Consider the following 57,671-nt stretch of genomic DNA (forward strand, 5'->3'; position numbering starts at 1 on the left):
TGAGATTGGACGATATCTACCCCAGTTACCATTTCAGTAATAGTATGTTCCACTTGAACACGCGGGTTCACTTCGATGAAATAGAATTGATTATTAGCAACTAAGAATTCTACAGTTCCGGCATTCACGTATTTCACATTATCCATCAATCTTACTGCAGCTTCGCAAATATCCTCTCTCAACTGATCAGTTAAAGAAACCGATGGAGCAATTTCAACTACTTTTTGGTGACGTCTTTGGATTGAGCAATCACGTTCATATAGATGAACAATGTTTCCGTCTTCATCTCCAAGAATCTGTACTTCAATGTGCTTAGGATTCTCCACAAACTTCTCAACATATATTTCATCGTTCCCAAATGCTGCTTTAGCTTCAGATTTCGCACGCTCATAAGCTTCCTTAAGACTTTCCAGGTTGCGGACAATACGCATTCCACGTCCTCCACCACCTAATGAAGCTTTAATGATGATCGGAAATCCATGGTCTTTCCCGAAGCTAATGACCTCTTCTAGTGTCTCTACAGGTCCATCCGTCCCGGGAATGACCGGAATATTCGCAAGTTGTGCCTGATGACGTGCTTTCACTTTGTCACCAAACATATTTAAATGCTCTGAGTGTGGTCCTACAAAGGTGATTCCTTCTTCTTCACATCGTCTCGCAAAATGAATATTTTCCGATAAAAAGCCATAACCGGGATGGATGGCATCGACGTCTGCAGTCTTAGCAATCCGAATGATCCCCTCTATATCTAAATAAGCATCAATAGGTTTTTTCCCTTCTCCTATTATATAAGCTTCATCTGCTTTATAACGGTGATACGAACCTGAATCTTCCTTACTATAGATCGCAACGGTCCTAATATTAAGTTCTGTACAGGCACGGAATACTCTGATGGCAATTTCGCCGCGATTTGCTACTAGTACTTTTTTAATTTTCTTCAATACTCTCTCTCCTTTTGGCTATTCATGATTGATTTTCCTTTATTGAAGTCTATGAAAAAAGGGCTGACCCGAAAGATAATTAGAAGTATCTTAGGGGGCAGACCCTAGACTTAGAGTTTTAGATACTCTATCAAAGTGACCTACATTTTTACACCATATATTTTTTTGCTATTATCCATATTCTCCGAAGGAAAGCCATTTTCCTTCTTTGTTTTATATTTTTCTTCATATTTTACGAACATCGACACATTTACAAGGACACCCATCGACAAAGATAGCACCAAGAGGGAAGACCCTCCGTAACTGATGAATGGTAGGGGGACTCCTGTGATCGGAATTAATCCCGATACCCCTCCCAGATTGATAAATGCCTGAATCCCGATCATACATGAAATGCCGATGGCAAGCATCGTTCCGAAGGGATCCTGACATTTCACGCCTGTATAGATCCCTCTGAGGACGATATAAGACAATCCGAGTATGACAAAGCTTACTCCAAATACACCCAGCTCTTCAGCAATAATGGCCATAATAAAATCGGTTTGTGGCTCAGGTAGATAGCCCAGCTTCTGCACACTTTGTCCCAAACCAAGCCCCTTCACCCCGCCTGAACCTATGGCAAGGTAGGAGTTCACCAAGTGATACCCCTCTCCCTGTGCATATTTGAACGGGGAAAGATAGGCTTCAATCCTGCTAAGTCTTTCTTCAGTAAAGATAAAGCCTCTTGCCAAATAAATGACCGGGGAAAGAGCAATAAAGAACCCCACCCCTAAGCCCCCAAGCTTAAAGAATGTTTTGAAACTAATCCCTGAGCATGAGATGACAATCGCTCCAATCGCAAAAATGATGGCAGCTGTCCCAAAGTCAGGCTCCAGAAATACCAAGAAACAAATAAAGCCCAGAAACAGTAATGGTGGTGCCAAGCCTTTATTGAAGTCATCTATGTATGCTTGTTTCTTGGAATATACTGATCCAAGGTAAATAATGACGGCAAGCTTTGCGAATTCCGATGGCTGAATTGGCATGAAGCCTAGGTTGATCCAACTTTTGGCGTTATTTACTTCATAACCGAATAAATGAACCCCTATTAATAAGCCAATGATCATGATCATAAGTCCTTTGATGATTTTATTCACCTGGAAGGCTTTGTACGGAAACCATGCTGCAATCGTAAATGCACTGAAACCGATGATGATATTAAGCATCTGCCGCTTATAAAAGTGGTCACTATCCCATCCGAATCGTTCCACAGCCATCACCATACTTGCACTATAAATCATAACAAGACCAAACAAACAAAGAAATACGTATACAGCGATCAACGAATAGTCATAGGACTTTGCAATTTTTTTAATCATGACATTCAACCCTTTTTCTCTTATATCATTTTAATACAACGTAATTATTCAGAATCGTTAACAAAAAAACTCAAACAACAGGTCTATGCAGTGTTTGAGTTGTCATGACTATTTTACTTTTTTGTAGATGCTTCATGAAGGGCAGAAAGTTGTCTTTCTAAAGAATCTATCAGTTCTTTTCCATCTTGATCATCTACCAGCCCTAAACGGACTGCAAATTCTATTTCACGAGATAATCCGAACATTTGGGTATCCAATACTTCCTCATAAAGAGGGCATTGGGGCATCGTTAAATTATCCATTTGCACCTTAATAAGTTGTAAAATTTTCTCTGCGTCGGCCTTTAAAAGTTCATAGGCTTTTTCTCGATGATTAATTGTCATTTCTGACGCCACAGTGATCCCCCCATTCCGAACAAATAGCTTTCCTGTCTTAAAATTTTATCGTTAAATCGCAGAAATTGCAAGAAAAATAAGTGTTTTCCACTGGATTCAATGACAGAATTTCGAATAATATTTGTAGGAGGATCTTTTTCCGATTTTTATCAGCTCATTCCTTTTTCTTCTGATGTTATTATAGATATACAGTCAATTTCCTCAATCAGCACTATATATCGGTGTCAACGCTTTCCCATTAAAATATACTCCATGAATATTCTTCACTAAGCATTTCAAGCAACTTTAATCCAGCGCTGCTATTTCCGACATCATCCAATGCTGGCCCAAAGATCCCAATTCCGCACTTACCGGGAACGGCTCCCATAATTCCTCCTGATACGCCACTCTTTGCAGGTATCCCGATTTTAATGGCGAACTCACCTGATGTATTATACATTCCACATGTTACCATGAATGTTTTACAGACTCTTGCTACATCCCTGGTAATGATTTCTCTTCCACTTTCAGGATCTACACCGTCATTCGCAAATACGGCCCCCATCTTTGCAAGATCTACACAGCTCATTTCCACTGCGCATTGCTTTGTATAGAGGACAAGTAAATCTTCTACATTCCCTGTAATCACTCCATGCTGCTTCATGAAATAACATAAAGATCTGTTTAAGTGTGCTGTTTGCAATTCTGAATAGGCTACATCCTCATTATAAGAGACTGTATCGCCGGTCATATGGTTGATGAATTCAATTAGCCGTTGCCACTTTTCCATACCTGTGTTTCCCTTGATCATATTCGTCACGGCCAGTGCGCCGGCATTGATCATCGGATTTAGGGGCTTTGATGGTTTATGGGTTTCAAGTTTTGCAATGGAATTAAACGGATCCCCGGTCGGTTCCATCCCTACCTTCGAAAAGACATACTCCTCCCCGTAATCCATCAGCACAAGAGCAAGGGTAATGACCTTCGATACACTTTGTAACGTGAATTTTTTTAAATGATCACCTGCATAGCAAGAGCTGTTATCTAATGTGTAAATACTAATCGCCAAGTCAGTGGGATTTTGATCCCTTAGTGCAGGTATATACTCTGCCACTCTGCCTTCCGCTGCAAAAGGTCTAGCCCGTTCAACCAACTCTGCCAACAGTTCTTGTGTTTTTATCATTCTAAACATCAGCTCCTTCTGTCCTACCTATAGTTTCCCTAATTTCCTCCTTTAAAAACGCTGTAAATGCTTTCATCCATATGTGACAAACCCAATAAGAACATTTATACTGTTAGTAACAGCGAGAGGAGGAATCTGAAGTGGAAAGTATTGTACCTATAAAAGGAAAAGTGAAATTCACCATAACATTGGATGCCGGTGTTTGGATATTTGATGATCGTAAAGTGGATTTAACTACATATTTCGAGGAAACGCATGAACCCGTTGACGAGTTAGAAGAATATACAAAGGCCGTTTCGAAGCATTGGTCCAGAGAAATTCAAGAGGGCGCCACATATCCCCCTACACTTAAAACAGAAAAAAAATATGAAAAAGAAAAGATCCTAAATGGAACGTTCGCTATTCCATTAGCCCCTTTTCTTATTAATGCTGAACCTTTCGAAGAAGCCACTACCATTGTGATCGAAACCGAAACCACGGAACATCCCATTGATCTCGCCCAGTCAGATCAGCTTTTAATTGGATTCTCGAAAGAAGGGAAACCTTTAAAGGAAAATGGTCCTGTTCATATTTATTTCAAAGATGGATCAAATAGAGAAAACCCTATTACCAATGTAAGAGCGTTCCGCGTGGAATAAAGGGTATGAAAAAACCGGTTCAGGAACCCCTGAACCGGTTTTTTCATACGTTATAAATGTGTTTCTTATCCACCCGCGTTATAGAAGATCAGCTGCCAACTGTGCAAGACCCGATCTTTCACCTTTCATTAGCTTCACATGCCCAGCTAGCTTTTGATCTTTGAATTTTTCTACCACGTACGTCAAGCCGTTATTATATTCATCAAGATACGGGTGATCAATCTGAGCCGGATCCCCCATCAATACGATTTTACTCCGCTCCCCAACACGGGTTAAGATCGTTTTCACTTCATGTTTCGTCAAATTTTGAGCTTCATCAATGATGATATATTGATCAGGTATACTTCTACCTCTTATATAGGTTAAAGCTTCTACTTCGATTGATCCCATTCCAGCCAGAATATCATCCAGCTCTCCTGGCTTTTTCGTATTAAACAAGTATTCCAGGTTATCGTATATGGGTTGCATCCACGGTCTCAACTTCTCCTGTTTTTCACCTGGCAGATACCCTATATCTTTTCCTACTGGAACGATTGGGCGGGCGACGAGCAGTTTATTAAATTTATTGAAATCCTCTGTCTGTAACAGTCCCGCTGCAAGTGCCAATAGTGTTTTTCCTGTACCCGCTTTCCCAATCATAGTCACGAGCGAAATATCATCCCGTAATAATAGTTCAGTTGCCATTGTTTGTTGGACGTTTCGGGCTTTAATTCCCCACATATGCTCTTGATCGTATACTAATTTTTTCACTTTCAGGCCAGTGGCATCAACCATTCCGAGTGCCGATGCTGAGCTCCCCAAAGCATCTTTCATGATCAGAAATTGATGGGAATAAAATCGCTGTTTTGTTATATCTGTCAGGGTCAATTCCCCTTTATCATAAAATTTATCAAGAAATTCTCTCTCAGTGTAAAGTTCGATAAAACCTGTATAAATGTCATTCACTTCAATGACCCTGTCACTCAGGAAATCCTCGGCCTGTAACCCCAATGCATCAGCCTTTACCCGGACAAGAGTATCTTTACTAACCAATATGACCGATTTACCATCCTTTTTCGATTCTTCCTCAAGAGAAAGATTTTTAGCTACGGCAATGATTCGATTATCATTTGTCTTCTCAACGAATATATCTTGAAGCTGCTGAAATGAGCGGTGATTAAGTTCAATCCTTAATGATCCACCTGTATAAAGTGGGATTTTTTCATGGAGCTTTCCTATTTGCCGTAGATTATCTATCAGTTTCGATACATGTCTTGCGTTTCTTCCGATTTCATCCATATAACGCTTTTTGGAGTCCACTTCTTCTAAAACGACTGCAGGTATAACCACCTCATTATCCTGGAAAGAAAAGATGGCTTGTGGATCTTGTAATAAGACATTGGTATCTAATACATAAATTTTTTTCAAATCGATGCCTCCTGCTCCTGATTTCTTATTACTATTGTATGTAGCCAATGTTGTTCCGGTTATTCCCAGCTACTCAAATAGGACGGCCCGTTTCTTAAAATATATGAATAAACGCATAAAGATAGAAGAAAATTACACAATAAGAAAAGATATTGATTCTAATTCGGGAGGTATTCACATGTTAAAGCTCATCTCTCTACTTATGGTAACCATTATTCTTGGAGCATGCGCCAACAATAATGATGTGGGGTATAAAAATGATGCGAACAGTCAAAATAATAAACCGATAACCGTTCAGGATAGCAATATTCAACAAGTTGAACGAAAGTCTGGCCAACAAATATCAAAGCATCTAGTTGATTTGACCACCAGTGTCCCAGATGTAAAAGACGCAACAGCTGTCGTCATTGGAAAATATGCTTTTGTTGGAATCGATATCGACTCCAACGTGGAGCGATCTCAAGTGGGATCTATCAAATACTCTGTCGCTGAAGCCCTTCAACATGACCCCTACGGTGCAGAAGCAATCGTGATTGCAGATCCTGATCTATTCGCTCGTCTGAAAGAGATAAGCAAGGATATACAAAGAGGCGAACCCGTGCAAGGAATTATGAATGAGCTTTCTGACATTTCAGGAAGGCTAATGCCTGAAATTCCTAAATCATTGAAACAAACAGATCCGGAAAATGCACCAAATGAACCTAAGAAGAAAATGAATAATAAAAAAGAGAAACAGCTTAAGAACAAACAAGAAGATCAAACGTACGATAAGATCGATTGATTCGCACTCTGTGATGTCCCATACATGAGAAGAAGCCATGAAAAAGCTTAGTACTCTAAGCTTTTTTCATGGCTTCAATTACTTGACGGTCCAAACGGTCAGCGGCTTTCTTATCATATGTTTTCTCATAGGAAGGCACAGCTGATATTTTCGATCCATAAAACATGACATCTCTCACTTCAATAATCGCAAGTTTAACAAGCGTCAGTTTTAACGGAACCCCATTTAATTTCTCTTGGGAGACCTCTGCTTTCCCGCTTATAGAATAAGTTGATTCATTTGCAATTAAATTCACCACAACAAGTGGATTGCCATTAATATTTTGAATAATTCTTGACCGTTGATCCACGGCAAACAACAACGTATGCTCATCACTTGCAAGAATCCAAGATATTGCACTTACATTCGGCCCATTCGTTTCATAATCAACGGTAGCAAGTGTAACGAACCGCTCTGACTGAAGTTCTTCGAATAACACAGGAATTAAACTGGGTTCGACTTGATTAGCCATACAATCCCCCCTAATGATGCCTCATATTCTCTCTAAGCGCTTCTTTTCAATCTTGATTCATCTTGATTATACTATACCAAATTCTATTGTTAAAAGCATACATGAAAGTTAAATAAAGCGTTTGACTATACTACATGATATACTAAAAAGACTAGACTTATGATTAGAACAAGTAGAGGTGAAATAAATGAGAGTAAAGTGTGCTTTGTGTGAAATAATTGAAAATATCGATGACTATTCCTTACAAGCCAAGAAATTGCGCAACAGACCAATTCATACGTATATGTGTGAAAAATGTCATGAACGCATCAAAGAAAAGACGGAAGATCGTGTATCGACTGGAAACTTTCGTTTTTACCGTTCTCCTCAAGTAGAAGATGACTTTTAAAACCTTCGGAACAGGCATGGTACTTGGTCTTGTTTCTGGTGCATTCTTAGGTTTTTTTCTTAAAGTGATGCAAGCATGGACAGGCATAAAGGTTTATGTACTTTTATTGAATGTGGATTTCATTCCTTTGTTGGGGGAATTCAACCTCCCTGAATGGCTTGAATTTTTGTTTCACTTACTCATTTCATGTTTCATCGGTGTATTGTTTGTGTACTTGGTGAAAAGAATGAAACTTTCAATGAAGGGAACTTGGATTCTTTCCTTTCTATTGACTTTGCCGACAATATTCCTTTACTTCCCCCTTTCTTATCTGGCAGTGAAGGAGGTCCCGGCATTGTTAAATGGCGCGGCCATTCTCTTATGGGCAACAGGTCATTTCCTTTATGCCTTGACTCTACTGCCACTCTATAAGGTCTTACTGAAGTCCGAAACCAGAAAATAAAAAAAGCTGTAGTCCCTACGTGAGGGACTACAGCTTTTTTATGCTTAAAAGGTGCCTTTTTTCTTTTCGTTGTTAAGACGGATCTTATAAATCACTAAAATCATTGCCGCTACAACCAATCCTTCTGCGACAGGCAGAAAGATGCCGAGAAATGTCAGGACAGTGCATCCGATAATAAGAAAAGTATAAATCAGGATGGATTTCATCACCGGCAGCTTCTTCGCAAAACCGAGCTTATAAACTAAGATCGAGAGACCAACTATGGTTAAATAAAGCAACCACATACCCATTTCCGCATTTTGGTCAACACGGTAAAGGGATGCGAAAAAGGACAAACGCTCCGTTACATCCATTTCCTACTCCCCCTTCACTTAGTTTATTGAGATACCTTATTTTTCTTTTCAGCTCTTTCACGTTCATTTTTATCAAGAACTTTTTTACGGAGACGGATTGATTCTGGTGTTACTTCACAATACTCATCATCATTTAAATATTCAAGAGATTCCTCGAGTGTCATGATTCTTGCCTTCTTAATAGTTACTGTTTGATCTTTATTAGCAGAACGAACATTTGTCGCCTGTTTCAGCTTTGTGATATTAACAGTAATATCATTTTCTCTCGTATGTTCCCCGACGATCATACCGCCATAGATTTCTGTTCCGGATTCAACGAAGATGATACCTCGATCTTCCACTTGCATAATTCCGTATTGAGACGCTTTTCCAGTTTCCATCGATACTAGAACACCTTGGCGACGTCCACCTACGCGACCTTTTTGAAGTGGTTGATAGCTGTCGAATGTGTGATTGATGATACCATAACCACGAGTAAGGGTCATGAACTCTGTTGAATAACCGATTAATCCACGTGCAGGTACCATGAACATCAGACGAACCTGGCCATTACCGTTGTTCACCATATCCAGCATTTCACCTTTACGTTGACCAAGTGATTCGATTACGCCACCCATATATTCTTCAGGAATATCGATTTGAACACGTTCAACAGGCTCACTCTTCACGCCATCGATTTCTCTGATGATAACCTGTGGTTTCGATACTTGTAATTCGTACCCTTCACGACGCATGTTTTCAATCAGGATGGAAAGGTGAAGCTCTCCACGACCGGATACTGTCCATGCATCAGGTGAATCAGTTGGTTCAACACGCAAACTCACATCTGTTTGAAGTTGAGCCATTAAGCGCTCTTCAATTTTTCTTGAAGTAACGAACTTACCTTCTCTCCCTGCAAATGGGCTGTTGTTCACTAAGAACGTCATTTGAAGAGTAGGCTCGTCAATGCGAAGAACCGGAAGTTGATCTTGATGTTCAACAGGACAAACCGTTTCACCGACGTTAATATCTTCCATTCCTGAAACAGCGATTAAATCTCCCGCTTTTGCTTCTTGGATTTCTTCACGCTTTAATCCGAAGAAACCGAAGATTTTCGTCACACGGAATTGTTTGACAGATCCATCAAGTTTCATTAGTACAACCTGTTGACCTACCTTCATTGTTCCTCTGAAAACGCGACCGATACCGATACGACCAACATAGTCATTGTAATCAAGCAGTGCAACTTGGAATTGAAGAGGATCTTCAGAGTTGTCTACTGGTGCAGGGATTTGCTCGATGATGGACTCATATAAGCACTGCATGTTTTCATCTTGCTTCTCTGGATCTGGATCTTTACTTGCCGTTCCATTGATAGCAGATGCATATACAACCGGGAATTCAAGCTGTTCATCATTGGCGTCAAGTTCAATGAATAATTCCAATACTTCATCAATTACTTCTTCAGGACGTGCTGACGGCTTGTCAATTTTATTCACTACAACGATTGGTGTAAGATTTTGCTCTAGTGCTTTTTTCAGAACGAAACGAGTTTGGGGCATACACCCTTCATACGCGTCCACTACTAATAAAACACCATCTACCATTTTCATGATACGTTCTACTTCACCACCAAAGTCAGCATGCCCTGGTGTATCAAGAATGTTGATACGTGAGTCTTTATATTGAATCGCCGTATTTTTCGCAAGGATTGTAATACCGCGTTCTCTTTCTAGATCATTTGAATCCATCGCACGTTCTGAAACTGTTTCATTTTCGCGGAAGATTCCAGATTGCTTTAAAAGCTCATCTACTAATGTCGTTTTCCCATGGTCAACGTGAGCAATAATAGCAATATTTCTAAGGTCATTTCTTAATTTCATATTTCCACTCCTGAATATTGGATTTCTTTATAGTGTAAAAGATAATATATTTCAGTTCAACTAGACCATTATATCACAGCATTGACAAAAGCCCTAATAATTATTTCAAATCCTTCATTCAAACCTACTAATCGTTTCCATATAGAATGAATTTATTCTTTCTCTCAAACCGTCCATTACCCATTGCACATTCGTAAATAGATAGGTAAAATTCAATAGGAATAGTAGATTACAATCAGTGAACGTACCAGCTTAATAAACAGTCAACATTTTTTGGGGGTTATTATATGGGAAACATCAAGTGGATTTTTGTACTTTTTTCAGTTTTGGCCGCAGTTTCATTGATGGGAATAGCGGTTTCAATCAGCCTGCAAAGTTTTTTACTGGCAGGAGCAAGTATCATATGTTTATTTATTGTGATGGGGTTTGGTTTCAAGACAAAGAAGAAATATCGGGAAGAAGGAAAGCTTTAAGGAGCAGGTTGATTTCGTAAACGGTGTTGCTTTACAAATTGGCAGCTGGTGGTTGATAGTCAGAGTCCTCGTTTTTAGAATTGGGTAATTTTACCACATTACACTACAAACAGCTTTCTAAGCATGCGTTTCTTACTGCTATTAAAACAACAATCTTAACAAGATAAGTCAATTAAAAAAAGGGAGATCCGGACAGACACTGCCCGGATCTCCTTTTTTTTACCTTTTCCGATGAAGATAATCTGTTAATATAGTTTGATGCAAACCAGGTTTCCCTACAAAGACAGAGCTTTTGTTTAGCGGATTCAAAGGATCCCCTTCAAGGTCGGTTACAACCCCTCCGAGCTCCTCTATCATTATTTTCCCTGCAGCAAAATCCCATGGTGCAAGACGCATTGTGAGATATGCATCAAGTCTTCCAGAAGCAACATATGCAAGTTCAAGAGCAGCCGACCCATACGAGCGGGTCCCCCGTACATCCTGTACTAATGGAGAAAGGATGGTTGGGTCAATACGTTTATTATCCGTAACCCAAAGTGCATTCAATGCTACAATGGCATCCTGAACCGGTACAGAGTCGAGTTTGGGCAGCTTAACATCATTCATAAAGACCCCTTGACCCTTGCTAGCAAAATAAAGTTCATCGTGTACCACGTCGTATATGTATCCTAACTTTCCCTCGTCTCCATCATAAATACCAATTGAGATAGCAAAGTTTCGTTGTTGATGGACAAAATTCATCGTTCCATCGATAGGGTCGATAATCCAGGTGATACCTGATAATTCTTTAAAATCATCACCGTACCCCTCTTCACCCAATATTTGATGATCTGGGTATGTGGTACGAATGTTTTCGGTAAAATAACGCTCTGTCGCTTCATCCATGTCCGTAACCAAATCATTACGGTTTGATTTCGTTTTAATACTCAACTCTGTTTTGAATGACTGACGAATCCTCTCGCCGGCTTCCTGAATCCATGTTCTAACATTTTGATCTAAATCAGTCCAATTCGTCATATATCTTTAGCCTCCAGTGTGTGTAACATAAATCTGTATCGCCATTTCTAATATGGTCAATTGAGTTAATGTTGAATCTGGGTTCGTAGATTCAAAAACGATGTGCTTAACTAATTACCTTAATGGATTATGTAGTCTCTTTCAAGTGATTGAGCTCAAAAAGGGGGGGGTACGTATACTGAAAAGGGAAAGGGATTTTATACAAGTTAAATAAGAACATTCAATTTATCCTTAGTAAAGCAATTGTAAGGGAGGGGGTTTTCTCCATAAAAAAGCGAACTCTCTAACCACTATGAGCTCGCGTTCAAAAGTAGATTATTTAATCCGCATACTTTATATCCATTGAGAGGATCAATGCTCTATAAGGCCTTCATCTTCATAAGCTCTTCTCGAATGTTCATAAGCTTTTGTTTAGATTTGTTTTGCGTTTCTGTATTCTTCGTTTGAATTGCCTCGAACAATACAGCTAATTCATAATCCATTTCCAGTCTCAATACATTCATTCTTTGCTGTTGGACATCTCGTTTTTTTGAAGTGTTCATTACTTGTTTCATGGCCATACACCCCTTCCGGTTTTTCGTTTTATCTGATTGTTCTGATAATATTTACTACATGTTATGAAGTTTCCCTTCATCTTGTAACTAAAATGTGCAGACACCCATGGATAAGTCAATTGACTTCAAGCTTGTACCCTATTATGGTAAGATACTACTTGGATACAAGGAGGTTACACCATGACATTTAAAGGTTTCACAAAAGAAGATTTCAATGTTTTCACAATTGTTGGGCTTGAAGACCGAATGACTGCCATCCAGGAACAGGTTAGACCAAAACTGGAATTACTCGGTGATCATTTCGCTCCCACTTTAAGCGCCTTGACAGGAGATGAAATGTTTTACCACGTTGCAAAACATGCTCGCCGATCAGTTAATCCTCCTGATGATACATGGGTTGCATTTGCGAATAATAAGCGAGGGTATAAAAAGCATCCTCATTTTCAAATTGGATTGTGGGAAACCCATGTGTTTATTTGGTTTGCAATGATCTATGAAGCTCCAAATAAAGCTGAATTCGGTAAAAAGGTCGAAGAAAAGGCTGTTGAGATAAGATCATTGATTCCTGGTCATTTTGTTTGGTCAGGAGATCACACAAAACCGGATGCTACGCCTTTTTCTTCCCTGTCTCAGGAACAATTCGTTGCTTTAAGTGAAAGAGTTCAAAATGTAAAAAAGGCTGAACTGCTTTGCGGACTTCATTTAGATCGTGAGAAAGTCATTAGTCTTACAGGTGATGAACTACTTAAAAAAATAAAAAGTGCCTTTGAAACACTTTTACCCCTTTATAAAATGAACTAAACCATATGCCTGTCGGGAATAATACAGAAAGAACGGCTGCCAAAAATGGCAGCCGTTCTTTCTGTATTATTCTTTCCCCACACTGTATTTGCTGAAAATGACTAATTCATTGATATTTTGTCTGCTTCAGAAATTTCCTTCATTTTTTTCACTACACGATAAGAGGAATAGCCGCTGGATTCTTCAAATTCATTACATATTCTCTTTTCTTCCGCTTTTCCCGGTACGATTTCTTTAAAACGCTTGTACCGATCCATAAGGTCCTCTCGTGAGACTCCTTTTTCATAGGCTTTTTCAATGGCTTCGAAAAAGGCTATAACATCTATAACTTCCTCCGTTGACCAGTCTATATCGAATGGGTATTGATATTCCATCCTGTACAACAACTCCTTGATGAATGATGATGTGTTAGTTCCATTTTTGGCGAATGTTTTCCCCTTGCGAAATCATCCGGTGAATGAGATCTTTAACAGAAGGGACATCTTGGATCAATCCCATCACTTGTCCCGCCCACGCAAACCCGCCATCCACTTTTCCATCGTAAATATACCGTTTGTTCGCTTCACCGCTTATGTATCTTTTTAATCCTTCATAACCAACATTCGATGTTTCAGCTTCAAGTATCTGTTTGGTCCAAGAGTTTGACAGCGCTCTCGCCGGAGCACCTAAAGATCGTTTAATGACTACTGTACCATTCTCATCGCCCTCAATCAAGGCACGTTTATAAACCTCGGATGCATGGACACACTCCTTGGTAGCAATAAATCTTGTGCCCATCTCTACTCCTTCTGCACCAAAGCTGAGAGCGGCCATTAACCCTCTTCCGTCTCCGACACCACCCGAAGCTATAACCGGAATGGATACTGCATCAACCACTTGCGGTATCAAGACAAATGTTCCGATATCAGCTTTCCCGAGGTGACCTCCCCCTTCTTGCCCCACAACCATAACGGCATCTGCACCAAGTTCCTCCGCTTTCACTGCCTGTCTTTTCGAGGCGACTAATACAAGCTTTGCAATATCCTTCCCTTCAAGTTGTTGGAAGAAAGGAGTTGGGTTCCCTCCTGTCACGGATACGACAGGGACATTTTCTTCAATGGCTACCTTTACAAACTCACTAAATGGGCGTCCATGTTGACCAATGGCAAAATTTACGCCAAAGGGCTTGTCGGTAAGAGACCTGACCTTTATGATTTCATCCCTCAATTGCCCAGGATTGTCTAATGACATGGCAGTGATTTGTCCTAGCCCACCTGCATTCGACACGGCCGCAGCCAGTTCTGCGTAAGCAAGATGAGCCAACCCTCCTTGTATGATCGGATATTGAATGTTCAATAAATCGGTTACTCGTGTATTCCACTTCAATTGAATCCCTCCATACACATCTATTCTCGATTGAAGAGCGGAAATCCTTTTCTTACTAGAGCATCTAATAAAGAGAATATGCTCCAAGTATCAGGTATTACGCGTATGATACTATGCAAAGATTTTCTTAAGTGCTATAATTCATGTGTTTGTAAAAATTATCGTGTGAAAAGTTATGAAATTATGGGAAGAATCCTATATAATAATATCCTTAGCAAGGTTGTAATACGTACTAATTAAGAATTCGAAGAGGTGTTGAATGAATTGTCTCAAAATGAAACGCCGTTATTTACCGGCTTAATTGAACATAGCAGAAAAAATCCTGTCCAGTTTCACATTCCCGGCCATAAAAAAGGTGCAGGTATGGATCCAGCATTTAAAGAATTCATCGGAGAAAATGCCCTTTCTATTGATTTAATTAACATCGGCCCATTAGATGATCTGCACCAGCCTAAAGGGATGATTAAAAAAGCCCAGGACCTGGCTGCAGAAGCTTTTGGTGCTGACCATACATTCTTCTCTGTTCAAGGAACTAGTGGAGCAATTATGACTATGGTCATGAGTGTATGTGGACCTGGAGATAAGATCATTGTTCCAAGAAATGTCCATAAATCCGTTATGTCTGCAATTGTATTCTCAGGAGCCACTCCTATCTTTATCCATCCGGATATTGATGAAGATCTAGGAATCTCTCACGGAATCACTACAGATGCTGTTGGCAAGGCGTTAGAGCAAAATCCTGATGCCAAAGGAGTCCTGGTCATCAATCCGACTTATTTTGGAATTTCTGCTGACCTGAAGAGAATCGTAGAAATCGCACATTCTTATCATGTTCCCGTCCTTGTCGACGAAGCCCATGGAGTGCACATCCATTTCCATGAAGAACTTCCACTGTCAGCAATGCAGGCAGGTGCTGATCTTGCAGCTACAAGTGTCCACAAGCTCGGAGGATCCATGACACAGAGCTCAGTCCTTAATATGAAAGAAGGTCTCGTTTCAGCTAAACGTGTACAGACGATATTAAGCATGCTGACGACAACTTCCACTTCATACTTATTACTCGCATCCCTGGATGTTGCAAGAAAGCGACTTGCCACTGAAGGGCGTGAGCTCATTACAAAGACAATTGAACTTTCCCAGGATATAAGAAACCAAATCAACGGAATTGAGGGATTATACTGTGTAGGGGAAGAAATACTTGGAACAAAAGCTACCTATGCTTATGACCCTACAAAACTTATCGTTTCAGTAAAGGATTTGGGAATCAGTGGATTTGATGCCGAGAAATGGCTAAGAGAAGCTCATAATATCGAGGTAGAAATGTCTGACCTATACAATATCCTTTGTATCATCACTCCAGGAGACACTGTGGTAGAAGGAAATCAATTGGTGGAAGCATTAAAAGAACTTGTTACAAGCCTGAAGAACCAAGGAGAAATGGCACCAGTTAAAGTGATGCTGCCTGACATACCTGTTCTCTCCATTACACCTAGGGATGCCTTTTATGCTGATACTGAAGTCATTCCCATCGATGATTCCGTGGGAAGAACGATTGCAGAGTTCATTATGGTCTACCCTCCAGGAATTCCGATTTTCATCCCTGGTGAGATCATTACTCAAGAAAATATTCATTATATCAAGACAAACATAGAAGCGGGCCTCCCTGTACAGGGACCTGAAGATTATGATTTACGTCACCTAAGGGTCATCAAGGAACATCGGGCCATACGCTAAAAGAAAAAAGGATGAAGAAGGCCCCACCCTTCTTCATCCTTTTTATTTATAAGGAACCCCTTTAGATTCCATTCACTCCCTGCTCCCCTTAGCAGGTATTAATCATCTAGATCTTTATCGTCGTTGCAATCACAACAGTTAGAGAATAAAACAGAAACCTTCTCATCTTCATAATGCTCAATAGTACTAAGGCATGACTGACATACAATTGTTCCCATCTTTTTTCCTCTCCTTTACGATCTTTTTGTAAACGCTTTATCTTATCTGCTTCTATAATAATATAACACATTTAAAATATCAAGCCTAAATTGTATAACATATTTAACTTTTTATTCTCCCAATCAATCATACTATTGAATAATAAACTGTATGTAAGCGTAACCAATATTATGATTAATTTTGTATATGTTTTTACCCGTTACCTTATTGTCAAATTAGAAATTGTGGCCTCATTTCATTAACATGTGTACGTATTAACAGATATTTACCTGATTCAACCTTCTAATCCAATTAGCCAATAATAAAGTCTGCATGAAAGAAAATCATGCAGACTTTATTATTAATCATTATTCAATGGTTTTTATGCGGTCGGGATCCAATGTTTCATACCCCTTTTCCCGAAGACCCTTCACAATGTCAATAAGGGCTTCACTTGTCCAGGTGCGATCATGCATGAGCAGATTTGCACCGTCACTCAGGAAAGGGCTATTCACCATTATATCCGTGATTGCTTCTTTATCTTGATATTGCTTTTCCCAATCGTATCCGTAGGTCCAGTTCATTAGAGACATTTTCTCTTCTGCTGCAAGCTGCTGGCTGTAATCGGTATTTTGACCGAATGGTGCCCTGAAAAATTTCGGACGTTCTCCTATGACGGATTCCACCAGGTCGTTGAGAGAGAGGATTTCTTCTTTTTGTTCTTCTGGTGAAAGATCTCTTAAGCTGCTGTGACTATATGTATGGTTCCCGATTAAAAATCCCATATCGTGTATCTGTTTTAACGTCTCTTTTTCCTCCGGGGTGTCAAGGAAATGACCATTCACAAAGAAAATGGCCGGGGCGTTCAGTTCTTTAAGGTCTTTCGCCATTTGTAATGCATGTTGATCTGGAGCATCATCAATGGTCAGAAGAACCACTTTGGTATTTGCATCTTTAATAGGATTGATGCTCCAATTATTTTCATTTATCTTGTAATCTTTCGTTTGTACGACCTCATCAACAGGGCCAGCTTCTGTGTCACCACTAGCCTCTTCAGAGTTTATGTCTTCACTTTTCTGTTCTTCATCTTGTTTCACTTCAGTCTGATCGGTTTCCTTTGATTTTTCGTTGGTGCTGGTTGGTTCACTTGAGCAGGACGTCAATAATAGTAGGGCTAACCCGGATGCTAGAATCTTTTTCATGTCTCTCACCTTTCCTTATCCACTTTGAATATATTAACATATTCTAAGGGGAATCTGGGAAAGAATTAAAATATTTCCATTACATTTTCAAATACCACTTTAAAGGCAAAAAAGCAGGTTAAGCTGAATGATGTAATAAATAACGTCAGTTTTTTTGAATGAACAATTTTCTTTGCAGCAATAAAAGCCAGATAAAAAAATAGAACAAACATGATCCATTTATACTCTAAGTGATCTTTATCAGATATCCATTCCGCAATATAAAATACACTCCACAAAATCATTTGAACTAAAAAAGCAATATAGGATTTCATGTTTATTTTCATCCTTTAAAAGATTTATTTAAAGACGCTCTTCTGGAAAATGGTTGGTTGTTTGTTTATTTACCCATTCTTCAATCATACAATCATTCCTTCAATTCTCCTTATTAATATAGTATATTCTTTTTCCAGACCTTTCATTATGAATGTCTTTTCAATTTTGTAACATTTTAATGACTTGACCCTTTTACATTTTCTCCTATGATAAAATGTGACGTAACATCTGTTCAATAATCAAGAATTCACAAATATCCAGTTCATAGCATCGTTTAAGAAAAGAGGATGATGTATGAAGCAAATACTCACTTTTATAATACTTACTTCCACGATGTTGCTTTTGACTTCATGTGATTATATTTCTTCCAACAAGGTTGTATTAGCAAAGGACCAGTTTATCAAAAAGCAAGTGATCTATTTTACGGATGAACGAAATGTTTCTAACGAAATACCTTATTACGATGCAATCATTGAGCTTAAAAAACAATACCCCAACCACCTTAAACGATTAAAGGTAGTCAGCTTAAACACGGAGGAACCAAGCAAAATCACGGATTCCCCCCAAAGCTCCCCAGCCATAGTTGTGGTAGAAAACAATCAGGTCATATGTAAAGTGGAAGGTAACACCTCTAAAGAGAACATTATTAAACCTGTATCAAGTGCTATAGATAGCTGGTAACGCTAGAGGAGAAGGAAGCGTCGCTTCCTTCTCCTCTTTTTGTTCAATAAAAAAAAGGATGACCCCAGTCTCGGGGGCCATCCTTACGTTAAATTATATTATTTCACAATGTGAATTGGACTTCCCATCGCAACTTCAGCAGCTTCCATGGAAATCTCACCTAATGTTGGGTGAGCATGGATAGTCATCGCTACATCCTCAGCTGTCATACCTGACTCGATTGCCAGTCCTAATTCAGCGATCATGTCTGATGCTCCAGAACCAACAATTTGCGCCCCGATAATTAAGCCATCTTCTTTACGTGTAATAAGCTTCATGAAGCCATCACTAGCATTAAGAGCTAAGGCACGACCATTTGCAGCAAATGGGAATTTAGCAGCAACTACTTCGATGCCTTCTTCTTTCGCTCCAGCTTCAGAATAACCTACTGTTGCTAATTCAGGATCTGTGAAGCATACAGCCGGAATACCAAGGTAATCGATTTCCGCTGGTTCACCTGAGATAACTTCAGCAGCGATTTTTCCTTCGTAAGAAGCTTTGTGAGCAAGTGGTGGTCCATCAACAATATCACCAATCGCAAAGATGTTAGGGATGTTCGTGCGGCACTGTTTGTCAATTTTGACAACCCCGCGGTCTGTCATCTCTACTCCAACTTCTTCAAGACCAATTTCATCAGTGTTTGGACGACGTCCAACTGTTACGAGAACGTAATCAGCTTCAACAGATTTCTCTTCGCCTTTTACTTCGTATTTAACAACAACGCCGCTGTCACTTTCTTCAACACCTTTAGCCATTGCTTTTGTTACAACGTCTACGCCTTTTTTCTTAAGCCCCTTTTTCACGATGGTGGTCATTTGCTTTTCGAATCCACTAAGGATATCGTCAGCCCCTTCCAAGATCGTTACTTGGGAACCAAGATTTGCATAAGCAGTACCAAGCTCAGTTCCGATGTAACCTCCACCGATTACAACAAGCTTGCTTGGAATTTCAGTTAACGCAAGAGCACCAGTAGAATCAAGTACGCGTTTAGAGAACTTGAAGCTTGGGATTTCAATAGGGCGAGAACCGGTTGCAAGAATCAAGTTTTTGAACTTGTAAGTTTGAGCTGAATTTTCATCCATAACGCGAAGTGTATTAGCATCTACTAGGTAAGCTTCACCGCGAACGATTTCAGCTTTATTTCCTTTAAGAAGTCCTTCAACACCGCCAGTTAATTTCTTTACAACGCCGGCTTTCCACTCTTGAACTTTATCGAAATTTACTTTTACGTTTTCAGCAACGATCCCCATGTCATCAGAGTGTTGGGCCTGATGGAAACGGTGACCAGCTGTGATAAGAGCTTTAGATGGAATGCAACCCACGTTTAAGCAAACTCCACCCATATTTTCTTTTTCGATGATTGTCACTTTTTGTCCTAGTTGAGCTGCACGGATTGCAGCTACATATCCTCCGGGACCTGAACCGACTACGATTGTATCTGTTTCAATTGGGAAATCTCCTACTACCATTGTATTACGCCTCCATTAATAATAATTCTGGATCGTTCAACAAACGCTTGATATGGTTAAGTGCGTGTTGAGCAGTAGCTCCGTCAATCATACGGTGATCGAAGCTCAATGATAATGCTAACACAGGTGCCGCTACAATTTCACCATTTTTAACTACAGGTTTTTCAGCAATGCGTCCAACTCCAAGGATAGCAACCTCTGGATGATTAATGACCGGAGTGAACCATTGTCCACCAGCTGAACCGATATTCGTGATTGTGCATGATGCACCTTTCATTTCATCACCTGAAAGTTTTCCATCACGAGCTTTTCCAGCCAGTTCATTAATTTCATTTGAAATTGAGAACATTGATTTACGATCTGCATTTTTTACAACAGGTACTAGTAGACCTTTGTCAGTATCTGCAGCGATACCGATGTTGTAATAATGTTTTTGAACGATTTCACTGGTAGAGTCATCGATTGATGTGTTTAGAACCGGATATTCACGTAAAGCGCTCGTTAATGCTTTAACGATGTAAGGTAAGAATGTTAATTTAACACCTTTTTCAGCTGCAACTTCCTTGAACTTCTTGCGGTGAGCCCATAATTTTGTCACATCGATTTCGTCCATCAATGTTACGTGAGGAGCTGTCTGCTTAGAATTAACCATTGCTTTGGCAATTGCCTTACGCATTCCACTCATTTTCTCACGAGTTTCAGGGTATTCACCTTCAGGAGCTTTAGGTGCAGCCGCTTTAGATTCTGCTGCTGGTGCTTTTTCTTCTGTTTTCGCTTCTTCTTTCGATTCAGAAGATGTAGCATCTCCACTTAAGAAAGCATCGATATCTTCTTTCACAACACGGCCGTTCTTACCAGATCCAGATACTTGGCGAATTTCCACGCCGTTTTCTCTCGCATATTTGCGTACAGAAGGCATAGCGATCACTCGTTTATTAGGATCGACTTCTGTATCCGCACTTTGCTTAGTTCCAACAGATTTTTCTTCAGTAGCTTCTGGAGATGGATCTTTCTTAACATCTTGACCTTGTTCAGCAGTTCCTTGAACTTGGCCTTCTGTTTTCTCTTCGGCTTTGGCTTCTTTCTTCTCTTCGTCTCCACCTTTGAACTGAAGATCTTCGTAACCAGGTGCGTCGAACCTGATTAGTGTATCGCCTACAACTGCTACTGTACCCTCGTCAACAAGAAGCTCTTCAACTGTTCCTGCTACTGGAGATGGGATTTCAACAACAGCTTTATCATTTTGTACTTCACATAGTACATCGTCTTCTTCCACTTTGTCGCCAGATTTCACAAACCACTTGACGATTTCACCTTCATGAATACCTTCACCAATATCTGGTAATTTGAATTCGAATGACATGGACTCGACCTCCTGTATTGAATAATGATTGAAAATAGATGAATGTTATTTGTTATATTTGTCTTTTTCTTATATCTATAATTGGAAAAGAGAAGGGTGGAATGCCCTTCTGTTTACAAGTTTATATCGAGAAGGGACATTTACGCCCCTTCCTCATTAGAAATTAAGTACTTTTTTCGCCGTTTCAATTACGTCTTTGTGGTTCGGTAACCAGATTGGCTCTGCTTGAGAGAAAGAGAACACTGTATCTGGTGCCGCTACACGAAGTACTGGTGCTTCAAGGCTAAGGATTGCACGGTCATTGATCTCAGCAACCACGCTTGCTGCAATACCAGCTTGTTTTTGAGCTTCTTGAACTACGATTGCTCGGTTTGTTTTCTCAACAGATGCCATAATCGTGTCAATGTCCAATGGGCTTACTGTACGTAAGTCGATTACTTCTACTGAATGACCTTCTTTTTCAAGTTCTTCAGCAGCTTTTAACGATTCGTGTACCATTGCACCATATGTGATGATGGAAAGGTCTGTACCTTCGCGCTTCACGTCCGCTTTTCCTAATTCAATCGTGTACTCCTCTTCAGGAACCTCTTGACGGAATGAACGGTATAGTTTCATGTGCTCCAAGAAAATGACAGGGTCATTATCACGGATGGATGAAATCAATAAACCTTTTGCGTCATAAGGTGTTGATGGAATAACCACTTTAAGACCAGGTTGTTGAGCCATCAATCCTTCCAAGCTGTCCGCATGAAGTTCAGGAGTATGTACTCCACCACCAAATGGGGAACGAATTGTTACTGGTGAACTATACGTACCACCTGAACGGTAACGCATACGCGCCATTTGTCCACTTATTGAATCCATCACTTCGTATACGAAACCGAAGAATTGGATTTCTGGTACTGGACGGTACCCTTCTAATGCTAAACCGATTGCTAGTCCACCGATTCCTGATTCTGCTAGTGGCGTATCGAATACACGGTCTTCACCGAATTCTTTCTGAAGTCCTTCCGTTGCACGGAATACACCACCGTTAAGGCCTACGTCTTCACCAAAAACTAAAACGTCTTCGTTGTTACGTAGTTCTGTGCGCAGTGCATCAGTGATTGCTTGAATCATTGTCATTTGCGCCATGGCTTATTTCGACTCCTTCTCTTTGTAGATTTCTAATTGTTCTTTTAAGTTATAAGGAAGCTCTTCATACATATTGTTAATGAAGTCTGTAACTTTTTGTTTTGGAGCTCCATCTGCTTCTTTAATCGCTTTTTTGATATCTTCTTTTGCTTGATCGATTACTTCGTTCTCTTTCTCTTCACTCCATAATCCTTTTGCTTCTAAGAATTTACGGAAACGTACCAATGGATCTTTCTTTTCCCAATCAGTATCCATTTCTGAAGTACGATAACGAGTTGGATCATCACCAGCCATTGTATGTGGACCATAACGGTAACATAGTGTTTCAATCAATGATGGACCTTCACCATTAACTGCGCGGTTACGAGCTTCCAATGTAGCAGAATACACTGCTAATGGATCCATACCGTCAACTAAGATACCAGGGATACCCGCTGCAACTGCTTTTTGGGCAATTGTGCGTCCAGCTGTTTGCTTGTCCCTAGGTGTCGAGATTGCGAATTGGTTGTTTTGAACAACGAAGATCGCCGGAGCTGCGTATGAACCTGCAAAGTTGATTCCTTCGTAGAAATCACCTTGTGAAGATCCTCCGTCCCCTGTATAAGTGATGGCAACAGCTTTCTTACCACGTTTCTTAAGACCAAGCGCTACCCCTGCAGTCTGGATGTATTGAGCACCAATAATAATTTGTGGTGATAGTACATTTACACCTTCAGGAGGTTGATTCCCTTTGAAGTGTCCACGTGAGAATAAGAACGCTTGAGCTAACGGAAGTCCGTGCCAAATGATTTGTGGAACGTCACGGTAACCAGGTAGAATCCAGTCTTCCTTCTCTAAAGCGAAGTGAGAAGCGATCTGAGATGCCTCCTGACCAGCTGTTGGTGCATAGAAACCTAAACGTCCTTGACGGTTAAGTGAAATTGATCTTTGATCAAGAATACGAGTATAAACCATACGGCGCATTAATTCCTGTAGATCCTCATCAGAGATCTCAGGCATTGCGTCTTCATTTACTACTTCGCCTTCTTCGTTCAAAATTTGGAACATTTCAAACTTGTCTTCAATTTGTTCGAGCGTCTTAACTGCATCGAATTGTGCCTTCTTGGATTTAGAAGCCATCGAAGTCACCTATCCTTTCTTTATACATTTATTTTGGATTTTTTACATACAAAGTTTAGATTACCCAAATTCAGTATGCCCTACCACAATACTTGCGGACACACACACTATAAGTAGTTTTCCACAAATACCAAGAAAGAAAACCCGAAATTACATTCGAGTTCATCTGTATTAGTCATAATTTCGTTATCACTAATACAATTCATAAATACCTTTATTAGTTTACAATATAAAAATTCAGTAAGTCAACGACAAAGTATTATAAATTAATGTTTCTTAACAATCTTAATAATCCTTAATTTTCTTTTTCTAAAAACTGTATCACTACCCACCAACTACCTGTTATATATAAACATGTCAACAAAACCTATCTGTTATAGAGTAAGAAAATGAAACACTTCTAAAGTGCTGACATCTATTCGTCAACCTGGCCAATCCAATTTTCCAAATCAACAATAGGTATGAACAAGGTCCTTGAAAAAAGTCTATTAAAAATGAGCATAAAAAAATGAAAGAGGCATCTGTTCCTCTTTCACTTATATGTACGATATTATTCTGAACCTTCCATATCAAGTTCAGCTTTTGAGTAGATTTCCTGCTTTTGCTTATTGAATTCTTCGGTCTTATTATTGTAGCCCTCATTGAACTTCACGATTTTTTCATATTGTTCGTTGATGGACGCGATTTGTTTCTCAAGCTCTTCCATTGTCAAATCTTTCTTTTTGAACATATTATAAAGTTTCTTATCCAGAGTCAGAGCCTCTAAATAAGAAGAGGTTAGTTTTTCATGAAGCTGATAACGTTCATCCATCGTTTCATTCAGCTTTTTAGCTTGTTTTTTTAGATCTTTATTTTCCAACTTATCAATATACTCGTCTGCTTTAGCAAACTCTTCCTTCGCTTCACTCATGGACGCACGTTCTTTATCGATATATTCTTTTCTTTTCTCGATATTTTCCAGAGCTTCGTCGGAGAGTTTTTCAATCTGGTCAAACTCTTTCATACCAAGATCCATAATTTTCGTATAAATCTCTTTTTCTTTTTCTTCTAACTCTTGAAGAGGTTTTTGAACTTCAACAAATTTACCTTCTTTGGATACTGTTTCTTCAAGAACATTGTACATATTCTCTTCGGGTGAAGAACCACCGACACAGCCCATTAATACAAAAATAGCGGCCCCTAAAATGAAAGCAAAACGAAATTTCGACACAACTTGATCCCCCTTAACTATTTACCACCTTCTACTATATCTATGTCTACAACGTTTGACAATAGGGATTTACAACTGTGGAAAAAATTGTCGATTAGACTATTCTTCCTATTAGAATAATTATGACTTTTCGCTGATAAGTATTCCTAATTATATCAAATCTCATTCATTAACTTTTTTATATTATAATGATAAACTATGATCATACATATTAGTTTATGAAAAAACGTAAAGTAGAGAAGGGAATACAGCCCTGTCATTTCCCGTTTGTATAGAAGCCTAGCTTTTTACTCATATCTCTATTGTACTTGAGGAGGAAATGCAATGATTACGATGAATGACATCATTCGTGAGGGTCATCCTACATTAACGATGGTGGCTAAGGAAGTTCCGATTCCACCATCTCCAGAAGACAAGGAAACATTAAGAAACCTATTAGAGTATGTAATAAATAGCCAAAACCCTGAAACAGCAAGTAAGTACGGGCTTAGACCCGGAATTGGCCTTGCTGCACCTCAAATTAATATCTCCAAGCGGATGTTAGCAGTCAACGTGACCGACATTCAAGGGAAATTGTACAGCTATGCATTGTTCAATCCAAAGATTATCAGTCATTCCATCGAGAAAGCATACTTAACCTCAGGTGAAGGATGTCTATCCGTCGACCGGAGCGTCCCTGGCTATGTTCCTCGTTATGCTAGAGTGACAGTCAAAGGATGGGATATGGATGGTACTGAAGTGAAACTCCGCTTGAAGGGTTTGCCCGCCATCGTGTTCCAACATGAGATCGATCACCTGAACGGAATCATGTTTTACGATCATATCAACCCAAAAAACCCATTCGAACCCATCCCTGATGCGATTGCCATTGAACGATAGATCACAAATAGATTTAAGAGGATTATAAAATAAGGCCTTCCCCATTCATTTTGAGGATGGCCTTTTTTAAAATTATATTAATTCAAGCTCTTTCAACCCATGGTAGATTCCATCATCATCCACGTTTTTAGTAATCAAATCTGCATGCTTTTGTACTTCCTTGACAGCATTCCCCATTGCCACACCTGTTCCAACCGACTGAATCATTTCAATATCATTCAATCCGTCTCCAAAAGCATAGACATCTTCCATATCAAACCCGAGCTTAGCAATCATCTTTTTGATTCCTTCAGCCTTGGATCCGCCCCTTGGCAGAATATCCATGGAGTATTGATGCCAGCGAATAAAGGTAAATTCATTGTATTTCTCACGATAGAAATTCTCTTCTTCTCTTGTACAGAATAATAAGGATTGATAGATATCTCTCCCTTTATAAAAATCAGGAGCAAACCCTGGATGAGGGAACTTCAAGCTGTTCATGCTCTCCTCGATATATTTATGATGCTTTTCATTTGACTTCATCGTTTCATGATTCAAATGAACAACAGGATGTTCTTTCTCGTACGTATCTTCTAATATCTCTTCCAACGTCTCTGTTTTTAAAGGATTCGTATAGATGACTTCATTTTCAAACACTACATACTGACCATTGAAAGAAATGAAAGATTCGATTCCTAATTCATCTCTCAAATTCTCGTACATAAATGGAGCCCTGCCCGTCGCAATCGCAACATATGTCCCATTTGTCTGAAGCGTTTGGATGGCTTCCTTAGTCGCCTGAGGCAGCTTCTTATCGTGATCAAGCAGAGTACCATCTATATCGAAGAAAACTATTTTTGACATAACCATTCTCCTTTTCCTAACGAACGATTTAAAATCTCTTTTACCCGTTGATTAAGGTAATCCTTTGCGAAATAAATGTCAATGATGTGGCACAGACAAAGCGATTTACCAAACATAACCATGTAAGAGATTCCATAAATTCCGTACAATATAAGTAAGACAACAGAGAAGTCTGTATTATTGTTCCTTTACTTCAAAGGGAAATCTCGGTAAACTATTGATAAGGAGTGATCCACCATGTTAAAAAAGCTCAGAAAAAAGCTTTTAAAACAGTGGAAAGAATTGCTTAGAAAAAAAACGATTGCTTAAATCATTCTTTCCTGAAGATCGAATGCAAGCAGGCACACTAACAACTTGAACCTCAAAGCAGCTATATTAACATACCTTTACACACTGAATAAGGGACTGATGCCACTAGTGAGCTTTACGTCTCCAAGGGCTTTAGTCCCTCTTCTATATTTGTAATAATTTAGTGAAGGATTATTCAAAAACTTTATTTACAAGGAAGAATCCTTTATACTTTATAACATACATAAATTTGATGATTCACTTCTATTTAAATGATAGGTTATTATATAAGAGTAAAAACAAGAATTGCCGATTACTACTTAACTTCATTTAAGTCATACTGAAAAGTCGCCTTGTGTTAAGGAAATGATTTCAATAGGAGAATCGTTTCCTTAACACAGGGCGTAAATGAGCAATAGATGAACATACTAATTGTTCCGATCTCAGAAGGTATTCCTATACCGATTAGGGGGAAACTTGCCCCTAATATCCAGCTCCAGCGTCAAGCCCTAGTAGTCATGGAAGATACCTCTCATATGCAGAGCTTGATTCCATGTCGTTAGGTGTCTCGGGCGCCGCTTATGTTATGTAGTTGATAACTTTTTTATCATAGAAGAAAGTTAGATTTTTGAAAACGGATAAGGAGAGAGAAAAATGATTTTTAAAGTATTTTATCAAGAAAGTAAAGCTGAAGTGCCTGTTCGCGAATGCACTCAATCTCTTTACATGGAAGCAGATTCCGAACGTGAAGTACGCCTGAATTTAAAAGAAAAACCGTATAACATCGAATTCGTACAAAAGCTAGAGGGCGCTTTTTTAGAGTATGAACAAAACCATCATTCTTTCGGGCTGGAGCAATAATTAAATGAAATTTGTAAAGAATGACCAAACCGCTGTATTTGCCCTTGGCGGTTTAGGTGAAATCGGTAAAAACACATACGGCGTACAATTCCAAGATGAAATTATCCTGATCGATGCAGGAATCAAGTTCCCGGAAGACGAATTACTCGGTATTGATTATGTTATCCCTGATTACACCTACTTGGTGAAAAATGCGGACAAAATCAAAGGCCTTTTCGTTACTCACGGCCATGAAGACCATATCGGAGGAATCCCATATTTACTTCGCGAGTTAAATATCCCAATATACGGTGGAAAACTTGCACTGGCACTTATCAAGAACAAACTTGAAGAACATGGATTATTACGTAATGCGAAATTAAATGTTATCCAAGAAGATGATATCATCAAGTTCCGGAAAACATCTGTCACCTTCTTCAGAACAACTCACAGTATTCCTGATTCTTACGGAATCGTGGTAAAAACACCACCTGGTAATGTTGTGCACACAGGTGACTTTAAATTTGATTTCACACCGGTTGGTGAACCTGCGAACTTAACCAAGATGGCTGAAATCGGAAAAGAAGGCGTCCTTTGTCTTCTTTCGGACAGTACAAATGCTGAGGTTCCAAACTTCACCATGTCAGAGCGCAAAGTCGGAGAGAGCATCAATGATATATTCCGTAAAGTAGATGGAAGGGTCATCTTTGCTACATTTGCTTCGAATATTCACCGTCTTCAACAAGTAGTGGAAGCAGCTGTGTTCCACAATAGAAAGGTCGCTGTCTTCGGAAGAAGCATGGAAGCGGCCATCACAATTGGTCAAGAATTAGGTTACATTAATGCTCCAAAGGATACATTCATTGAGCATAACCAAATTAATCGCCTTCCAGCGAATGAAGTTGCTATTCTTTGTACTGGTTCACAAGGTGAACCTATGGCTGCATTATCCAGAATAGCGAATGGTACACATCGTCAAATTCAAATCCAGCCTGGTGACACGGTTGTATTCTCATCATCACCAATTCCTGGAAACACGATCAGCGTCAACCGAACAATCAACCTGTTATATCGTGCCGGTGCAGAAGTCGTTCATGGACCATTAAGTGACATTCACACATCTGGTCATGGTGGGCAGCAAGAGATGAAGTTAATGCTCCGTCTAATGAACCCTACCTTCTTTATGCCGATACATGGTGAGTTCCGCATGCAGAAGATGCATGCACAGCTTGGTGTCGATTGCGGAGTGCAAACAGAAAATTGCTTCATCATGGACAATGGCGAAGTTCTTGCATTAAGCAATGATTCCGCTCAAGTAGCTGGAAAGATCCCTTCAGGTAACGTCTATATTGATGGTAGTGGAATTGGTGATATTGGAAATATCGTCCTTCGTGACCGTCGAATCCTTTCAGAAGAAGGTTTAGTGATTGTGGTTGTAAGCATCGACATGAAGGATTTCAAAATCGCTTCCGGTCCCGACCTAATTTCAAGAGGATTTGTGTACATGCGTGAGTCAGGTGATCTGATCAATGAAGCACAAACGCTGATTTCTAAGCACCTGAACAAAGTTCTTGAAAGAAGAACTTCACAGTGGTCAGAAATCAAAAATGAAATTACCGATACATTAGCTCCATTCTTATATGAGAAAACAAAACGACGTCCAATGATTTTACCAATCATCATGGAAGTATAATATTTAAAACGAAAGAAGAGGCGGACCAAATAGGTCCGCCTCTTCTTTCGTTTTATAGAACCTTTTTTTCAAATCGATTGATATCCGTATCGGCTCCGATCACAATGAGAATATCCCCCACACGGATCTGTTCATCCGCTTGAGGTGAAACAATAATATCCTTATTCCGTTTTATCGCCACGATATTAATTCCGAATTGCGCCCTGATATCTAAATCAATCAGTGAGTTCCCACTTAGATGATCATTTGCCACGATTTCTACAATAGAGTGTTCATCAGAAAGTTCAAGATAATCCAGAACATTATTCGATATAATGTTATGAGCTATTCTTCTTCCCATATCCCGCTCAGGATGAACAACCTGGTTCGCCCCGATTTTCCGCAATACTTTTTCGTGGTAATCATTCTGGGCTTTCACTGTAATCTTCTTCACACCAATTTCCTTTAACATCAAAGTCGTCAGTATGCTCGACTGTATATCGTCTCCAATTGCTACAATCACGTGATCAAAATTACGGATCCCCAAACTTTTTAATACGGATTCATCCGTTGAATCCGCCACCACTGCATGGGAAGCGATGGACGAGAATTCATTCACCTTATCTTCATCTTGATCAATGGCCATCACTTCCATCCCCTGGTCTGTCAGTGAACGGACAATACTGCCTCCAAATCTCCCTAACCCTATTACAACAAACTCTTTTTTCACCATTATCCCCCCGTACTATGTATAGTCTATATTTTAGCATAAAAAAAAGGAGAAAATGAAATTTCTCCCTGGCGATGAATGAATTATTCCAGCAATAATCGGTGAACGATTTATTTTCTCCCTTTTACATAGTCGGCATCGAATAAAAACAGTCTCATTAATAGATAAAGCGATGGTATTAATAGCAATAGGCCGGCGATAAAGACAATCACTAGTGCCATTCCCATAGTGGGATTCGTTACGCTCCCTCCGACGGTAATGTACGGTTTAAGAATATAAGGGAGATGCGATGCCCCGTACCCAAAGAATGCAAAGAAAAATTGCATCATTACCAGTACGAATGCCAATCCGAAATGCTTTCTTCGATAAATGAATAGTGATGCACCGAAGAAGCTGAGTAAGGATAATCCAAACATCCACCAAATATCAATCGCACTCGTAAAATGCTCCGGATTATGTTCTCTTAAAGACACAAAGACTACTAAACTCGCTAAGATGGTTGGAGGGCTCCAAAAAAGTGAAAATCTTCTCAACTCTTCCCTAGAATCCATGTCCCCTGCTCGATTAGCATAATAAGTCAGAAAGGTAGCACTAATAAATAAGACCGATACGATCGACAGCGCGACAACACTCCATGAATAAGGACTGGTAAACAGTTTTGTTGCCAGAAACACAACTTTATCCCCTTTTTCCTCAAGGAATCCTCCCTCTGATATCGTTAAAGCCGTAGACAATGACGCTGGGATCAACAGCCCTGTCGCTCCATATAAAAACAAATAGACGATATTATCCTTTGAACCGTAGTTCCCGAAAGCATAAAAGCTCCCTCTGATGGCTAACAAGATGATCGCAATGCTCCCTGGCAATAGTAAAGCCGTTCCATAATAATAGGCTGCATCAGGGAAGAATCCAACCAATCCTACAAAGAAAAAGACAAAAAAGACATTAGTCACTTCCCACACTGGGGAAAGATATCGACTGATCAACACATTTAATGTATGTTCTTTCCCTTTCATTCTCCCGTAAAAAGCGAAAAATCCGGCTCCAAAATCAATAGAAGCGACAATTAGGTACCCATATAGAAATATCCATAGGACGGTAATACCCACTATTTCTAAGCTCATACCAATTCCTCCTTCGTAACAATATCAAATCGGAAGAGTCCCTTCATTCGGAAGGAACCTTCCATTCTACCTAACTCTCTTTCTTAGGAAAACGCTGTTCTAGCTCTGCCTCTGCAGGCATATTTTTAAACATTTTGATTAATACAACGACACAAAGGATGCCAAGAATAAGATAAAGTCCCACAAACAGTGCAAACGTTAAACCTACTCCATCGGCTTTCGTTGCAGCATCTGCCACCTTCATATACCCTCTTAAGATCCATGGCTGCCTACCGACCTCTGCATAGATCCAGCCAAACTCAATGGCTAGCATCGCGAGTGGCCCGCTCGCTACAATTCCCCATAACAACGGTTTATTCCACTCATTCCGCTTTTTCCACTTCCAAAATAAAATAAATGCAGCTGCAATGAAAATACTGTAAAACCCAATGGAGACCATTAGATCAAATAAATAGTGTATCCATAAAGGAGGCAGCTCGTCTTCAGGGAATTCATTTAAACCAATTACCTCCGTTTCAAATGAACTTCCTGCCAAGAAACTCAAGAATCCTGGTAACCTGATCTCATTATGAACTTCATTGTTTTGATCAAGCGTTCCAAAGACAATCAAATCAGCTTTCTCTTCCGTTTCAAAATGCCACTCTGCCGCTGCAAGCTTTTCAGGCTGGTATTCTGCTAAGAACTTAGCTGACAAATCCCCTGCAAAGGCAGTAGCAAAAGCAAAGATCAACGCAGAAACCATTGTTAATCGAAGAGTTTTCTTATGATAATCCCCGCCCTTCTTGCGGAGGATGGCAAAAGCCGTAATAGCCGCTAATACCAGTGCAGATGTCAAATACGCCGTCGTTAATACATGAAAGACTTTAGTTGGCGTCGCCGGATTTATCATCGCTGCAAACAGATCGATATTAATGGCTTTTCCGTCTTTTAATTCAAACCCCTGAGGCGTATTCATAAACGCATTCACCATCGTAATAAACAATGCTGAAGCCGAAGATCCGATCATAACCGGAATCGTCAGGAGCCAGTGAATCCACTTATTCTTAAATCGATCCCAAGTATATAGGTAAATCCCTAAAAAGATTGCTTCAAAGAAAAAAGCAAAAGTTTCCATAAAAAGGGGTAACGCAATCACTTGTCCTGCCACCTGCATAAATGATGGCCATAACAAGGAAAGCTGCAACCCGATTGCAGTACCGGTCACAACCCCAACCGCCACCGTAATCGTAAAACCTCTTGCCCACCTTCTTGCGAGCAAAAGATAGTGAGAATCGTTTCGTTTAATTCCCATAAACTCAGCTATGGAAATCATAATCGGAACCCCTACCCCAATCGTTGCAAATAAAATATGGAATGCAAAGGTTGTCGACGTGAGCATCCTGCTCAAAATTACACTATCTAATTCCATTCTATACTCCCCCACTCATTTACTTAATAACGTAAACATCTCTTTCCTATTGTTTATCACTTATTGTTCATTATAAAACCTTATCTTAAGTTTGTGAAGTGTTGAACATGAATGTTTTGTGACGTTTTTCACAAAGATTTAATTGATTGATATTTTTGGGAGAGCGGATGTTGAATTGAGTTCAGATTCGTAATTTTGATTGAGGTATTTCAAAAAATGTTATGGTGATTTTCGGGGAATGAGTAGGTTCGACCTTTGCCTTTGCCTTGTGGGGTGAGATTGGTTAAGTTTAGGAGACGATAGGATACTCTGGAAGATTCAACACCTAAGAATTCTCTTGCTTGTTGGTTGGAAATCGTTGGATTTACGAGCAGTAAGTAGTCATATAGAGCCTGTTGATGGGCATTTTTATCGAATAAACCACAATCATTGCAGTACCAAGACCTTATCTTGCGCACCATATTAAACTGCTCACACTGAATGCATCTCACACCAGATAAAATTTCTTCGGGATATCGCTTGTAGTTAGAGTAGGGACTGTGATCCTTAATCAGTTGGTTCGCAATCCTTCTTTGTTCCTTCAATTCAAGAAAAGGGGGAATAGAAGAGTAGCTTCGTTGAATAGTAAGATACTTTGCAACGAGGTTATCAATTTTAATAGCTTTATTTTTTGTCATTTCATTTTGATTTACGGAAGTTATTATCGATGAGGAATTTGTAAATACAACTAAGAATTCAATAGGGAGAGTAGGAAGTTTTTTCTTGTGGAACCACTGTTTTAGATGTATCTTACTTCGATTTGCTTGGGAAATTGGATTTGGAAAACCCTTTATTTCCCCATTAAGACTACGAGAAAATTGTTCAAACTCATTATCAAATTCCAAGGAGCCTGCAATATTTTTTATTTCTAAAATCAATAAATACTTACTGGTGAGTATTAAAGTATCAATTTGAAAGAAGCTATTACTAATAGGAAGACATAAATCATTGAGGATGAAGGTATCGTGATTATTGTCTATCGTACTAATGTGTCTGTCAGCTTTACATTCTCCATGATAACCCGCCCATGCTTTAAGCAAATTCTCTTCAATCTTAGACCTAAGGTTGGATTTTCGAGGCAACCTTCGTAATAAGGCTTCAAAATAGTGAATAAGCAGTGGAATTTCTCTTTCTTTTAAGATCAAACTATCAATCCTTTCTGTTATGGTCATAGTATTATTCTATTTCTTTATTGGAATTCCCTTTATTTTTGTAAAAAATTTTATTTAGTATAATTTATCGACCGTTACAAGATTTAATAAACCTTTAATCTAATTTATCGACCGAAAATCTAATTTATCAACCACTCTTTCATTTTATCAACCTTATTTACAAAATACCGACCGCTCTCCAAAACCTGACAAATTTCACCAAATTCCGCTTGATTCCTCCTACCTACAACCAAAAAAACCCCACACACCAGTGCAGGGTCCTCACATAAAACTTACATCGCTTCCAGCATCTTAAACTGCGATTTCACCAATTCATAGTAATCACCCTGCTCTTCCATCAATTCATCGTGATTACCGGATTCTTTGATTCTTCCATTTTCAAGGACAAAGATATTATCCGATTCCCGGATTGTGGACAGGCGGTGGGCGATGATGATTGCAGTCCGGCCGTTTAGCAGTTTCTTAAGAGCATTTTGAATCTTGACTTCCGTTTCTGTATCAATAGATGCTGTCGCTTCATCCAGGATAATGATACGGGGGTTCGCCAGGAGCGCCCGTGCGAAGGACAGTAATTGCCTTTCTCCGACGGATAATACATTGCCCCGTTCCTCGACTTCTGTTTCGTATCCGTTAGAGAGCTTTTGTATGAACTCATGAGCTCCATTTGCCTCTGCGGCGCTCTTAACCTCGTCATCCGAAGCATCAGGACGTCCGAATCGAATATTATCCATGATTGTACCTGAAAAGATAAAGGTATCTTGAAGGACAATACTGATTTGACTTCGCAGGCTTCCAACCGAAGTATCCCTCAGGTTCACACCGTCGATCCTCACTTCTCCTTTTGTCGGATCATAAAAGCGGCTGATGAGATTCGCAATCGTTGTTTTTCCTGATCCTGTATGGCCTACTAGTGCGACGGTTTGACCGGCTTTCATTTCAAGGTTGATGTTTTGCAACGCTTTTCGTTTATCATCATAGGAGAATTCTACATTTTCAAACTGTATGTTCCCTTTGATTTTAGTCATATTCACAGCATTCGTTTTTTCATTTACAATCGGCTGTTCATCGAGGAATTCGAATATTCGCTCTGATGATGCCATTCCGATTAAGAGCTGATTGTATACTTGACCTAGCCTTGAAATCGGTTCCCAGAACATACCCAGGTAGAATGCGAATGATACAAATTCCCCCAGTTCCAGTGAACCTCCTTGTATGAGATGGGCCCCGTACCAGATGAGTACAGCTGTCCCGATGGCATTCGTCAGTTCAACCATAGGACGGAACATGGCATTTTTCTTTGTGGCTGTTTTCCAGCTATCGTAGGTTTCGGTGTTTACCCCATCAAAGAACGCCATGTTTTCTTTTTCTTGAGTGAAAGATTGGGTGACACGGATCCCCTGAATACTTTCATTCAGGTGGGAATTTAGTTTAGACTGCTTTAGACGGACCATTTGCCACGATCTTCTGATGTTTTTTCGTAAGCTGGTTGAGATAAAAAACATGATTGGCAGAATGACCATAACGGCAAGCGTCAGTTCAGGGCTTAATGTAAAGAGAATGACGATAATTCCAACTAGTAGAATGATGTCCATTAATAGATTGATAACTCCGTTTGTGAAGAGTTCTTGAAGAGAGTTAATATCGTTCATGATACGAACCAGGATGGAACCTGCTGATCTTTGATCAAAGAAGCGATGGGATAACGATTGAACATGGCTGAATAAATGCTTTCTTAAATCGTATATGACTCCTTGCCCGAGCTGATTCATCCACTTGATTCTGAGCACATTTGCTGCATAGTTCAGTACATAGAGGCAAGCGATAATTCCTACTAACGTAAAGAGTAGATTTGAATCCTTCTGCCTTATTGCTTTGTCTAATGTATATACCCCAATCAGGATTGGTACAATTAACCTTACGGCTGTTGTAATTAGAACAGTAATAATGGAAAGGGGCAGAAGCTTTTTAGAATAAGGTTTTAAATACGTTAATAACCGATAAAGTTGTTCCCAGTTAAATGGTTTATCGATCACTTGATCTGTTGAGTAATGAAATCTGTTTAATATACTTTTATTTACTTTGTTTTTCTGACTCAAATCCTTTCACCTACCCTTCTTTAAGTTTGTACTATTTTTTTCTGGTCTTTGTATTGAATATCATAGATCCGTTGATAGGGTCCGTTATTTTTCAGTAGGAATTCATGAACACCTCGTTCAGCGACTTTGCCGTTTTCCAGAACGATGATTTCGTCTGCATGTTTAAGGGAAGAAATCCGGTGTGCAATAATGAAAGTCGTTCGATCAGACATGACTTCTTTCAGTGCTTTTTGAATTCTGAATTCAGTTTCCATGTCAACGGCACTTGTTGCATCATCAAGAATCAGTATCGACGGATCTGTACAGATGGCACGTGCAATGGCTATACGTTGCTTTTGACCTCCAGAAAGACCCATGCCCCGTTCACCCAATCTTGTATCATATCCATCAGGCAATTCTGAAATAAAGTCATGTGCTTGTGCCCGTTTAGCTGCTTCAATTATTTCTTCCATGGATGCTTCGGGACGTCCATAAGAGATATTGGATTTGATTGTTGAGGAGAATAAGAATGTCTCCTGTAGGACAAATCCAATATTTTGACGAAGTGATTTTAGAGAGTATTCTTTTAAATCCCTTCCATCAATGAGGATTTCTCCCTCTTCCGGTTCATAGAAACGGGTAATAAGCTGAGTGATGCTCGTTTTCCCTGAGCCAGTCCCTCCGATCAGACCGATGACCTTGCCTGGCTCTACTTCAAATGAAATATCCTCTAGGGCAGCTTCGTCATGAACGGAATAATTCAATGATACATGCTTGAACTCGACTTTCCCCTTTACCCGCTCGATGTGGAGGACTTCTTTCTGGTCGTGTATCTCTTCATTCACTTCCAATATCTCTAATAAACGTTCTCCAGATGCTTTAGATTGAGAGAACAGGTTAATCGTAAAGCCGAGGTTCATGATAGGCCAGATGATGTACCATACTAAACTGTAAAAGGCGACGAGCTCTCCAGGTTGCAGATTCTCATTCATTACAAGGAAACCTCCGTAGGCTAGTAACGTCACGACACTCACATTACCGAGGAATTCCATTAACGGAAAGTACTTTGCCCAAATGTCAGAGGTGAAAAGATATTTATCTTTATATTCACCGTTTGACCGGTTAAATTTATTAATTTGAAAATCTTCCCTTGATAGTGATTTCACGGTATTGATCCCGGAGATATTTTCTTGTACATTTGTGTTCAGTTTTCCGAAAGACTTTCGTATTCCACGGAAAGCGGGATGAACAGCTCTATCGAATTTGTACACGGCAATTGCCAGGAAAGGTAAAGAAATAAGGGTGACAAATGTCAGCGATGGAGAATAGTAAAACATGACACCAAAGCTTACCGTCACCAGTAGGAAAAAGCGAAGTAATTCAGAGAAGCCAAAGGATAAGAAAAAACGGAAAGCTTCAACATCAGCTGTCAGCCTAGACATCAGATCCCCTGTTTTGGCGTTGTCATAGTAACTAAATGGGAGGAACTGAAGCTTCTCATATAGTTCGTTTCTCAGACGGTAGACCGATGTGATCCCGAACAGATCCCCATTATATTGTTGAATGAATGTGGCGACTCCTTTCACTACCATGATACCAATGAATCCGAATGCTAAGTATGGGATCCACTCATACTTCCCTTGTAAAATGACATCATCAATTGTAATTTGTAATATCATTGGATAAACGACGGTAATTCCAGTAACAAAAATCAGAAAAATCATTGACATGAAAAAATACCTTTTATATGGCCAATAAAAGGCTTTTAATTTTTTAAATGTATCCATATTTTCTCCCCCTTCATGTGTTCTAAAAAAAACAACGTACTACTAAATATATCGGGTTTCGAAATATTTATCTACCCTTTTTTTGAATTTTTTACTTTTTTATGAATTATCCTTCAAGTCTTACTATTCTCATTCATTGTAAAAATAAATCAACAAAAAAAGATCGGTCAAAAGACCGATCTCCTCTCGCTAATTCGATTGAATCCTATTCACTTTTATCCATTTCATCCAGCACGCGATTGACACGCTTTTCAAGCATTTTCATTCCGCTGCCTCCAGCCTGGAAATGTCTTAGCTTGCCTTCTTTATCGAATACATAGTAAGCAGGAACATATTGATTTTCAAAGGAATCAGTCAGTTTATGTTCACTATCTACGAAGATGGGTTGCGTGATATCATGTTCTGCTGCAACCTTCTTGATTTCATCCAGATTCAAATCATCTTCCGATCTTGGCATATGAACAGCCATCACATTCAGTTTATCACTGTATTGATCACGAAATTCATTAACTTGTGGCATAGCCTCTTTACAAAGGTGACAAGAAATCGACCAAAAGTGAATAAGAGTCGGTTTTTCTCCAACAAGGTCTTCCTTTGTAACTTCTCCATTTAACCATTCTGTTGCGCCAGTAAGATCTGGCATTGGTGCACGTAGTTTCATTCATTTAACCTCCTTTAGATTTCACTGATACTTTCTCTATTGTGAAGAACATATCTTATTAGTTAATTCTAAAAGCTATACATGATATGAAAAAGGCCTAACTAACGGTTAGGCCTTTATTCATTTGGAACTTATAAAGTTTTTTGACCTGGCTTCCAGTTTGCTGGGCAAAGTCCGCCAGTTTGAAGCGCTTGTAGTACACGTAATGTTTCTTCAACATCACGGCCAATATTGTTATGGAATACTGCTTGGTATTGAAGTTCCCCTTCAGGGTTGATGATGTATAGTCCACGAAGGGCTACACCTTCTTCTTCAATTAAGACACCGTATTCACGGGAGACAGAATGGTTAGTATCTGCCGCTAATGGATAGTTTAATTCACCGATACCATTTTCTTTACGGTCCGTGTTGATCCAAGCCAAGTGTGTATGGATAGTGTCTGTAGAAACACCAATGATTTCTGCATCTAAGTCTTCGAATTCATCGTAACGGTCTGACATTGCTGTAATTTCCGTTGGACAAACAAATGTGAAGTCCATTGGATAGAAGAACAATACTGTCCATTTATCATTTTTCATATTTTCTTCTAATGATACTTTACCGAATTCTCTGTTTGGCATAACAGCGTCCATTTCAAAACGTGGAGCTTGTTTGCCTACCATGCGTTCAGCCATGAATAAATCCCTCCAAGGAGTTTTTAGTAACTATTTTTTGAGAAAGGCGAGACTTATTAGCCTGTCCTTCCTGACTCACAATTTTCATTATAAGGGATTGATTTTTTTTAGTCAACGTTAAATTATAATAAATTTAATATTAAAATCATTATAATCTAATATACTAATCTCTTTCTTGTTATTCCCTTAATAATAGAAGTTTACACTCATTTTCCGTTAAATAAACATCCTTTTAAAGTTTATCATTTCTCAACTAGGGAATAAAACAATATGCTTTTTACACATATGCCTTTGACATAACCTATCTGGTATTGTGTATACTAGTAGGGGCTTTATATAACCCGGAAAGGATGGTTTGATTTGGAATACATACTTGGTCTTACTTCTTTAAGTGATCGACTTGCCAATTTTAATTGGGGCGGTCTACTGGTTACGATTGGAATTGGTGCCCTGCAGATAATAGCGATTTGGATCGCTTTCCTTATTGTAAAAGGTGCGGCAAACAAAGTCATTGAAAGAATATTTGATAAGTACCGTAAAAGGAATGATGTTTCTGAAGGTCGTGCTCAGACGTTACAGGGACTTTCAAAGAATATTGTCGGATATATCCTGATTTTTATCTTTTTCGTCACGATCTTACAAATCTTCGGTATTGAAGTGACTGCGATTCTTGCCGGAGCCGGCATCGTTGGACTAGCTGTAGGATTCGGTGCTCAAGGATTGGTAAGTGATGTGGTGACCGGTTTCTTTATTCTATTGGAAAAGCAAGTAGATGTAGGGGACTATGTCACTAGTGGAGGTTTCTCCGGGATTGTAGAAGAGGTCGGTTTACGTACAACCCATATTCGCGGTTTCGACGGCACCCTTCATTATGTTCCTAATCGGGAAATTACGAGTGTCAGCAACCATTCCCGCGGTAACATGAGGGCGCTGGTTGACATCGGGATCTCCTATGACGATGACATCGATAAAGCGATGGTTGTGCTTCAGCAGGTTTGTGAGACAATCGCTCAGGAAGATGAAAATATTGTAGATGGACCGAATGTGGTGGGTGTTCAGACTTTAGGAGCATCCGATGTTGTACTAAGAGTATTATGCAAAACGAAAAACATGGAACAATGGGGCGTGGAACGAAAGCTGCGCAAGGCTCTAAAAGAAGCTCTCGATCAAAATGGAATTGAAATCCCATACCCTCATCAAGTTTATATTGAGAAAAAAGATAATTGATGACCCTAAAAAAGGCAAGGCGAACACCGCCTTGTCTTTTTTATTTGTCTTTTTTATTTGTCTTTTCTCTTTTTCGCTTCGAGCAAGCGCTACATTCGGTCATCATCACTCCAGAAATCCTATAAATGGTATGAATCCAAATCTTCTTATGGCGATCTCAGTAAAGAATAATATAGACCCGATAATAATCAGAAACGTTTGAATGGACTGCTCTTTTGAAGAAGGTTTATCGAGATCTCTAAATCTGTCCTTAGATGATGGCCCCTTCTCTCCACCCGTTAACTCTACTATTCTATCTAACGACTGGACTCTGCCTCGAAAGAGTATTCTTTCGAATAAGGTACCGAGAAACCTGTTTGATAAGAGCTTCCTTTATGTTAATGTTTACTCTTTACCTTCATGCTCGGTCTTAGCTTCATAATACTTATGGAGAGGCTTACCACCGCCAGGATAGAGTAGATACTAACAAAGGAGACCCATAATGGGAATTCGATCCCGCTGCGCTTGTATATTTCATCCGTCGCCATCGGTTCGAAATGTCCCAAAATGACAATTCCAGGATTAAACATAGCACTTAAATAAGGTGCGGGTGTTGTCTCATTCTGATATGGTCCACTTCCCATTGCCATGGACAGCATATAGAGAAATAATGTCCCCACCACGAGAAACAAAACTGTTGCATAGGTTGTAACCATCGATACAATCGTCTTACGTATAATAGTTGAATAAAATACTCCGACTGATCCAAATGCAAAAATGAGAAACAAACTATACCCAAACACAATAAGTAAATCAGTAGGCGAGACACCCCCATATAGAAAAACGAAGCTATAAAGAGGGAGGCTCGAGACAACAAGTAATAGCAAATACGAAACGGACGAGACCAGTTTACTAAGGATAATACTCATAGAGCTTTGTTCGGTCGTTAATAGCATGCTTAACGTTTGCTTTTCTCTTTCCCCACTAATCACTCCTCCTGTCAGCCCAGGTGTAATAAATAAGACGAGACTAAGCTGTAAGAATGAGAGAATCATAAACATCGCTCTGCTTTCTTCTGGACGAAAATAGCCGTTATTTGAAAATCGGGTTTGCATATAGATAAACCCAATCACCACAATTCCCACTGCCATTAAGTAGCAAAGCATCCCTATAAAGGCTTTGAAGGACCGGAAGCGAAGTTTAAATTCTTTGTTTAACATAGGATTGATGAGTAACTGTTTCATGAAAGGGTCACTCCTTTCGTAATCTCCATAAAGACATCTTCTAAATTCGTTTCTGATTCCTTGAAACTCACAATGGGGATATCATTTAAGATCGCTTTTTTCAGAAGCTCAATTTGCTCGGTTTCTTCCCCTTTATAGAGGAACTGGAGTGTCCTGTTTTCTTCATCTGCATCAATCTTCGAAACATAGGGATCATCTTCAAAGAATGTTACAGCACTCTCTACCAAACCCCTTACTTTCACGACGATGAGCTTCTCTGTCTGAAGTTGAAATTGAATGTCTGAAACAGATCCTTGTGCTACTAATCTTCCATTATCGATGACACCTATCTCATCACACATTTCGGCTAACTCAGGAAGAATATGGGAAGATATTAAAATCGTTTTACCCATTTTCTTCAGTTCTTTCAGAATTTCCCTCATCTCGATCCTTGCCCTCGGATCAAGACCCGAAGCAGGTTCATCTAGTATCAGTACCTCAGGATCATGGATAAGGCATCTTGCCAAACAAAGTCGCTGCTTCATTCCCCTAGATAAAAGGTCTACATAGGAATCTTTTTTATGAGATAAATTAACAAGCTCCAACAACTGTGGAATAAGTTTCTTTCTTTGTTCAGCCGGTATTTTATAACTGGCTCCATAAAAGTCCAAATATTCATCTGCTTTCAATTGATCATATACACCAAAAAAATCCGGCATATAGCCTATCTGCCTTCTAACTAACTTGGGTTCTTTACTAATGTTGAATCCATTCACCGTGGCACTTCCCGACGTTGGAGCCAAAAGAGTTGCAAGTATCGAAAAAGTCGTTGATTTCCCTGCCCCATTCTGACCAACAAATCCAAATACAGTTCCCTTTTCAATAGATAAATTCAAATCGTCCAGTGCCAGGAACGATCCATACCGTTTTGATAAATTTTGAATCTCGATCATTGTTTAACCTCTCCTTTCAACACAATGGCAGGAAGACGAACAAACGGATCCCCTTGAGAGCGTTTCTCGAACTCAAAAACGATTTCTCCATTGTCGTTTATATAGTCGTTCAAGTTTTCGTTCACTTCGATTAAATTGGCAGACGATTCTTCAAGACGTTTCCCTTCACCGGTTTGTGGATCAACCAGTGATAACTGAAGTACTCCCTCATTTTGAAGCGTCATATTCATCGAATGAAGGGTGACTTTCTTTGTATCGATTTGTTTTGGTAATTGAATGGTCAATTGATATGTCCCATCTTCAAGACCCATTTCATCTGTCCCATTATGTGAATAATGCTCGATTACTTGACCATTAATAGGCTTTATATCCAGATCAAGTTGCTCATTCCGAAGGGTGAATCCCCCCTTGTAATTTCCGAGTGAAGGGAAATGTTGATACAGCAGAGAGAAATTTTCCGCTATAGATTTTTTGCTTTGGATACTCATTTGGAAAATTTCAGCCTCTGTATATCCAAAGATGACTGGAGAATTATTTTCATTATCAGCAGCAATCATTTGTGATGCGAAGTTTTCCAAACGTTCCTTTTTCTGCTGTTTGATGCTTTGTTGATTCGGGAACGGTGCTGACATATTCGGATTTCCCGATGGTGACGATAAATAATCCGTCGAGAGTTTCTTATCAATATTTAAGATTTCTCCTGCTTTCACTTCACCCAATCGATAAATCCGTGATCCCGACCAAATATATACATCAGTAAAATCATAAGGGAATTCATTTTGGATCGTACCTGTGAGTGTTTTATCCTTCAACACCAATTCAGGGTGAAACTTTCCTGCTTTCTCTCTTTCACTGGTTCCCAATACTGTTCTCGTTGACCAGTACTCGACATCCCTGAAGGTAATGATTCGATTATCCTCATTCATTTCTTCAATGGCAAATTTATACTGACTGGACCCCCCCACATTATTTCTCATTTTCGCAGGTGTAAGCTCTAACTGGTTCCTGTTGGATACAAAGTTATAGTCTCCCCCTGAGTTTGATAAAGCGGTAAAAGCTGAAATTCCGTGAATGCTATTATCATCCTCCACTTTCAGGATGTTCATTTGATTTAAGTGAGGTTTTGAAATTCTATCTTTAGCTCCAGTAACAAAAATCCCTGTGGATACAAGGACCGAAATGGCAGGAATGATCCACCACGCCTGTTCACGTTTGTCGAGCTTCCTTAATATGAAATAAAGCAGAGGTACGATGACAATCAAGTACAAAATGAGAATGATGACTAACGTACTCACGTTAAAATTAGTTGTTGGAAAAAGTTCATTACTATCTGCTACGTCATAATAAATCTGCTCCAGGAAACTTTGTTCCCCGTTTTTCTTACCAAATAAAAAATATGGTTCTGTTTTTGCTAAGAGATTGGCAAACCACTCATCATAGTCTTCCCAGTCGTTCAAAACAGGATCTCCTAATGAGAAAGACGTTTGCCATACTTCACCCAGTCCAACATCATCTTTTACAACCACAGGAATATCCCCTTGTTCTACAATGATTTCTGAATCAGGTTTCACGCTTCCTTTATATATTGGCAACGACTTGAAAGACGCCTGTATATTTTTCTTTACGTTAAAAGAAGTAGTATTGGAGAGAATTGCTTCTTCCAGTTGTGTAAGAGGGGCAAAAGTTCCAATAGGACCAAGTGTGTCTGCTAAATGAGGGGAGGCCCCAATAACCAATACACCTCCATTTTCAACCCAGCTTTTCAGTACATGTTGTTGATTCTGACTGAGATCCTGTATATTAAATTGATCAATGACAATAAAATCAAGCATTTGCAAACCGCTTTTTTCTTCAGGGAAATTTCCTTTTGTGAGAGTCAATACCTCGACACGACTTCCCCCCATGGTTGACCCCTTTATTCCCTTCAACCGATCGGGATTTACACTTAATAAACCAATCGTTGTATTATTCGAATATATAAAATTAGGAGTTAATCGTTTATCTCCTTTAAATTTCATTTCTATTCCGTTATTCCATGATCCTTCGAACAAATGAATGGTCTCAAGATTCGCATTGTGCCTGATTTCATCATTGAATCCTGGAATGGAAAATGTGTATGTACGAATAGAGTCGGCGGGAACATCAATCGATAGCACTCTCGCTCCCCCGGTTTGATAGGACGGAGCATAATCAAACAATAGATCTCCCTTAAAGTCAGTTCCATTATTTTCAACTTTCACTTTTAGAGGAAAACCTCGTCCTTCCTTTACTTTTCCGTCGATTCCTTCTTCTACGGAAATTTTTATTTTCCCTTGCGCCAAAGATGTATCCTGCATGAAAAGAAACATCAATAAGCCTAATAACATCACTAATAGTGCTTTCCCCCACCTATTCACTTTCATTCCCCTTTCTCTATATCTCTTAAAGATAGACGAAATATAACAGGAAAAAGTTTCTTTTTATTTTTCCTTTATTGCCCAACTTCATTGAGTGTAATTTTACACTATTTTATTTTAATCGCAAGAGTGTTATAGAAATTAATGTCTTTTTTTCGTTTTTCCACAAAAAAAATCACGGAAGGAGATCTATAATCCCTATCCGTGAAGTAATATTCACTATTTTAATGTACGAATATAATCTGAAAACAGGCTGATCGCAAAATCGATCGCTTCCTCTTTTGGATTCAATTTTGAATGATGAAGGCCGAATGGAGAATCTACACCAAGCCAAAACATAAATCCGGGTATTTCCTCCAGCATATAGCCGAAATCTTCTCCTGTCATGGCCTCTTTGCATATGATAATGTTTCGATCTGTGCTACGAAGAAATGAAATGAAATGATTTGTCCACTCAGGGTCATTGTAAACCTGTTGGTACATGCTTCCATAATTTACTTCTATGTTACAATCATAGCTGATTTTCATCCCCGAGATTAACGCTTCCAAACGTTTTTTTACACTTTCCATCGACTCAGATGAAAGTGTGCGGATTGTGCCCTCTAACCGGGCGGTTTCTGCAATGATATTCTGAACCGTCCCACTTTCCATTTTCCCTACCGTTATGACCGCACTGTCTAATGGGTCGACATTCCGGGATACAATCGACTGCAGCTGTGTCACAAAGGAAGAAGCTGTCACAATCATATCCTTTGTCTGATGAGGGTAAGCAGCATGCCCACCTTTCCCTTTAAAGTCAATAAATAATTCAGACGTATTCGCAAATAGGAGCCCCTCTTTAACGGCAACGGTACCTACTTCATACTCAGGAGCAATATGCAGTGCGAATATGGCATCTGGCTTCCATTCTGTCATGATATCACTTTCAAGCATGGGCTTCGCTCCGCCAGGTCCTTCTTCTGCCGGTTGAAAGATGAACAGAAGATCATCTTGTATTGGCTGGTCAACAAAATGGGTCAGTATCCCAAGCTCAATCGCCATATGAAAATCATGTCCGCAGGCATGCATCTTTCCCTCATGCGATGAAGGAAAATCCAGATCAGTTTCTTCTTTGATTGGGAGCCCATCAATATCGCCTCGATACCCAATCATCCTTTTTGGATTGGTACCGTGAACCTTAACAAAGAGACCTGTTCTCCAAGTCTTCACTTCTAATCGTTCAGATGGCAGACTTGAAATATAATTCAATAGATATTGCTGTGTTTTAAATTCTTGAAACCCAAGTTCGGGAATTCTGTGTAAATCTCTCCGAATCGACTTAAAGTCTACTGCCGACATAGGTATCCTCCTTAGAAAGTAAGCTGGTGAATCGTGTGTCTTAAAAACAAGAGTTTACAAGAAAAGAACAGACGTCAACCGTCCGTTCTTTTCTTATGGTCAAACTATTAAATGGTAGGGCGATATTAGAGTTGACGTAATTCCTGTTTAATTTCTGTCTTTGATTTCGTTTTGTCATCTATATCTTTCAATTTCTTTGCAGGTGTACCTGCCACCACCGTGTATGGTGCTACATCATCCACGACAATCGCTCCCGCTGCCACTACGGAACCTTTTCCGACAGTTACGCCTTCCAACACAACGGCATTGGCTCCAATTACAACATCGTCTTCAATAACGACTGGTTTAGCTGATGGCGGTTCAATCACTCCAGCAAGGACCGCTCCCGCTCCGATATGACAGTTTTTACCGACAGTTGCACGGCCTCCTAGAACCACATTCATATCGATCATGGTTCCTTCCCCTACTACAGAACCTATATTGATCATTGCACCCATCATGATAACAGCATTATCACCGATCACTACTTGATCTCGAATGACGGCGCCAGGTTCTATGCGCGCTTTAATGCCTTTTAGGTTAAGCAAAGGAATCGCGGAATTGCGGCGATCATTTTCTACTACATGGTCTTCAATCTTATCTTTATTGTCTTCAAGAATGGTTGACAGCTCACTCCATTCACCGAAGACCACCCCGGAGTTTCCTTGAAGGAAAGTTTGAGAAGAACCGAAATCGATTCCCGCCAAGTCACCTTTCACGTAAACCTTTACAGGAGTTGATTTTTTACTATTTTGAATAAAAGATATAATTTCGTTTGCGTCCATCATTTTCATTAGGATTCCCTCCGTAATTATGTATAAATTCAGAATTCGTTTCTTGAATTACTTTATCAAATTAAAGGGTAGAAGACAACCCATAAACACCAATCCTATGAGTTTTCATTAATGAATTCGTTTACAACTTCAAGAAAGGCTTCCACTTGTCTTAAATGAAAGGCAGACTCATATCCTAGTAACCATGTATCGCGATGAATTAGAGCATCATGTTCATCGATTAAAGGGATTTTGTAAATATCTTCTTCCATACCATCTAATGTAATGGCAGGTAAGATGGCATAGCCGATCCCATTTAAGGTCATCTGTTTACACGTTTCAATTTGATCTACAACGATCGTACGCTTCGGGGTAGTTTGGAATTGTCGATGCCACCAATCCTGGATTTCCTGATAATAATTCGAATCACTCTTAAACTGGATGAAGGGGCGATCCGTTTTCATTACCTCACCAATAGATTGAATTTCTCTATCCACTAAGTATAATGTATCTTGAAAAAGGTGATGTTTTGGCCCTTTCCAATCAGGTGTGCCTCTGATGATTCCGATATGAACTTCATCTTCATAAATTGCTTTAAGGATTTCGCTGCTCCATCCGGTCATCAACGAGATCTTTGCATGGGGATAGGTCTCAACAAACCGTTTTAGGACTTTAGGGAGCCAATTTTGACCAACGATCGATGCGCAGGCAATCTTCAATGTTCCATGCACCTCAAATTCAAGTGCCTGAATCCTTTCCTTTACACTCTCTTCCTTCTGAAGCATTTCTTCAGCCAATTTCACGACAAGCTCTCCAGCCGGAGTCAAGGACAGTCCTTTTTGTGAACGGAGAAATAATTTCGTTCCCCATTCCTTTTCAATCGTCTGGAGTCTTTGCGACAGGGCAGGCTGAGAGACAAATAATCTCTCTGCTGCTTTTCGCATATTCATTTCCTGTGCTAGGACGTGCAGAAGTTGATATTCTGAAAATGCCATACCTTCACCTTCATAAGTTTTTCTTATATTATATCTTAACTTATATAAAATTTCATTATTAGTGGTAATGGAATACACTGAAAGTAGAACGAAATGAGGTGATGGCTTTTGGAACTGATTCTGTTTTGTACTGGAGTTGTTGTAGCATTCATTGGCACGTTGGCAGGTAGCGGTGGATTGATTGGAATGCCTGTGATGTTACTGCTTGGGGTCCCTGTTCATACAGCGATAGCAACGGCTAAATTTTCTAATATCACGAGCTCTCTTTCAAGCTTTATGTATTTAGCGAGAGACCGGAAAATTAAATGGAATGAATGTATCCCCATTCTTCCCATCGCACTTGCTGGAGGGCTGACCGGAGCTTTTTTGTCAGACCGTATCCCCCCAAATCTCTTAGAATGGATGGCTTTTTTCTTCCTACTATTCGCCCTTCTTCTAAGCATTCTAAAGGGTTTCAAACCAAAAGGAGAGAAGAAAAAGCACTCCCCTATTTACGGATATCTGTACCTGATCAGTACGTATGACGGTTTATTCGGTCCTGGTCAGGCAACCATGCTCATGTATACTCATTTATTCCATGGAAGGTCTTATCTGAAATCAGTTGCTCTCACCCGATTTCAAACTTTCATCAGCTGTCTAGGAGCATTCACAGTGTATTTCCACAACGGTCATGTCGATTGGAGTATAGCTCTTCCATTTGCAGCCGGTGCCCTCATTGGAGCACAATTTGCGGTAAGAATAGTAGAGAAACTTTCAATAAAAAACGCACAAATCCTCTTGAATATTCTGACATTCATTCTAATATTACAGCTTGGTAAGACGTTATTTTTCTAATGAACGGTCTCTCGGCAGGAATAATATCCTATAAAGTTCATAAGTGCAAAAAGAAAACAACAACAATCTTTGCGAAAACAGCCAATAATAAAAAGGATGACAAATTTGCCATCCTACAGGATTAGTGGATTATGTAACTGCCCTTCATGGGATTAGTCCATTCTAAATAATTGTCGCTTTAGCTGCTTTAAGACAACTCTTCTCGTCATGATTCCTTCAAAGTACCCATCATCAGATACCACACATAGGAATGGATGATCCACCAAGAGCTCCAAAGCTTTCTTGAAATCTGATTCCAAAGAAACAATGGGAAAGTCAGCTGTCATGACTTCTTCTACCTTCTTCGATTCGAGCTTTTCAAACTCGAAACGTTCAAGACCAAGAATGGAGTCGGTTATTAAGCTTGAACTGATTAAGCCTTGGAAACGGAATGTTGGATCCAGGACAGGGATGGCTGAGTAACCACTCTTTGTTAGCAATAGTAACGCATGTTCCAGGGAGTTCCCTACCTGCACATGTGCAACCTTCTCAGAAGGAATAATAAAATCCTTAATATTCGTTTCTAATAATGCTTTACTACTCAATGAAATCATGTATAACCCCTCATTTTAGAAAATAAAAATTCAATATATATACAACAGTAATATACGCACTCTATTTTAACATACTGGAAGAAAAATGTATGTTTTCACGATTGTATTACAGACTAAAAAAGATAACCGAATGGTTACCTTTTAAGTGGATTAATCTTGTTGAGCTTCTTGTAGAAGTTCGAATATTTCTATAGCTGTAATGTCTATGTTATCAAAAGGAAAGCTATTTCCTTTTTCATTCATGACTTCAATTTCGAAAGTATCCTGTTTAGGCAGATACTTCACCTCACATATTTTCGTTCCATTGTACTCGAAAAATCGTTGTTGAGTTTCCCCTTGTTCACCTTGTTCTTGTAATGATTTTAATCTCTGTATAATTCCAAGAAGCTGAGACATAATCGGTCTCTCCTTTCCTGATCTAATCTTGGTCATAGCTTTTGCATTGTACCAGATTCTATCCTGTTAAATCTAATGTTTTGTCCTTTTTCTACAATTATTCCTTTATAATGAAAGGGTATAACGATATTCTTCCCTGGAAAGGATTGATTGGATGAGCATTTACCGTATAGATTCTCGAATTTCCCTAGTTGACCTAATGGATTTATCATTACAGGAACGTACTGGGAGCTATATAATTAAAGAAAAATCCCTAACGATAATCGAAACATCTGCCAGTCCTTCTATACCTCATCTAAAAAAAGGTCTCTCTAAGTTAAACATTAATCTAGAAGATATTCAATACATAATTTTAACCCATATCCATCTTGATCATGCTGGAGGTGCTGGCCTCTTTCTTGAAGAATGCCCTAATGCAAAGGTCATTGTTCACCCGAAAGGACGACGCCACCTTGTAGACCCCGGACGATTGATTGCAGGTGCGAAGGCTGTGTATGGAGAGAAATTTAATGAACTGTTTGACCCGATTGTACCTATACCAGAAGACAGGATGTTGGTGATGGAGCACGAGGAAAAATTGACGCTGAGTAATAGCTGTACCTTAACGTTTTACCACACTCCTGGACATGCTAACCATCATTTCAGTATTTTTGACTCGGTTTCAAATGGAATGTTCACTGGTGATACATGCGGGATTCAATATACCGTGGGATCTAAACACTTTTATTTCCCGTCCACCTCACCCAATCAATTTAACCCCGATGAGATGAAAAATTCTATCCGTATGTATAAGGATCTGAAGCTGGATCGTTTGTACTTTGGTCACTACGGGGTAACCGAAGAAGTGTCGTTTGCCCTTTCGGAAGTGGAAAAAGGGCTTGACTTTTTTATGGAAAAAAGCAGGGAAACTTTTTCTTCTCATAGTACAATCGAGGATAACGTAGAAGCAATCACTTCTGTCCTTTTTAATCTCACCAAGAGTAAAATGATCCAAAAAGGAGTCGATCCGGAGAACCCAATATTCCAATTATTACTGCTCGATATGAACGTTTCCGCAATGGGGATAGTAGATTATCTATTAAAGCAAACGAAAGGAGATTCTACATCATGAAAGAAGTCACCTTATATACCCAACCAGATTGCCCACCTTGCGAGGTGGTTAAAATGTATATGAATGAACATAATGTCACTTACAAAGAAATCAACATAAAAGAAAATGAACAAGCAAGAAATTATCTGATCAAACATTTGAAATCATACTCTACGCCAACCATAACCGTTGATTCTCAAATCATATCAGGATTCAACCTTGAAGCACTCAGAGAAGCATTAAATCAATAAGCCACTCTAAATTAAAAAGAAGTTGGCCGTATTCTCGGTAGCAATCATTGTTTTTGATTGATAACCGAGAATACGGCCAACTTCTGGTTTTATTGGGGTTGAATAGTATCAGGTAATTCGTATGCGATCGATGAGACTTTCCAAGTACCTTCTTCTTCACTTACTACAACACCTTCGATACCCGTCATAGTTGAGAATGGCCCTTCTTCGTCAAAGTGTTCTTCCCAGACGTACCATTTGCCATCTATGTATTTCACCCTGGTTGATTCATCATATTGGAAAAATGGAATATAATATGATGCAAAATCAGAACCAAATGTGATAAAGCCACCATCTACCTCATAGACATTCTCGTTGATGAAGTTTTCAGTAAGATCGTTTGTAAAATACTTAGACAGCTTTAGATGAATTTGTTTCTTCGATTGAGGCTCTTCGCTCAAGGAAACTTGAGTATGGTAGGCATCTTCTACAAGAGTCAACACATGATCTTTAGTAAATTCAGATGCCTGAGTTTGACTGACTTGTCCACAAACCGAAGTAACAAGACCTAAAATAATCAATAATAACCAAAACTTTTTCCTTTCCATTTGCTATCCCTCCATTTATAAACTAGCTGAAATCATTGTAGCAACAGAAAATTGTCGATTGGGTGTCATTAGTTCGATTATTTCTAACACTGACTGACATATTATTTGGTTTGTTTGTAAAATCCCCCCTATTCATGGCAGTCAAACATGATAAACAGTGGTAAATTCAACCAAAAAGGTGTCGCATGTTTATGCGACACCTTTCATTTAACTTATGACAAATAGCGAATGGACCAATATACGATGAATAATGTAATCAAAATGGAACCGATTAAAATAGACAGGAATACTGGATTACGAATATAGGGATGCTCTTTCACAACGTCTGGAATATCCGTATCGAATTCACCTTTTAATTGTTTCTCCTGTCCAGCAATCCTAAAGGTATACACCAGCGAATAGCCGGCAATCCCTAAAACAATCAAGGCAAGAACAAGCATAAATATACTCAATAAAAGCCCCTCCTTACAAATGTCCTTGTACATAATTTGTCCCAATAGGCAAAAGCTATACAAGAAAAGCGACAGCAACCTAATCAGACCCGACAAGCATAAGATGAGTCAAGCGGAAGAACACTGCCCATTGAATGCTTCATCCTGGTAATCAGAGTGAAGGATGCTAATAAAGCAGACCTTCTTCCTCGAATAAAAATTCATACGACAAATCCATGAACAAATACAACCCATTGCCAAAAGGGTAAGAATAAGTACGGATGGACTGTCCAGAATCAATATCGCTGTATATGTCTGATAATAGCCCTTTTTTATTAATTCTCATACGTATGATATTTTCTAGAAAGTAGGGACGCCAACTCCAATTCTTACCTTTGTATTTCGGTTCAATCAGCCATTCTGATCCAGATTTCACCACATTACTTGTAACTTGAAAACCGTTTTCATCACAAATATACAAGCGGAAGCATTTATCAGAAAAATTCTTACCGACCTCAATCAGAATGGCATCGAATTCGATTGTTTGTTTCATTTTCCCTATCATCATCTGACTGATTTCTTTATGAAGGACATCAGCGAAATCATAGCCAGCTTCTAGGTGCTTCTTTTCGTAGCGGATATAATCTTGACATTTCTCTTTCAGTTTGTCTTTTAACAAATCAGGGTTCAAGAAGGAGGCTGACGGGTGCTGCAGGTAATAGCCTTGATAATAACGCCCCCCATTCAGCCAGGCAAATTGAAGCTGGAAGTTGATTTCTATATTCTCAAATAATAGGGATGCTCCGATCTTTCTGGCGAGCACAGAAAGACTATATAGAATATCCTTATACACTTTATTACCAGCATCGTTTCTCAATTGATATAAATCCACTTTCAAAATATCCGGTGAAAATTGTGAGAGGCGATCTAAGTGACCACTATTCCCACCTACATTATCGATTGCAATCTTTATTCCATATGTTTTATAGTACAAAAGCATATGTACTAGCTGATCAAAGTCCCCTAAAAACGTCTTTTCAGACAGCTCAATCACTGTCCGGTTCAAACGCAACCCTTTTTTTTCGTATTCCAGAAGAAGCTCAAGAAGGGACTCTCCATGGTCCAACATCAAAACCCTTGCATCACGGTTAAGGAACATTAAGCCTTCTTGTTTCTCAATTAAAAATTTGTCCATCGCAAGGCGTGTGACGTGTTCATCCACTTCTACCTTATATTCATCAGGAATCTCTTCATCACCAAAAAATGGACCAAGACTCTGAATATTTTTTTCTCCGACCATAATTCTTCCTAAAACTTCGTATCCGATGATTTTATGTTCATCTGCACTGAAAATTGGTTGAAAGTACGGAATCACCTGTTCAATATTGGTTAACACTTCTAATGCGTCCATTCCTACTCCCCCGCCATCTCGCTTGTTTTTGCATGATTATAACATAATTATACAGGGTAACGAAAAGGACATAAACAAAAAAGCTTTCCCTACCCTGTCATTTTGACATGGAAATCGGGAAAGCAATAGATTATTCATTCCTACAATACCTTTAATATATTAAAATGGAAATTGGCTCAGCCACTGTCCTCCATCCATGGTTATGCATTCACCGTTAATGTAAGATGCTTGTTCTGAAGCAATAAAATATGCGAGACCGGCAATCTCTTCAGGTGTTCCCAGTCGTTTCATTGGGACACTGTCTATTGTTCTTTTCGCAGCTTCTTCAGAAACCCATAGCTTCTCTGCCCCTCCAGTGCGTTCAATCGGTCCAGGAGCTATCGCATTCGTACGAATACCGTATTTATGCCCCCATTCAACAGCAAGGGTCCTCGTCAATGATAAGACACCTGCCTTTGCTGCGGCAGAATGAGCCACACCTGCACCAGCATTCCATGCGTAGGTTGCGACCATGTTGATGATAGTCCCCTTTTGATTATGCTCAATCCAATAGTTTCCTACGGCATGTGAGCATAAGAATGTTCCGTTCAGAACAATATCAATCACAGACTTCCAACCATTTGGAGTGAGCTTTTCTGCAGGGCAAATAAAGTTTCCTGCCGCATTGTTAATGAGCACATCTATTTTACCAAATTTTCCTGCCGTGAATTCAACCATTGCCTTTACATGTTCCTGCTCTCTCACATCCATTTGAAATACGTCAATATTTCCTTTAAGGGACGCGAATTCATCTTTCACTGATTGAAGTCTTTCTTCATTTCTTCCTGTTACGACGACGGTAGCACCTGATTCAACGAATTTCTTCGCCATATATTTTCCCATACCACTAGAACCGCCTGTTATAATCACAACTTGTTGCTCTGCCATATGTATCTCCCCTTTTTATGAATGAATATTCACTCATTATTTTATCATATTGAAGTACAATAAAACCATTTATTCTTACAAAAAAGACTGATTTTTAAGAAAATAACATTTTCTTAAAAATCAGTCTTAACGATTAACCATCAGGGTTGTTCACGATTGCATCGTGTAATTGCGCAAGCGCCTTAATGATAGTTTTATTTCTATAATAGCCTTTTGCTTCAATTGATACGTTATTATATGAAACAACTACCTGACCTAAAGATCGAGGAGATTTAAAGCCGTATACATACACTTTAACCGTACCTCTATCGGTAGGGAGAAATAGGATTTCCATACGTTTTGTCTTTTTCATAATCCCTCTCCTTTATAAAGCACTCGAAAACCGTGATTCATATTGAAAGTAACCATTACTCTCTCTTTCTATGAACCTTTTATTCTCCTCACTTTAAAATAAGTCATAGGAATTACTCTGTCAAACATTTAGCTGAATACATTTATAGTGCATCAACCTGCATTTACATCCTACTATAGCTAATAGCTCAATAGAACCTCAAATCAGGACAAACTGCTGCTGTTCGATTTCCTCAGGACAAATCGGCTTGCTAAAGAAATACCCTTGCGCTTTCTGACAGTTGGCCTCTTTAAGAAAGTCGACTTGCCCCTCTCTTTCTACACCCTCTGCGATGACTTCAAGACCTAGGCTGTGTGCGAGATGGATGATGGTTGTCGTTATGGCTGAGTCCTTCTGGTTCATCCCTATCTCTCGTACAAATGATTGATCGATCTTTAAGATATCGATGGGGAAACGTTTTAAATAATTTAATGACGAGTATCCTGTTCCAAAATCGTCAACTGAAATGTATACCCCAAGATTCTTAAGTCTTTTTAACATTTTCAATGTTTGCTGGGTATCTTGCATGGCTCCCTCCGTAATTTCAATTTCTATGCAAGATGCAGGGATATTATACGTTCTTAGGTAAAAGCCGATCGTATCGACTAATTGTTCCTGCAGAAATTGCTTTGGAGAAATATTAATGGCCACCCGCACCGATTTATATCCTTTATTTCGCCATTTTTGTAGTTGACTGCACACTTGTTCAAGCACCCATTCTCCAATCTGATGAATCAAGCCGGTCTCTTCTGCTAAAGGAATGAACTGTACGGGTGAAACAAAACCGAATTTCCGATTATTCCATCGAATCAATGCCTCGAAGCTATCAATCGATCCAGTTGCTAAATTCACTTGTGGCTGATAATGGACGTACATTTCACCTTTTTCTATTGCCCTACGCAAGTGAGACTCCATAATGATATAGTTCGGGAAGCTTGATTTCATATGCGATTGATAAAAGCGGTAGTGACCCCTGCCTTTTTCCTTCACTTCAAACAGAGCTTGTGCAGCTTTCTGAATCAGTGAATTAGAGTCATACCCATCTGCAGGATAACGACTGATTCCTACTGAAGGGGAAATATAAAATTCCTGTCCATCAATTGAAAATGGATCAATAAACAGAGCCAAGGTTTCTTTTGCCTTCGTTTTTGTTTCTTCAAAGTTCGTATTCTTCAAGAGAAAGATAAATTCATCCCCACCCTGACGATACAATTGACAATCTTCATTTGTTAGACTAACCAATCGTTCTGTGATATTTTTGAGGATTTTGTCTCCACCCTTTAACCCTAAAGTATCATTCACAAATTTAAACCGGTCCAAATCCAAATATAATAAAGAAAGCTCCACTCCTCTTTCCTCCATATTATGAATGATGATGGGAATATGATCATCTAGCGCCTTTCTATTCCATAGACCTGTCAATTGATCGTGAAGAGCCATATAATGAATCATTTCATTTTGCTCATGATGCTTGGTAATATCTTTGGCGATAATGTAGCAGCCATCATATGTCTCATTGACTACAATGGGGACCATCTTCAATTGAGTGATCTTCTCTTCCCCTGCTTCGTTAATCAGAAGACTGTAATCGATTGTAGAGGAATTTCCCATTTGTGTTCTATTTAGTGATTCAGTCAATATTTTCTCATTTTGATAATGAAATAAATCATAGATACTCATATTCATCAATGCTGCTTTTGTATAGCCGGTCAAGAGACTTCCTGCACCGTTAGATTCAATGATGATCCCAAGAGAATCCAAGATGAATATCGCATCCAGGTTATGTTCGATAATGGATTTGTATCGTTCCTTTGCTTTTACTAACTTCTTCTTTTCCTCAATGGAAGGTGTGATATCTCTCGTAATAGAAACAACATACTTTACATCCCCGTCCTTATTCTTGATGGGTGTAAGGATTGATTCGTTTACAACCTGATTCCCATCTTTAATAGAAAAGGTATCCTGGTATGTAATACTTTCACCAGTATCTACAAGCTCGATATATTTCATCTTTATGATACTTGCCACCTCTGGTGAAACTACTTCCTCCAATAATCTCCCCATGTCCTCATGTCGTATGGAGGTGTATTTTTTGGCTGATTCATTTATATATATGTACCTGAAAACCTGACCTTCTTCAACCTTCATAATAAAAATCATATCGTGAATATTGTCTAAAATAAGTTCCTTCAACACCGTGTCAAGTACATCTAGCTCCGCACTGATTGTGTTGTTTATATCTGTCCATTTCATGGATTCTTCATCCTTTTAGGCTTCTGTCTTTATAAGCATAATATGTCATGATTATATTTTACTATTTAACCCATGATTTTCCTATAGACTTAGAGGAATAATCGATAATTTTCTTACACTACAGCCATTTATAATCATTACCCCCTGTCACCTTGCCCATTAAAAGGGAGACAGGCGCACAGTTTGAGCAGAAGCCATACACTAAAGTGAATAGAGAGAGGAGGTTTTTTGTATATGTATCGATCCGCATATTACCCGTATCCCATGTATAGACAATATAATGGGGGAGATCAACGCTTTTTCCCATTTTTCTTTGGGTTGCCGTTTTTAGCAGGTGGATTAGCAGGATTGGCCATTAGTCCGCTTCTTTTCAATAGGCCATGCTACGGTCCTGCTTGCTATCCACCTTATCCACCTTACGGAGGATACCCTTATCCAGGGGGTTATCCACAACCCTACGGAAATAACTTTCAATCAACA

At 39.3% G+C, this 57,671-nt stretch carries 59 protein-coding genes (2 of these 59 running past the window's edge); 16 read left to right on the plus strand and 43 right to left on the minus strand.

Going from position 1 to position 57,671, the window contains the following annotated elements:
- The 4 genes from pyc to glsA all read right to left on the minus strand — a co-directional run.
- Positions 1–941 carry the beginning of a pyruvate carboxylase gene (gene pyc / locus FGG79_RS07350; RefSeq protein WP_138777060.1) on the minus strand. 2,500 nt of this gene lie to the left of the window's left edge, so 941 of the gene's 3,441 nt are visible here — the first part of the coding sequence; its start codon is at positions 939–941; the stop codon falls past the left edge of the window.
- A 140-nt stretch (positions 942–1,081) separates the two neighbouring features.
- The gene (locus tag FGG79_RS07355; RefSeq protein WP_138777061.1) at positions 1,082–2,299 is read right to left on the minus strand and encodes an FtsW/RodA/SpoVE family cell cycle protein; all 1,218 of its coding nucleotides are present in this window, start codon (positions 2,297–2,299) and stop codon (positions 1,082–1,084) included.
- Positions 2,300–2,412: 113 nt separating this feature from the next.
- A complete protein-coding gene (locus tag FGG79_RS07360) occupies positions 2,413–2,694 on the minus strand; it encodes an Fpa/YlaN family protein (protein ID WP_113968349.1) in 282 nt (93 codons plus the stop codon).
- 238 nt (positions 2,695–2,932) lie between these two features.
- Positions 2,933–3,856, minus strand: coding sequence for a glutaminase A (gene glsA / locus FGG79_RS07365; RefSeq protein ID WP_138777062.1), 924 nt, complete (start codon positions 3,854–3,856; stop codon positions 2,933–2,935).
- A 140-nt stretch (positions 3,857–3,996) separates the two neighbouring features.
- Between glsA and FGG79_RS07370 the strand changes: the two genes are divergently transcribed.
- On the plus strand, positions 3,997–4,494 hold the full coding sequence (locus FGG79_RS07370) for a peptidyl-prolyl cis-trans isomerase (RefSeq protein WP_138777063.1): 498 nt from the start codon (positions 3,997–3,999) through the stop codon (positions 4,492–4,494).
- A 78-nt stretch (positions 4,495–4,572) separates the two neighbouring features.
- Here the strand turns inward: FGG79_RS07370 and FGG79_RS07375 are convergent, their stop codons facing one another.
- Entirely contained in the window at positions 4,573–5,901 is a 1,329-nt protein-coding gene (locus FGG79_RS07375; RefSeq protein WP_138777064.1) for a PhoH family protein, read from the minus strand.
- A gap of 178 nt (positions 5,902–6,079) precedes the next feature.
- Here FGG79_RS07375 and FGG79_RS07380 point away from each other — a divergent pair, with 178 nt between their 5' ends.
- The gene (locus FGG79_RS07380) at positions 6,080–6,682 is read left to right on the plus strand and encodes a YhcN/YlaJ family sporulation lipoprotein (protein ID WP_138777065.1); all 603 of its coding nucleotides are present in this window, start codon (positions 6,080–6,082) and stop codon (positions 6,680–6,682) included.
- A gap of 55 nt (positions 6,683–6,737) precedes the next feature.
- Here the strand turns inward: FGG79_RS07380 and FGG79_RS07385 are convergent, their stop codons facing one another.
- On the minus strand, positions 6,738–7,193 hold the full coding sequence (locus FGG79_RS07385; protein ID WP_138777066.1) for a pyridoxamine 5'-phosphate oxidase family protein: 456 nt from the start codon (positions 7,191–7,193) through the stop codon (positions 6,738–6,740).
- A gap of 187 nt (positions 7,194–7,380) precedes the next feature.
- Between FGG79_RS07385 and FGG79_RS07390 the strand changes: the two genes are divergently transcribed.
- Together FGG79_RS07390 and FGG79_RS07395 are read left to right on the plus strand one after the other, a co-directional pair.
- Positions 7,381–7,581 carry a YlaI family protein gene (locus FGG79_RS07390; RefSeq protein WP_138777067.1) on the plus strand — a complete coding sequence of 67 codons (201 nt, stop codon included), beginning with the start codon at positions 7,381–7,383 and terminating at the stop codon, positions 7,579–7,581.
- A complete protein-coding gene (locus tag FGG79_RS07395; protein ID WP_171050830.1) occupies positions 7,571–8,023 on the plus strand; it encodes a hypothetical protein in 453 nt (150 codons plus the stop codon). Before FGG79_RS07390 ends, FGG79_RS07395 begins: the two co-directional genes overlap by 11 nt.
- 44 nt (positions 8,024–8,067) lie before the next feature.
- Here the strand turns inward: FGG79_RS07395 and FGG79_RS07400 are convergent, their stop codons facing one another.
- Both FGG79_RS07400 and typA read right to left on the minus strand, forming a co-directional pair.
- Entirely contained in the window at positions 8,068–8,376 is a 309-nt protein-coding gene (locus FGG79_RS07400; protein ID WP_138777069.1) for a YlaH-like family protein, read from the minus strand.
- Positions 8,377–8,399: 23 nt separating this feature from the next.
- The gene (typA, locus tag FGG79_RS07405; protein WP_138777070.1) at positions 8,400–10,238 is read right to left on the minus strand and encodes a translational GTPase TypA; all 1,839 of its coding nucleotides are present in this window, start codon (positions 10,236–10,238) and stop codon (positions 8,400–8,402) included.
- 287 nt (positions 10,239–10,525) lie between these two features.
- On the opposite strand from typA, the gene FGG79_RS07410 reads away from it, so the two are divergent.
- Positions 10,526–10,711 carry a YlaF family protein gene (locus tag FGG79_RS07410; protein WP_138777071.1) on the plus strand — a complete coding sequence of 62 codons (186 nt, stop codon included), beginning with the start codon at positions 10,526–10,528 and terminating at the stop codon, positions 10,709–10,711.
- A gap of 219 nt (positions 10,712–10,930) precedes the next feature.
- Here the strand turns inward: FGG79_RS07410 and FGG79_RS07415 are convergent, their stop codons facing one another.
- The gene (locus FGG79_RS07415; protein WP_138777072.1) at positions 10,931–11,728 is read right to left on the minus strand and encodes an inositol monophosphatase family protein; all 798 of its coding nucleotides are present in this window, start codon (positions 11,726–11,728) and stop codon (positions 10,931–10,933) included.
- Between the two features lie 359 nt (positions 11,729–12,087).
- Positions 12,088–12,282 (minus strand): hypothetical protein, encoded by a 195-nt coding sequence (locus FGG79_RS07420; RefSeq protein WP_138777073.1) that lies wholly within the window; start codon positions 12,280–12,282, stop codon positions 12,088–12,090.
- Between the two features lie 180 nt (positions 12,283–12,462).
- Between FGG79_RS07420 and FGG79_RS07425 the strand changes: the two genes are divergently transcribed.
- Complete coding sequence (locus tag FGG79_RS07425; RefSeq protein ID WP_138777074.1) at positions 12,463–13,083, plus strand: YktB family protein; 621 nt, start codon at positions 12,463–12,465, stop codon at positions 13,081–13,083.
- A gap of 101 nt (positions 13,084–13,184) precedes the next feature.
- Here FGG79_RS07425 and FGG79_RS07430 read toward each other — a convergent pair whose 3' ends face one another.
- Positions 13,185–13,457, minus strand: coding sequence for a UPF0223 family protein (locus FGG79_RS07430; RefSeq protein ID WP_138777075.1), 273 nt, complete (start codon positions 13,455–13,457; stop codon positions 13,185–13,187).
- Between the two features lie 34 nt (positions 13,458–13,491).
- Complete coding sequence (locus FGG79_RS07435) at positions 13,492–14,448, minus strand: NAD(P)H-dependent flavin oxidoreductase (RefSeq protein WP_138777076.1); 957 nt, start codon at positions 14,446–14,448, stop codon at positions 13,492–13,494.
- A 264-nt stretch (positions 14,449–14,712) separates the two neighbouring features.
- Here FGG79_RS07435 and FGG79_RS07440 point away from each other — a divergent pair, with 264 nt between their 5' ends.
- Entirely contained in the window at positions 14,713–16,182 is a 1,470-nt protein-coding gene (locus FGG79_RS07440; protein WP_138777077.1) for an aminotransferase class I/II-fold pyridoxal phosphate-dependent enzyme, read from the plus strand.
- Positions 16,183–16,280: 98 nt separating this feature from the next.
- On the opposite strand, the gene FGG79_RS07445 is transcribed toward FGG79_RS07440, so the two are convergent.
- The 3 genes from FGG79_RS07445 to FGG79_RS07455 form a co-directional block, all read right to left on the minus strand.
- Complete coding sequence (locus FGG79_RS07445; RefSeq protein ID WP_138777078.1) at positions 16,281–16,400, minus strand: GapA-binding peptide SR1P; 120 nt, start codon at positions 16,398–16,400, stop codon at positions 16,281–16,283.
- Positions 16,401–16,748: 348 nt separating this feature from the next.
- Complete coding sequence (locus FGG79_RS07450) at positions 16,749–17,582, minus strand: polysaccharide deacetylase family protein (RefSeq protein WP_138777079.1); 834 nt, start codon at positions 17,580–17,582, stop codon at positions 16,749–16,751.
- A gap of 65 nt (positions 17,583–17,647) precedes the next feature.
- Positions 17,648–17,896, minus strand: coding sequence for a hypothetical protein (locus FGG79_RS07455; RefSeq protein WP_138777080.1), 249 nt, complete (start codon positions 17,894–17,896; stop codon positions 17,648–17,650).
- A 295-nt stretch (positions 17,897–18,191) separates the two neighbouring features.
- Here FGG79_RS07455 and FGG79_RS07460 point away from each other — a divergent pair, with 295 nt between their 5' ends.
- The gene (locus FGG79_RS07460) at positions 18,192–18,578 is read left to right on the plus strand and encodes a hypothetical protein (RefSeq protein WP_138777081.1); all 387 of its coding nucleotides are present in this window, start codon (positions 18,192–18,194) and stop codon (positions 18,576–18,578) included.
- Positions 18,579–18,676: 98 nt separating this feature from the next.
- Here FGG79_RS07460 and lpdA read toward each other — a convergent pair whose 3' ends face one another.
- The 5 genes from lpdA to FGG79_RS07485 form a co-directional block, all read right to left on the minus strand.
- A complete protein-coding gene (lpdA, locus tag FGG79_RS07465; RefSeq protein WP_138777082.1) occupies positions 18,677–20,086 on the minus strand; it encodes a dihydrolipoyl dehydrogenase in 1,410 nt (469 codons plus the stop codon).
- A 4-nt stretch (positions 20,087–20,090) separates the two neighbouring features.
- Positions 20,091–21,449, minus strand: coding sequence for a dihydrolipoamide acetyltransferase family protein (locus FGG79_RS07470; RefSeq protein WP_138777083.1), 1,359 nt, complete (start codon positions 21,447–21,449; stop codon positions 20,091–20,093).
- Positions 21,450–21,605: 156 nt separating this feature from the next.
- Positions 21,606–22,583, minus strand: a complete 978-nt coding sequence (locus FGG79_RS07475; protein WP_138777084.1) for an alpha-ketoacid dehydrogenase subunit beta — start codon at positions 22,581–22,583, stop codon at positions 21,606–21,608.
- A 3-nt stretch (positions 22,584–22,586) separates the two neighbouring features.
- On the minus strand, positions 22,587–23,702 hold the full coding sequence (gene pdhA / locus FGG79_RS07480) for a pyruvate dehydrogenase (acetyl-transferring) E1 component subunit alpha (protein WP_138777085.1): 1,116 nt from the start codon (positions 23,700–23,702) through the stop codon (positions 22,587–22,589).
- Between the two features lie 550 nt (positions 23,703–24,252).
- Entirely contained in the window at positions 24,253–24,912 is a 660-nt protein-coding gene (locus FGG79_RS07485) for a YkyA family protein (protein ID WP_240794212.1), read from the minus strand.
- Positions 24,913–25,236: 324 nt separating this feature from the next.
- Here FGG79_RS07485 and def point away from each other — a divergent pair, with 324 nt between their 5' ends.
- Positions 25,237–25,791, plus strand: coding sequence for a peptide deformylase (gene def, locus FGG79_RS07490; RefSeq protein WP_138777086.1), 555 nt, complete (start codon positions 25,237–25,239; stop codon positions 25,789–25,791).
- A 72-nt stretch (positions 25,792–25,863) separates the two neighbouring features.
- Here def and FGG79_RS07495 read toward each other — a convergent pair whose 3' ends face one another.
- Entirely contained in the window at positions 25,864–26,634 is a 771-nt protein-coding gene (locus FGG79_RS07495) for a Cof-type HAD-IIB family hydrolase (protein WP_138777087.1), read from the minus strand.
- Positions 26,635–27,576: 942 nt separating this feature from the next.
- Here FGG79_RS07495 and FGG79_RS07500 point away from each other — a divergent pair.
- The gene (locus FGG79_RS07500) at positions 27,577–27,783 is read left to right on the plus strand and encodes a DNA-dependent RNA polymerase subunit epsilon (RefSeq protein ID WP_138777088.1); all 207 of its coding nucleotides are present in this window, start codon (positions 27,577–27,579) and stop codon (positions 27,781–27,783) included.
- Positions 27,784–27,787: 4 nt separating this feature from the next.
- Positions 27,788–29,455, plus strand: a complete 1,668-nt coding sequence (rnjA, locus tag FGG79_RS07505) for a ribonuclease J1 (protein ID WP_138777089.1) — start codon at positions 27,788–27,790, stop codon at positions 29,453–29,455.
- A 52-nt stretch (positions 29,456–29,507) separates the two neighbouring features.
- Here rnjA and FGG79_RS07510 read toward each other — a convergent pair whose 3' ends face one another.
- The 8 genes from FGG79_RS07510 to FGG79_RS07545 form a co-directional block, all read right to left on the minus strand.
- On the minus strand, positions 29,508–30,164 hold the full coding sequence (locus FGG79_RS07510; protein WP_138777090.1) for a potassium channel family protein: 657 nt from the start codon (positions 30,162–30,164) through the stop codon (positions 29,508–29,510).
- A gap of 110 nt (positions 30,165–30,274) precedes the next feature.
- The gene (locus tag FGG79_RS07515) at positions 30,275–31,288 is read right to left on the minus strand and encodes a cytochrome d ubiquinol oxidase subunit II (protein ID WP_138777091.1); all 1,014 of its coding nucleotides are present in this window, start codon (positions 31,286–31,288) and stop codon (positions 30,275–30,277) included.
- Between the two features lie 70 nt (positions 31,289–31,358).
- Positions 31,359–32,696, minus strand: a complete 1,338-nt coding sequence (locus FGG79_RS07520; RefSeq protein WP_138777092.1) for a cytochrome ubiquinol oxidase subunit I — start codon at positions 32,694–32,696, stop codon at positions 31,359–31,361.
- A gap of 209 nt (positions 32,697–32,905) precedes the next feature.
- Positions 32,906–33,880 (minus strand): nuclease-related domain-containing protein, encoded by a 975-nt coding sequence (locus FGG79_RS07525; RefSeq protein WP_171050831.1) that lies wholly within the window; start codon positions 33,878–33,880, stop codon positions 32,906–32,908.
- 299 nt (positions 33,881–34,179) lie between these two features.
- Complete coding sequence (locus tag FGG79_RS07530; RefSeq protein ID WP_138777094.1) at positions 34,180–36,003, minus strand: ABC transporter ATP-binding protein; 1,824 nt, start codon at positions 36,001–36,003, stop codon at positions 34,180–34,182.
- A 20-nt stretch (positions 36,004–36,023) separates the two neighbouring features.
- The gene (locus tag FGG79_RS07535; RefSeq protein ID WP_138777095.1) at positions 36,024–37,769 is read right to left on the minus strand and encodes an ABC transporter ATP-binding protein; all 1,746 of its coding nucleotides are present in this window, start codon (positions 37,767–37,769) and stop codon (positions 36,024–36,026) included.
- 205 nt (positions 37,770–37,974) lie between these two features.
- Positions 37,975–38,430, minus strand: coding sequence for a TlpA family protein disulfide reductase (locus tag FGG79_RS07540; RefSeq protein ID WP_138777096.1), 456 nt, complete (start codon positions 38,428–38,430; stop codon positions 37,975–37,977).
- A gap of 131 nt (positions 38,431–38,561) precedes the next feature.
- Positions 38,562–39,104, minus strand: coding sequence for a peroxiredoxin (locus tag FGG79_RS07545; RefSeq protein ID WP_138777097.1), 543 nt, complete (start codon positions 39,102–39,104; stop codon positions 38,562–38,564).
- Positions 39,105–39,464: 360 nt separating this feature from the next.
- Between FGG79_RS07545 and FGG79_RS07550 the strand changes: the two genes are divergently transcribed.
- A complete protein-coding gene (locus tag FGG79_RS07550) occupies positions 39,465–40,331 on the plus strand; it encodes a mechanosensitive ion channel family protein (protein WP_138777098.1) in 867 nt (288 codons plus the stop codon).
- Between the two features lie 377 nt (positions 40,332–40,708).
- On the opposite strand, the gene FGG79_RS07555 is transcribed toward FGG79_RS07550, so the two are convergent.
- From FGG79_RS07555 to FGG79_RS07580, 6 genes are all read right to left on the minus strand, one after another.
- Positions 40,709–41,554 (minus strand): ABC transporter permease, encoded by an 846-nt coding sequence (locus FGG79_RS07555; RefSeq protein WP_138777099.1) that lies wholly within the window; start codon positions 41,552–41,554, stop codon positions 40,709–40,711.
- Positions 41,551–42,486, minus strand: coding sequence for an ABC transporter ATP-binding protein (locus tag FGG79_RS07560; RefSeq protein WP_138777100.1), 936 nt, complete (start codon positions 42,484–42,486; stop codon positions 41,551–41,553). Before FGG79_RS07560 ends, FGG79_RS07555 begins: the two co-directional genes overlap by 4 nt.
- Complete coding sequence (locus FGG79_RS07565) at positions 42,483–44,882, minus strand: hypothetical protein (protein WP_171050832.1); 2,400 nt, start codon at positions 44,880–44,882, stop codon at positions 42,483–42,485. Before FGG79_RS07565 ends, FGG79_RS07560 begins: the two co-directional genes overlap by 4 nt.
- A gap of 219 nt (positions 44,883–45,101) precedes the next feature.
- The gene (locus FGG79_RS07570; RefSeq protein WP_138777102.1) at positions 45,102–46,220 is read right to left on the minus strand and encodes an N-acetyldiaminopimelate deacetylase; all 1,119 of its coding nucleotides are present in this window, start codon (positions 46,218–46,220) and stop codon (positions 45,102–45,104) included.
- A 125-nt stretch (positions 46,221–46,345) separates the two neighbouring features.
- Positions 46,346–47,053, minus strand: coding sequence for a 2,3,4,5-tetrahydropyridine-2,6-dicarboxylate N-acetyltransferase (gene dapD / locus FGG79_RS07575; RefSeq protein ID WP_138777103.1), 708 nt, complete (start codon positions 47,051–47,053; stop codon positions 46,346–46,348).
- Between the two features lie 95 nt (positions 47,054–47,148).
- Positions 47,149–48,027 (minus strand): LysR family transcriptional regulator, encoded by an 879-nt coding sequence (locus FGG79_RS07580; protein ID WP_138777104.1) that lies wholly within the window; start codon positions 48,025–48,027, stop codon positions 47,149–47,151.
- Between the two features lie 108 nt (positions 48,028–48,135).
- Between FGG79_RS07580 and FGG79_RS07585 the strand changes: the two genes are divergently transcribed.
- Positions 48,136–48,861: a sulfite exporter TauE/SafE family protein gene (locus FGG79_RS07585; protein WP_138777105.1), complete on the plus strand. Its 726-nt coding sequence runs from the start codon at positions 48,136–48,138 to the stop codon at positions 48,859–48,861.
- Between the two features lie 152 nt (positions 48,862–49,013).
- On the opposite strand, the gene cbpB is transcribed toward FGG79_RS07585, so the two are convergent.
- Complete coding sequence (gene cbpB, locus FGG79_RS07590; RefSeq protein ID WP_138777106.1) at positions 49,014–49,454, minus strand: cyclic-di-AMP-binding protein CbpB; 441 nt, start codon at positions 49,452–49,454, stop codon at positions 49,014–49,016.
- A gap of 150 nt (positions 49,455–49,604) precedes the next feature.
- A complete protein-coding gene (locus FGG79_RS07595; protein ID WP_138777660.1) occupies positions 49,605–49,850 on the minus strand; it encodes a DUF1797 family protein in 246 nt (81 codons plus the stop codon).
- Positions 49,851–50,004: 154 nt separating this feature from the next.
- Between FGG79_RS07595 and FGG79_RS07600 the strand changes: the two genes are divergently transcribed.
- Both FGG79_RS07600 and FGG79_RS07605 read left to right on the plus strand, forming a co-directional pair.
- Positions 50,005–50,961 carry an MBL fold metallo-hydrolase gene (locus tag FGG79_RS07600; protein WP_138777107.1) on the plus strand — a complete coding sequence of 319 codons (957 nt, stop codon included), beginning with the start codon at positions 50,005–50,007 and terminating at the stop codon, positions 50,959–50,961.
- Positions 50,958–51,191, plus strand: a complete 234-nt coding sequence (locus FGG79_RS07605; protein ID WP_138777108.1) for a glutaredoxin family protein — start codon at positions 50,958–50,960, stop codon at positions 51,189–51,191. Before FGG79_RS07600 ends, FGG79_RS07605 begins: the two co-directional genes overlap by 4 nt.
- A gap of 89 nt (positions 51,192–51,280) precedes the next feature.
- Here FGG79_RS07605 and FGG79_RS07610 read toward each other — a convergent pair whose 3' ends face one another.
- The 6 genes from FGG79_RS07610 to FGG79_RS07635 all read right to left on the minus strand — a co-directional run bounded on the left by FGG79_RS07610 (position 51,281) and on the right by FGG79_RS07635 (position 57,191).
- Positions 51,281–51,778, minus strand: coding sequence for a DUF3993 domain-containing protein (locus FGG79_RS07610; protein WP_138777109.1), 498 nt, complete (start codon positions 51,776–51,778; stop codon positions 51,281–51,283).
- Between the two features lie 212 nt (positions 51,779–51,990).
- Entirely contained in the window at positions 51,991–52,230 is a 240-nt protein-coding gene (locus tag FGG79_RS07615; protein WP_240794213.1) for a hypothetical protein, read from the minus strand.
- Positions 52,231–52,396: 166 nt separating this feature from the next.
- Entirely contained in the window at positions 52,397–53,620 is a 1,224-nt protein-coding gene (locus tag FGG79_RS07620; RefSeq protein ID WP_138777110.1) for an EAL domain-containing protein, read from the minus strand.
- A 159-nt stretch (positions 53,621–53,779) separates the two neighbouring features.
- Positions 53,780–54,547, minus strand: coding sequence for a 2,4-dienoyl-CoA reductase (fadH, locus tag FGG79_RS07625; RefSeq protein ID WP_138777111.1), 768 nt, complete (start codon positions 54,545–54,547; stop codon positions 53,780–53,782).
- 133 nt (positions 54,548–54,680) lie between these two features.
- A complete protein-coding gene (locus FGG79_RS07630) occupies positions 54,681–54,899 on the minus strand; it encodes a hypothetical protein (protein WP_138777112.1) in 219 nt (72 codons plus the stop codon).
- Positions 54,900–55,097: 198 nt separating this feature from the next.
- Positions 55,098–57,191 (minus strand): sensor domain-containing protein, encoded by a 2,094-nt coding sequence (locus FGG79_RS07635; RefSeq protein ID WP_138777113.1) that lies wholly within the window; start codon positions 57,189–57,191, stop codon positions 55,098–55,100.
- A 234-nt stretch (positions 57,192–57,425) separates the two neighbouring features.
- On the opposite strand from FGG79_RS07635, the gene FGG79_RS22015 reads away from it, so the two are divergent.
- Positions 57,426–57,671 carry the 5' portion of a hypothetical protein gene (locus tag FGG79_RS22015; protein ID WP_205688806.1) on the plus strand. The gene runs 45 nt beyond the window's last position, so only the first 246 of its 291 coding nucleotides appear in the window; its start codon is at positions 57,426–57,428; the stop codon falls past the right edge of the window.

Source organism: Bacillus sp. BHET2, assembly GCF_005938125.1.
GTDB lineage: Bacteria > Bacillota > Bacilli > Bacillales > Bacillaceae_B > Rossellomorea.

Bases quoted from the DNA above. Each gene is read 5' to 3' on its own strand.
- FGG79_RS07605 (WP_138777108.1), top strand. From the start codon at position 50,958: ATGAAAGAAGTCACCTTATATACCCAACCAGATTGCCCACCTTGCGAG.
- FGG79_RS07500 (WP_138777088.1), top strand. From the start codon at position 27,577: ATGATTTTTAAAGTATTTTATCAAGAAAGTAAAGCTGAAGTGCCTGTT.
- typA (WP_138777070.1), bottom strand. From the start codon at position 10,238: ATGAAATTAAGAAATGACCTTAGAAATATTGCTATTATTGCTCACGTT.
- FGG79_RS07600 (WP_138777107.1), top strand. From the start codon at position 50,005: ATGAGCATTTACCGTATAGATTCTCGAATTTCCCTAGTTGACCTAATG.
- FGG79_RS07635 (WP_138777113.1), bottom strand. From the start codon at position 57,191: ATGAAATGGACAGATATAAACAACACAATCAGTGCGGAGCTAGATGTA.
- FGG79_RS07555 (WP_138777099.1), bottom strand. From the start codon at position 41,554: ATGAAACAGTTACTCATCAATCCTATGTTAAACAAAGAATTTAAACTT.
- FGG79_RS07460 (WP_138777081.1), top strand. From the start codon at position 18,192: ATGAAGCAAATACTCACTTTTATAATACTTACTTCCACGATGTTGCTT.
- FGG79_RS07545 (WP_138777097.1), bottom strand. From the start codon at position 39,104: ATGGCTGAACGCATGGTAGGCAAACAAGCTCCACGTTTTGAAATGGAC.
- FGG79_RS07560 (WP_138777100.1), bottom strand. From the start codon at position 42,486: ATGATCGAGATTCAAAATTTATCAAAACGGTATGGATCGTTCCTGGCA.
- FGG79_RS07395 (WP_171050830.1), top strand. From the start codon at position 7,571: ATGACTTTTAAAACCTTCGGAACAGGCATGGTACTTGGTCTTGTTTCT.
- FGG79_RS07415 (WP_138777072.1), bottom strand. From the start codon at position 11,728: ATGACGAATTGGACTGATTTAGATCAAAATGTTAGAACATGGATTCAG.
- FGG79_RS07620 (WP_138777110.1), bottom strand. From the start codon at position 53,620: ATGGACGCATTAGAAGTGTTAACCAATATTGAACAGGTGATTCCGTAC.
- FGG79_RS07420 (WP_138777073.1), bottom strand. From the start codon at position 12,282: ATGAAACAAGTAATGAACACTTCAAAAAAACGAGATGTCCAACAGCAA.
- FGG79_RS07535 (WP_138777095.1), bottom strand. From the start codon at position 37,769: ATGGATACATTTAAAAAATTAAAAGCCTTTTATTGGCCATATAAAAGG.
- lpdA (WP_138777082.1), bottom strand. From the start codon at position 20,086: ATGGTAGTAGGAGATTTCCCAATTGAAACAGATACAATCGTAGTCGGT.
- rnjA (WP_138777089.1), top strand. From the start codon at position 27,788: ATGAAATTTGTAAAGAATGACCAAACCGCTGTATTTGCCCTTGGCGGT.
- fadH (WP_138777111.1), bottom strand. From the start codon at position 54,547: ATGGCAGAGCAACAAGTTGTGATTATAACAGGCGGTTCTAGTGGTATG.
- FGG79_RS07445 (WP_138777078.1), bottom strand. From the start codon at position 16,400: ATGGGAACAATTGTATGTCAGTCATGCCTTAGTACTATTGAGCATTAT.
- FGG79_RS07470 (WP_138777083.1), bottom strand. From the start codon at position 21,449: ATGTCATTCGAATTCAAATTACCAGATATTGGTGAAGGTATTCATGAA.
- FGG79_RS07400 (WP_138777069.1), bottom strand. From the start codon at position 8,376: ATGGATGTAACGGAGCGTTTGTCCTTTTTCGCATCCCTTTACCGTGTT.
- FGG79_RS07580 (WP_138777104.1), bottom strand. From the start codon at position 48,027: ATGGCATTTTCAGAATATCAACTTCTGCACGTCCTAGCACAGGAAATG.
- FGG79_RS07520 (WP_138777092.1), bottom strand. From the start codon at position 32,696: ATGGAATTAGATAGTGTAATTTTGAGCAGGATGCTCACGTCGACAACC.
- FGG79_RS07610 (WP_138777109.1), bottom strand. From the start codon at position 51,778: ATGGAAAGGAAAAAGTTTTGGTTATTATTGATTATTTTAGGTCTTGTT.
- FGG79_RS07515 (WP_138777091.1), bottom strand. From the start codon at position 31,288: ATGAGCTTAGAAATAGTGGGTATTACCGTCCTATGGATATTTCTATAT.
- FGG79_RS07450 (WP_138777079.1), bottom strand. From the start codon at position 17,582: ATGAAAAAGATTCTAGCATCCGGGTTAGCCCTACTATTATTGACGTCC.
- FGG79_RS07455 (WP_138777080.1), bottom strand. From the start codon at position 17,896: ATGAAATCCTATATTGCTTTTTTAGTTCAAATGATTTTGTGGAGTGTA.
- FGG79_RS07410 (WP_138777071.1), top strand. From the start codon at position 10,526: ATGGGAAACATCAAGTGGATTTTTGTACTTTTTTCAGTTTTGGCCGCA.
- FGG79_RS07570 (WP_138777102.1), bottom strand. From the start codon at position 46,220: ATGTCGGCAGTAGACTTTAAGTCGATTCGGAGAGATTTACACAGAATT.
- dapD (WP_138777103.1), bottom strand. From the start codon at position 47,053: ATGAAAATGATGGACGCAAACGAAATTATATCTTTTATTCAAAATAGT.
- FGG79_RS07495 (WP_138777087.1), bottom strand. From the start codon at position 26,634: ATGTCAAAAATAGTTTTCTTCGATATAGATGGTACTCTGCTTGATCAC.
- FGG79_RS07385 (WP_138777066.1), bottom strand. From the start codon at position 7,193: ATGGCTAATCAAGTCGAACCCAGTTTAATTCCTGTGTTATTCGAAGAA.
- cbpB (WP_138777106.1), bottom strand. From the start codon at position 49,454: ATGATTTCATTGAGTAGTAAAGCATTATTAGAAACGAATATTAAGGAT.
- FGG79_RS07475 (WP_138777084.1), bottom strand. From the start codon at position 22,583: ATGGCGCAAATGACAATGATTCAAGCAATCACTGATGCACTGCGCACA.
- glsA (WP_138777062.1), bottom strand. From the start codon at position 3,856: ATGATAAAAACACAAGAACTGTTGGCAGAGTTGGTTGAACGGGCTAGA.
- FGG79_RS07390 (WP_138777067.1), top strand. From the start codon at position 7,381: ATGAGAGTAAAGTGTGCTTTGTGTGAAATAATTGAAAATATCGATGAC.
- FGG79_RS07430 (WP_138777075.1), bottom strand. From the start codon at position 13,457: ATGGAATATCAATACCCATTCGATATAGACTGGTCAACGGAGGAAGTT.
- FGG79_RS07425 (WP_138777074.1), top strand. From the start codon at position 12,463: ATGACATTTAAAGGTTTCACAAAAGAAGATTTCAATGTTTTCACAATT.
- FGG79_RS07355 (WP_138777061.1), bottom strand. From the start codon at position 2,299: ATGATTAAAAAAATTGCAAAGTCCTATGACTATTCGTTGATCGCTGTA.
- FGG79_RS07380 (WP_138777065.1), top strand. From the start codon at position 6,080: ATGTTAAAGCTCATCTCTCTACTTATGGTAACCATTATTCTTGGAGCA.
- pdhA (WP_138777085.1), bottom strand. From the start codon at position 23,702: ATGGCTTCTAAATCCAAGAAGGCACAATTCGATGCAGTTAAGACGCTC.
- FGG79_RS07595 (WP_138777660.1), bottom strand. From the start codon at position 49,850: ATGTCTCAGCTTCTTGGAATTATACAGAGATTAAAATCATTACAAGAA.
- FGG79_RS07540 (WP_138777096.1), bottom strand. From the start codon at position 38,430: ATGAAACTACGTGCACCAATGCCAGATCTTACTGGCGCAACAGAATGG.
- def (WP_138777086.1), top strand. From the start codon at position 25,237: ATGATTACGATGAATGACATCATTCGTGAGGGTCATCCTACATTAACG.
- FGG79_RS07630 (WP_138777112.1), bottom strand. From the start codon at position 54,899: ATGAAAAAGACAAAACGTATGGAAATCCTATTTCTCCCTACCGATAGA.